Genomic DNA, 57,671 nt, shown 5'->3' on the forward strand with positions numbered 1-57,671 from the left:
GCTCATCGCGTTTCTTAACATTTAACTGTTAAGTAATTGACTGGTTTCTATTCTCTGTTCAATTTTCAAAGACCCTGTCGCTCCAAGCGACTTTTTATATATTAACATTTTCATTTTAATATGTCAATAACTTTTTTAAGTTTTTATTGACTATTTTGTCATCCCTTGTGACGACATGTGTTATTTTATCATAGGATCAGATCTAATCCTATGATATATTTATTATTAAATGAAATTAGCTTGTTAAATTTAATTATTTTATCAATTTGCTATATTATTCATATATGGATACGCCAGAGTAAGTGTGTGCGAAATGCTTTTATTTCTATTATTATAATCTTAAAATTCTTGTTATATTTTCACTTATACTGTTCCATATTTTTAATCTCATCTTTAAGAGCTTCTATACTTCTATTAGGGATACTATTCCTCGCAATATTCCTACATAATAAATACAACTCCATATTCATATAAGCTTTCTGCTCCCTCTTCTATATGTATACTTATAAAAAGCATGACGGGTCTATTAAGCTTTTTAGCAATAGTAACTACATAAAAGCTGTTTGATAATCTACGTTTCCTTCTACTAGTATATATAATGTATGCCCTTGATTTTTCTTCAAGATTAGTCTATTTAATTGCTAGTTCAACTTCTCCTTCATTTAAACCATATTTTATCAATTCTCATTTCCCATATGGCATATAATCTAACACTGTAGCTTCATTACTTTCTATGCAATGCCCCTTTGGGTTTAATAATTTCCTATAATTCCTTTAAATTATTCTCATAACTATATATTTTTACATGTTTTTATATTTTTTTTATATTTTTTGTTGACTTATTTTAAATATCATAATATAATAAATTTGTTCGATGAACAACCCTTTAACCTTATATTTATGCCGAAGTGGCGGAACTGGCAGACGCACAGGACTTAAAATCCTGCGGGCCTAACAGCCCGTACCGGTTCGATTCCGGTCTTCGGCACCAAAAGAGATTTGATTTTCAAATCTCTTTTTTTATCTATATATATCTTTTCTATCATACTATACTCTCCCTAATTTATAATTAGCTTCTTTAATTAAGATACTCTCTATATTTTACTGTTAGCAAAGTAATTCTTAATCTTTTCCTTTTTATTTTTCAAATCTTCCCTATATTCTTAATCATAAAGTAATGTATATTTAACTTAACATATAACTAAACTATAATTACTTTACTTATGTTTGCAAAGTATTACAGCTGCTTTTGTTTGTATTATTTTAAATTTTTGAAATTTTCATTTAACATTCCGTAAAGTTGTAGTATAATTAATGTAAATTGTAGGTTTATTTTTTATTTATAAACTATAAGGGAGGTTATAACTATGAAAACAATAGTAATTTTCGAAAAAAATTCAAATGAACCTCTACCAGCTAATTATAAATTGTATTTAGATTCATTTATATGCAATTGTATATTAGATGGAGATTGTAGATTATCTAATTTAGTATATAACTACACAAAAAATTATGATACTTCTAAAAGACCTTTTAGTTTTTCCGATTTTTATGTAGATTGTGCAGATAATAATGATGAATTTTTCCCTTATGAAGTTGTAAGAATGGATTTTTCCTCTCAATATCCTGACATTATGGATGCATTTGTAAGAGGTGTTAAAAGCAAAGTCTTTTATGCAAAGGAAATAGACCTTCCAGTAGTTACTACCTTAGATGTTATTTCAAACAAACCTGAAGAATTGTATCTTGCTACTTTATAATTTATACCTAAAGTTTAATTATTAATATGTATATAAAAAAGAAGTTTGTACATGCAAACTTCTTTTTTAATATAATCCTCATATCAAATAAAAAAATCCACAAACTGTGGATCTTTCTCTAATATTATTAATTGTTATTACATAATTCCTATAGCTGAAAGTACTAAAAGTATTATTCCTATAAAAATTCTATACACTGCAAATATTCTCATAGGTTTCTTCTGAAGGAACTTCAGAAACTTTTCCACTACTACTAAAGCTACTATAAAGGAAGCTATGAATCCTACTGTTAAAGCAACCACTTCTATACTGCTCATAGCCATACCGCCTTTTATAAGACTTAAACCCGAAGCTCCTATCATCATCGGTATTGCCAAGAAAAACGAAAATTCTGCTGCCGCTACAGTTGAAAGTCCCGCAATCCATCCACCAATTATAGTTGAAGCTGATCTTGACATACCTGGCCAAAGTGCAAGACATTGAAATACTCCTACCACAAAGGCTTGTCTTGCAGTTATTTGATCCACATTATTAATTTTCTTCCCTCTTCTATACTTATTCTCCATAACTATCATAAGTATACCACCTACTACTAAGGCTATTGAAACTGGAAATGTATAAAAAAGCTTTGCTTCTATCATATCATCAAATAGAAATCCTAGTATAACTCCGGGAATAGCTGCAACAATTATATTTGTCCAAAACTTAAGGCCTCGTCTATCTGGTGCAAATATATTCTTTACACTATTCCAAAGCTTATTCCAATATAAAACTACAATAGCTAAAATCGCACCCAATTGAATAACTACTGAAAATAAATTTGCAAATTCTCCAGTAAATCCAATCAACTTTCCCGCTAATATTAAATGTCCTGTGGAAGATACCGGAATAAATTCAGTAAGACCTTCTACAATTGCCATTATAATGGCTTGAATTATAAGTAACATATAATCACACTCACTCTCAAAATTTTAAGTTTTCCCATATACTCTTATGTTCAGCACTTTATTATTATACTACCTTTCTATCAGGTATAAAAGGCAAAATACAGCATTGTAAATTACTAATACTGTATTTTTATATTAATTCATTTTCACTTTATTAAAATCCATTATTTTTTATACTGAAGTATTATTTCTTTTATTGCTTTCTTACCATCCTCTGAAAGCCTTATATTTGATTTTCCTTCTTTCATAGATATAGTTTTAAACATACTTATTTTTTCCCAAGGTTTATTGTCTACACTTATAAAATAATCTTTAATATTTCCACTATTTTTAAATGCTGCAACATTTATAGCAAGCTCTTCTTCCTTTTCTCCTTCAATAGCATTTTTCTTTTGAATTATTAAACTTGCCAATTTATCGCTATTATCATTTTTGTATTCAACTCTTGGGGATTTAGTAAACAAAGTATCCTTTTTAACAAAAATAGTCGGCCTTATAAGTCCTCCCTCTATTCTAACTTCAGGCATATCTGAGCCCTTGGTATAACTTATAAATGCATTACTCTTTGGCATCCCATATATATTATTATCAATTTCTATAGTATAGGAATATAAGTATGGTTTTAGTCTCTTGATGTACTTTTCTAAATCCTTTATTCCATTAGCCTTTATATTATCTATACCTATATTTAATACTTCAGTGGCACTTAGCGGTTTTCTTTCATATTCTATATATGAATTACTTACTATATCAAGCATTATCCATTTACTGTATTTATCACTCCAAACTTCACAAACCTTATAATAGGAATCCTTCCCATCTTGTTGACTGTTTTTTATTCTATACTCTCCACGTCTTGCATATATTCCTAATGACGAAGCTGCTTGGCTATATACAATTGCAAAATCCTTATCAGAAAAAGTTGAATTTGCTGCCGTTGCTTCCTTTAATATACTTAAAGCATCTTCTTTGGTACTGATACTTCCTTTACTATATTTCATCTTAGTGTTTATCCATTTCATTAAATTTAACGACTTTTCAAAATCATCTTTTCCATCCTTTACTACTTCACTCAGCTTGTACTTATCCTTTAAAAGCTGAAGATTAGATTCCTCTGGATTTTCATAATAAAACTTAATATTAGAACCCTCATAAAAATTATCCCATTTCTCTACAAAGACTCCCTGTTCACTCTCTTCCTTTTTGCCTTGATTATTCGAACTACATGCAATAAATGATACTGAAATTAATATTATAACAAATGCTAAAAACTTATTTTTTCTCAATAAAACCACCAACTTACCTTTTATTAAATAATAGATAATAACCTAGGGCGAAAGTTGGCTTAAAACCAACTCTCTACATTAAATTATTATTTAGTATTTACTATTTTTATCGTGTATTGGGAGTAGCACTTAAGATATCGTTAGATACATCCTTAAATCTTTTAAAGTTTTCTACAAACATATTTGCAAGTTTTATAGCTATGCTTTTATATATCTCCTTATTTCCCCAAGTATTTTCAGGATTTAATATATCTTGTGGAACATTTCTACAGCTTGTAGGAATCATAGTTTTAAATATTGGATGTTCTATAAACTGTGAATTTTCTAATTCTCCATCAAGTATTGCTTTTATTATAGATCTAGTATACTCTAATGGTATTCTTCCTCCTTCATTATATCCTCCTGCAATCCATCCCGTGTTTACCAAATATACATAAGCCCCATATTTATCTATTTTTTCTCCAAGAAGTTCTGCATAAACCTTAGGATTCATAGGCATAAACGGCTCCCCAAAACATGTTGAAAAAGTAGCTGTAGGTTCCTTAATGCCTCTTTCAGTGCCTGGAATTTTACTAGTATATCCAGACATAAAATGATACATTGCTTGTTCTCTAGTAAGTTTAGATACGGGAGGTATTACTCCAAAGGCATCTGCAGTTAAAAATATAATATTTTTAGGGATATTTCCCTTGCCACTTAACTCCGCATTTTCTATATATTCTATAGGATAAGCTGCCCTTGTATTTTCGGTTAGACTATCATCGTCATAATCAGGAACCTTATCTTCTCTTAAAACTACATTTTCAAGAATACTTCCAAATCTTATTGCATTATAGATTTCTCTTTCCTTATCACGCGATAATTTTATCGTCTTTGCATAACATCCACCTTCAAAGTTAAATACTCCTTCTTCACACCATCCATGTTCATCATCACCTATTAGTTTCCTATCTGCGTCAGCAGATAAAGTTGTTTTTCCTGTACCTGAAAGGCCAAAAAATAAAGCTGTGTCCCCTTTATCGTTCATATTAACTGATGCATGCATAGGAAATACTCCTTTACTTGCCAGTAAAAAGTTCATAACTGTAAACATTGATTTTTTTATTTCTCCTGCATATTTGGTTCCACCAATAAGAACAACTTTTTCCTTAAAATTTATTATTACAAAGGCTTCAGAGTTTACTCCATCTGCCTTTCCTTGTGCTTTAAAATCCGGCGCAGCTATAACCGTAAATTCTGGGATAAAATCTTCAAGCTCATCTTTTGAAGTGTTCACAAACAATTGATTTACAAATAAACATTCATATGCATATTCACATATAATTCTTGTTTTTAAGGCGTATTCTTTCATCGAACCCACAAAGCCTTCAAATACATACACATCTTTTTCTATTAAATGCTTTATTACCTTATTATATAAATTATAAAATACCTCTTCCGATACAGGTTTATTTACCTTCCCCCAATTTATTTCTTTTTCTGTAGTTTGTTCCTTCACTATAAATCTATCCTCTGGAGATCTTCCTGTATATTTCCCTGTATTTACAACTAATGCTCCATTTTCTGCAAGTACACCTTCTCCATTTTTTATTGCAATTTCTACTAATGCAGATACAGGTAAGTTTCTATAAGCCTTTTTAAATTCCTCAAATTTAACCATAACTTCTTCATCCCCCTACAATTTGTATTCATATATTATATGAATGCATGATATTATTTGACTAACTATTAAAAGTAAGTATGTAAATAAATAAAAAACATCCCTACTAAGTAGTTTATATAACAGTTTTTTAACTGTACTACTCAGTAGAGATGTCTTTAAAAATAAAACCTTAATTTTTAATAAAACATTATAAGCTCAGGCACTTGAAGCTTTGAGTTTCCTTTTGCGTTCTTATATTGATCAAGTAATTCTTTAGCTTTTTGGTAATTTTCCTTTATAGTTCTTCTAGTATATTCATCAGTATCATCTTTAATTCCATCATAGGCTTCTTTTAGGTTATAAACTCCTCTTTGGATATTTGATGCTGTCATTACATAGTAACATCCTGCATTATTCAATGTTAATATATCTTTATTATCCGCTTCAAAAGCAAGTCTTGTTTCTTCTATAGCAAGCTTATCACGTCCATTTAAGAAATATATAGTTCCTAAAGTTCTGTGGTATTTTGGATTTTCATCATCTAATTTTATAGCTTGTCTAAGCACCTGTACTGCCTCTCCATCTTGCTTATTTGCAACATATATAAGGGTGATATTGTACTTTATTTCAGGATCATTAGGTCTTACTATTTCTGCAAGTTCAAAGTATTCTAATGCTTTCTTATTACTATCTGTAGTTTCCCAATAGTAATCCGCTATGTTTAACATTATATTGTAATTGTAAGGCTCCATAAGCATTGCAGTTCTAAAATATGGTTCTCCTTCTATGCTCTTATTTTTTTGCTTTAATATTTCAGGCATTAAGAATGCATAGTTATCTGGATAATTTGGATTTAAATACATAGATTCCTTAGCATATTCTTCAGCCTTTTTCAAATCCTTTTTCTCCAAGAAGTGCCAGGAAGCAATATGATATGCTCTATAATCTTTTTTATAGTTTTTTAGTACATCTTCTATGATTTTATCAGCTTCTTCAATTTTTCCGCTATTGCTATATATTGAAGACAGTATAACTTGTTTCTCAAGCTTTCCTATGTCCTGTCCTTCAATTTCCTTAATCATATTTTCTGCATCTAAAGCAGTTTCCTTATTGGCTGAATATAATTTTGCCATCCACATCTTATATGCTGGTTCATTAGGATTTTCTATAATAAGATTATCTATATCTTCGAGCAGACTATTTCTATCATATAATGCAATTTGGGATAATACGTCATAAACTTTAAATTCATCCTTATCTTTATCCCAGGCTTTTTTAAGCTCTTGAAATGCCTTTTCTTTTTCCCCTAAGAGCATAAGCATTCTGCTCTTTTCTGCTATATCATAAGCCGAATTTTCATCTATAGGGTAGGTTTCTAAAAGTTTTTTAGCACTATCTATATTTTTATTTGCCATATAAACTGCAAACATTGTCTTATTTAATTGCTTATCCTTCGGAAAACTTTCAATTCCCTTTTCTCCATCTTCTAGTGCTAATTCGTAATCATCATTCATATATTCTGTGAATGTTATAATATTTATAGTTTCTGGGTCTAACTTGTCTACACTTTTTGCTTCTTCTAAATACTTAGCTGAATTTTCTTTATCTCCTTTTATGGAGTGCACTTGAGCAATTTTAGCTTTCCACAGTGGATTTTTATCCTTATTAAAATAAGCTTCATATTCCTTTACAGCACTATCAAAATCCGCTGCATAAAAATATTGTTCCCCTTTATTATTTGCTATATTATGTGTTTTATTTTGTAAACTCTTATATGTAAACATTCCACCAAAGATGATAACTACACCTAGTATAATCCCTAAAATTTTATAGTTTTTCTTTATAAATTCTTTCAAAGAAACCATACTTTTGCTTTCTGGGTTATTAGGTGTTTCATTAGTATTACTCATAAAATTTCCTCCTTCTAAATAAACTATATACGTATTAAATACGAATATCTCACTAAAATTGAGATGGTCGATTTGTAATGAAATCACAAATTTCTACAAATCATGCATACCACATATGATTTTAACAGAATTAAGTTAATAAATCCACAGGATTTAATTGTATTTTGTCAATTTTCAGTATATATTAAAGTATATACCATTTATTATTAAGGGGGATGAATATGAAAAGCTCTCATAAAAAAGGAGTATTTATAGGATTTTTGATACTTGGATTATTAATCATGACTGGAATCATTTCCTACATATTATATTACTCTGTTACTAATGAAAAAACTGCTGTTAAACCTAACGAAACTACAAAGCCACAAAATATTTCTAAGCAAGAAAATAGTAAACCTAAAGATAATGAACCTAAACAAGATGTTAAAACTAATGTCCTATTAAGCTTCGCAGGGGATTCTACAATTGGTCATGACACAAACTTTGGGTTTGCAAATAGTCTTCCGGCAGTACTACAAAAAAACGGCAATGATTATTCTTATTTTTTTAAAAACGTACTCCCTATATTTAAAAATGATGATTTAAGTATAGTTAATTTAGAAACTACCTTTACTAATTCCAACTCGAGAAAAGCAAAACAATTTAACTTTAAAGCAGATCCGGAATATGGAAAATCACTTACATTAGGTTCTGTTGAAGCAGTAAACATTTCAAATAATCATATATATGATTACAATAAAGAAGGCTTTGATGACACTGTAAATACATTAAAGAGCAATAATGTTGGATTCTTTGGAGAAGGATATAAATACACAAAAGATATAAATGGAGGAAAGTTTGGGTTCCTTGGCTACACAGGATTTTATGCTGACGAAACTTTCCTAAAAAAACTTAAAAGTGATATAAAAGCCTTTAAGGATGAAGGCCGCATTGTAATAATAAATTTTCACTGGGGTGCTGAAAATATGTACTATCCAGTTGAAAGTCAAACATTTATTGCCCATACTGCAATTGATAATGGAGCAGATTTAATAATAGGTCATCATCCTCATGTTGTTCAAGGTATAGAACAATATAAGGGAAAAATAATAGCTTATAGTCTTGGCAATTTCTGCTTTGGAGGCAACTTTAATCCTAAGGATAAGGATACATTCATACTACAAGTAAAATATAATTTGATAAATGGAGTTCCTCAATCCTATGAAGTAAAGGCTATTCCTTGCAGTATTTCTTCTGTAAACTATATAAATGATTACTGTCCTACGCCAGCTCAAGGCAGCGAAAAAACAAGAATACTTAACAAATTAAATAACATATCTCAAAGTTTTGGATTTAGTATATCTGATGAGTTTAAGATTATAAAATAACTTCTAAAGTACTAGTGATAGGAAATGGATAGAACTTTCAATTGGAAAGTTTTATCCATTTCCTATTTTAAGCTACTCGTCCCTACCCTCTAACCTCCAAATACTACAATTATGGAAATTCAGCTTCCTGAATTTTTTCATTTAGTAAGTTTAAGTGATATTTTTAATGTTGAATATATAGTATAGAATTTGCATTGTAGAAAGCATTGAATAAGCTTAGAAGCTGTTTGTTTATGATTGTAGAACACCGTAAAGAACTTTCTACTGTCTGGGCGATAGCGAGTTTAGAAAGTTTAGGGGTTTTACAATCATAAACATTAGAGCTTCTTTGTGAAGTGAACTGCTTTCCTAAATGTAAATCCCATGCGGTACATTCAACATTGCTTTAAAATATCATGTCCCCTGTTTAAAAATATCGCCAAAAGATATAATTTGTATTATAATTAGTAATTGTAAGTAAATAATATTCTTCTAAGAGATAACCAATTCTACAGCAAAGGATGTGTTTAAAATTAACATAAAAACTGGTTTAAGTATAATAATCTCCAAAATAGTACTTAAATTATCAAAAACCTTTTTAAAAGGTGGAACTAATTTCCCGGGAAAAGTTGCATTAAAAGTCGATAATAGTATACTAAAAACTGTAGCAAGAGACTACAAAGTAATACTTGTTACAGGAACCAATGGAAAAACTACGACTACAAATATGATATATTCCATGCTTAAGGATAGTGGAAAGAAAGTCATTTCTAATAGTACTGGAGCTAATATGCTTCCTGGAATAGTTGCTTGTTTTATAGAACATCACAAATTTAGTCATTCATACGGTGAAAAATATGCTGTAATTGAAACAGATGAAGCTAATGTAAAATTAGTTACTGAATATATCACTCCTGAAATAATAACAATTACAAATTTATTTAGGGATCAATTAGATAGATATGGTGAAGTTTATACTACATTGAAAAAAATAGTGGAGGGACTAGAAAAAGCTCCTTTATCTAAGCTTATACTAAATGCTGATGAATCCTTACTTGGAGATTTAGAAGTCCACAATGCAACGGTTTATTACGGATTTAATACTTCAATAGATGATAATAAAACTATAGATATAAATGCGGATGCAAAGTTTTGTAAAAAGTGCAAACATCCTTATCAGTACAATTTCCTAACTTATAATCATTTAGGAGATTTTTATTGTGAAAACTGTGGATATAAGAGGCCTCATCTTACATATTTTGTAGATAAAATTCACGAACAAACTCCCGAGGGTTCCTATGTGAGTATAAATGGAACAGATCTCTTCATAAATCAATCTGGTACATACAATATATACAATGCTCTTTGTGCTTACTCTATTGCAAGAGAACTTGGAGTTGAAAAAAAGGTTATTGTAAATTCCTTGAAGAGTCAAAAAAGCAGCTTTGGTAGACAGGAATGTTTAAATATAGATGGAAAAGAAGTTAAAATAGTTCTTGTTAAAAATCCTGCTGGCTGCGACCAAGCTATAAATACCATATTTCTTGATAAGAGAGAAATTAGTCTTGTAGCTCTTTTAAATGATAATTATGCCGATGGACGTGATGTATCTTGGATATGGGATGTAGCCTTTGAAAAGTTATCCTCTCTTAATATAAAGGATGTATTAGTCGGAGGAGACAGACTTTATGATATGGCAGTAAGACTTAAAGTAGCTGGACTTGAAGAGGAAGCCTTTCAAACTCATGAAAGCCTTGACTCACTTTTAGAAGGTATTAAGAATACTAGTACAAATACAGTCTACGTACTTGCTACATATACTGCTATGCTTGAATTTAGAAAGTATCTTTTCAATAAAAAATATATAGAAAAACTTTGGTAATTTAAATAAAAAAGAAGGTGAAAAAATGGAACTTAACATATGTCATCTCTACCCTGACCTTTTAAATGTCTATGGCGATATTGGAAATATACTTATACTTAAATATCGTGCAGAAAAAAGAGGTATTAAAGTTAATATAGATAATATTTCTCTTAACGATGAATTTGATGCCGCTAAATACGACATAGTATTCTTTGGCGGAGGTCAAGATTACGAGCAATCTATAGTTGCGGATGATTTAAAAAATACTAAAAAAGAAGCACTAACAGAATATGTAGAATCCGGAAAAGTACTACTTGCTATTTGTGGTGGATATCAGCTTCTTGGCAGATACTATACAACTCCTGATGGAGAAAAACTCGATGGCCTCGGAATATTGGATTTATACACAGAAGGCGGAGACACTAGATTCATAGGAAACACCATAATATTAAATGAGGAATTAAATCAAACCTATGTTGGTTTTGAAAATCACTCTGGAAGAACTTATATAGGGAATCTGAAACCTTTAGGAAAAGTAATCAAGGGTTACGGAAATAATGGCGAGGATGGATATGAAGGCTGTATATATAAAAACACCTACTGTACATATTTTCACGGTTCTCTGTTATCTAAAAATCCTGAACTCGCTGATCTTCTTATAAACAAAGCTCTTGATAACAAATGCAATAATTTGAAATATGTTTGCTTAGATTCAATAGATGATACTCTAGAACTGAAAGCCAAAGATGTAGTTATTAAAAGTTTTTATAAAAAGTAGCTCGCAATATGCTGGCTACTTTTTATCTTTAAGCATATTAAGTGCTTGTATTTTTACATCGATAATACTATATAAAATCCTTAATACTTACAGATTATAAATAGTAAAGGAGTGATAATAATTGCAGCAAAATAAAATGGGCAGCGTTAGATTTAAGCTTATAATGATGGCTATAGTACTTCTTATCCCCGGTGTAATAATAGGCTTAATTAGCTTTAATGTAGCAAAATACCAACTAAATGAACAAGGAAAAGTAATTCTAAAAAACAGTGTAAAAAGCGTAATTCAGTTAATAAGTGAAAAACAAGAATATGTAGACAAAGGTATCTTAACCCTAGAAGAAGCCCAAGAACAGGTTAAAGTATTCATGCTTGGGAAAAAGAACTCAGATGGTACAAGGACTATTAATAAAAATATTGATTTAGGGGAAAATGGATATCTCTTAGCTTATACTCAAGACGGAGTTGAAGCTGTCCACCCATCTCTAGAGGGTAAAAGTGTTTGGGATGTAAAGGATAAAAAAAAGGGGCTTTTCTTAGTTCAAGAGCAAATTAAAATTGGTAATAATGGTGGTGGATTTTTGGAATATTCCTGGACACTTCCTGGCTCTGAAAAAATCGCCTCAAAAATAACCTATCAAGAAACAGATCCTAATTGGAATTGGATTGTAAGTTCTGGTACGTATATGAATGACTTTAATAAGGGCGCTTCTGTTATTTTAAAAATACTTATAGTTACATATGCTATTGTATTAGCTTTAAGTGCTGTATTTGTACTTATGTTTGCAAGACATATATCCGCTCCTATTAAGTTAATTGCAAATACCGCCAGCGAAATAGCATCTGGAAATCTTAATATAAGTAATTTAGAAATAAAAAATAATGATGAAACTAAAATTTTAAGTACTGCATTTAACCACATGATTAAAAATATTCAAGTCATAATAGAAGATATTAAGAAATCCTCTTCTACAGTATTTAGCAGTTCAAAATCCCTTGCAGATATATCAGAAGAAACTGCTCATTCTATGAATGGTATTAAGCAAAATGTTAGTGAAATAGTTAGTAGTAGTGTGATGCAAACAGAAGAAATTCAAAATGGGTTTGAAAAAATTACAAAACTTGCTGCAGAAATTGAATTAATTTCAGAATTTACAAATGAAATAGGTAAATTATCAAATACTACTAATTCCCAAGTCGAATTAGGACTTATTACAATTACTGAATTAATAGATAAAAATAACAAAAATAATGCAGTTATAAAAGACATGGAACAAATTATTAATTCAATAGCAACTAGTTCAGAAAACATAGGAAGCATTACAAATGTAATTAAAAATATATCTGAGCAAACCAATCTTCTTGCATTAAATGCCGCTATTGAAGCTGCTAGAGCAGGAGAAGCTGGCAGAGGTTTTTCAGTAGTTGCAGATGAAATAAGAAAACTTTCAGAAAAAACAAGTATATCTACAATAGAAATAACAAATCTTATTAATGAAATACAAAAAAAATCGGATACTGCTGTATCATCTATGACTGAAGTAAATGACATCATTGAAATTCAAAAGAAATGTGTTAGTGGAACTGAAAATATATTTAATGACATATCAACTTATATACATCAGTTGATTATTAAAATTGAAAGTACCAGAAAATCTCTAAAAGAAATCAATGAAAATAAAAATAATGTAGTTACTGTTATAGAAAACTTATCTTCTAGCTCAGAGGAAAATTCGGCATTAACAGAGGAAGTTTCTGCAACCATGGAGGAATTTGCTCAAAATATAGACAAGTTAAACAACCTTGCTTTAGAACTTGAAGATTTGTCTGAACACCTTAACTCTACACTGAATAATTTTAGATAATGTTCACTATCGAACTATAGAATTGATAAAACACCTAGTTTGCTTGGATATACTAAAAAAATTTCTATATATTATTCAGCTTATTCACTGTACAAGAAGCTCTAATATTCATAACTTTAAATCATCTAAACCCTCTAATATTCATTCAACTTGAATAGCATAAAGTTCTTAGTGATGTCTTAAAGTTATAAATAAAGAGCTTCTCGTCTTGTTCAATGCTTTCTACAATACAAAGCACATACTATGATTGTTTACTATATCCATATCCGTTTGAATTGTTTTTATGCCAATTCCATGCAGTTTCCATTATAGTTTCTAATGAATCAAATTCTGGCTTCCAGCCAAGTTCTTTTTTTGCCTTTTCTGAAGATGCCACAAGTACTGCCGGATCTCCTGCCCTTCTAGGCGCTACTTCAGCTTTAATTTCCTTTCCTGTAACCCTTCTTGCAACTTCAACTACCTCTTTTACTGAAAAGCCCTTACCATTTCCTAAATTATATACAGCACTTTCTCCACCATTCATTAATCTCTCTAATGCTAAAAGGTGAGCTGATGCTAAGTCATACACATGTATGTAATCTCTTATACATGTCCCATCCTCTGTTATATAATCATCCCCAAAAATCATTATTTTATCTCTTTGCCCTAGGGCTACTTGAAGTATTATTGGTATTAAATGTGTTTCAGGATTATGATGTTCTCCTATCTTCCCACTCACATGGGCTCCAGCTGCATTAAAATATCTTAAAGCAGTATATTTTATACCGTAGGCATTATCACACCATTTTAATATTTTCTCTACAGCAAGCTTTGATTCTCCATAAGGATTAGTAGGAAAAGTTTTATCATTTTCAAGTATTGGAATATTTTCAGGTTCTCCATAAGTTGCTGCAGTAGATGAAAACACTATATTTTTCACTTCATAATCCTTCATTGCACCAAGAAGACTTAATGTGCCTCCCACGTTATTTTCAAAATACTTAATAGGTTCTGATACACTTTCACCAACTAGTGAATCTGCTGCAAAATCAATTACAGCTTCTATATTATTTTCTGTAAAGACCTTATCTAAAACTGATCTATCTCTTAAATCGCCTTTATAAAATTTCTCACAAAGTACCGCTTCTTTGTGTCCCTTTTGTAAGTTATCGAGAACGACTACATCCTTCCCCTTTTCCAAAAGATATGTCACCATATGACTGCCTATATATCCTGCTCCCCCACATACCAATATTGCCATTTAAAACTCCTCCTAAATCTTAATTTCGCTTTAAAAGCTTTTGTAACTTCTCTTTTAATTCTTCATCTTTAGTTAAATTATAGCACACCATGTAATAACCTATCGCATCGTCAATTCTTCCTGACTTCTCAAATTCACTTGCCATTCCATATGAAATTTCTATCCATGTATAATCTGGTTTGAATAAAACACCATGTTTTTTAAATACTTCAGGTGTTATATTGATATAATGTTCTATATCAATATTTATATTTGCAGTTTCACTTATATAATCAAGTTCTCCATTTGCTATTTCTGTTTCCTGCCAAAAGTTACTATATAAATAGCAACATATAGCTTCTTTCCATAAACCTTTTTCTGTAAAATAGCCTCCAAGCATTCTATACGAGCGTGCTAGCTCTTCTGGAATATAACATAATTTCAAGCTATCTTTAATAACTTCAAATATGTCTTCCGAATTGTTTAGCATAGCATATATAGAAGCCGTTTGAAATACAAATGCCATATTAAGAGGATTACACTTTATACCTTTCTCTATATATTTTAATGCCTTTTCCAATTCACCCTTTTTAATTAATATGTAAACATATTTCTCAAGTATTGAAGCTATAGGAAGTATTGGATTTTTTATTATTTTATCATTTTTAAACTTATACTTATAATAAATTTCCTCTAATGGATTCCTAAATTCCATATATAACTTTATCTTGTCCTCTTTACATATATCAAGCATAGGCAAATAATCTAATATTATCTTTTCAGCCTTTTCAATATCATTTTCATTTATATATTTCTGTACTAACTTTAACTCTTCCATTATTTTATTTATATCTCCTTCATAAGCATTATCAAATTCTTCTTCTTCTTCATTATATAAAATCCTTCCAATAATTCTATTTATTTCATCTATTATTTCATCACCATATTCGTGATCTACATAATCACATTTCAAAGATTCAAGAATTTCTATGTCTTTTTCTTTATTACCGGTTAACTTACTGCTAATAAACTTCATTTCATTATTATATTTTTCAATAGACATATATTTATCTCCTTTTATTTTTATCTTATATCTTAGCATAGACCTTTATACTTCTAAATTCTACACAACTGAGTTAATTCCTTCCCTTTTATTTAATTTACATAATTTTCTGCATTGAACTTATTACAATTTAATTTTATGATATAATTTATATGTGAATTTTATAAGGATATATAATATAAATTATATTCAGTTTATGAGGTGATAAAATGTTAACTACGCAAATAGGTCTTAGGAATATTAAAACCTCCTTATCTGTAGTATTATGTATATTATTATTTCAAGGTATACACAGGCCTTATCCTTTTTATGCATGTATTGCTGCAGTAATATGTACTCAAAGCACTGTAGACCAGTCCTTCAAATCTGGCATGGATAGACTAATAGGAACAGCAATAGGCGGATTTTTAGGAATGTTTTTATGCTTTCTACAAGAATCTTTTCCAATTTTTGTGCTCCATGCGCTTCTTACAGGTGTTGGAATAATGCTTACTATATTTATTTGTAATGCCATCGGACGTAAAGGGGCTTGTTCTATAGGCTGTATTGTTATTTCAGCTATAATGACAAATTTAAAGGATGTGCCCTATACCCTTTATGCATTAAATAGAATGCTTGATACATTTATCGGTATAATAATTGCATTACTTATAAACAAATATTTTTTCACAAGATATAGCAAGGAACAGGAGAAACTTAATGATATCCCAAGATAAATTTTTAGAACTTATTAAATCCTTAGATATAAATTTGACCACTTCTCAAATAAAAGCCGTGACCACTGTCAATGGTCCTTTAGCTTTTATTGCAGTACCTGGAGCTGGGAAGACTTTAACTGCCATCACACGAATTGCAAATATGATATTATGTCATAAAATTCTTCCTGAAAACATACTAGCAATAACCTTCAGCAAGACTTCTGCTCAAGATATGAGAAAAAAATTTTATGATAGATTTGGTAATATAGTTATAGATAAAGTTCATTTCTCAACAATTCACTCCTTTGCCTATTCTGTAGTTATGTATTACAGTAAGCTCATTAATAAAAATTTTATATTAATTGAGGGAAATTCTAATATAAATAAAGGGATGATATTAACAGATCTTTATAAAAAGTATAATCATGAACATTTAAATGAGGATAAGCTTGAAGAATTATCTAGTTATATAAGCTATATAAAAAATTCCATGCTTCGATATAAAGATTTATTAAAGGAAGATAAAGACATATTCCCTGTACCTCACTTCCTTGATGTATATAAAAATTATCATGATATTATGGTGGCAAATAATTATCTTGATTTTGATGATATGCTTATTTATTGTTTAGTAATACTTGAAAAAAACGCTGAACTTTTGAATAGATATAGAAGCAAATATAAATATATACTTGTAGATGAAGCTCAAGACACTAGTAAAGTACAGCATGAAATTATAAAAATTCTTGCAGCTCCTTTAAATAACTTATGCCTTTTGGGAGATGATGATCAAGTACTCTACTCTTGGAGAGCAGCTTTTCCTGAAGTACTTTTAAACTTCAAGAAAAATCATCCTAGTGGTACTATTGTATTTGCAGAGCAGAATTTTAGATCTACTAAGTGCATTGTATCTGCCGCTAATGAATTTATTAAACAAAATAAAAATAGATATAGTAAAAATATGATTACAGAAAATAGTGAAGGCTCAAATATAAAACTTATAACCCTAAACTCTATAGATGAGCAATCTCAATATATTATAGATCACTTAAAAAAAGAAAAGGATTATAAAAATACTGCTGTGCTCTTCAGAAATAATATATCTGCCCTTCCCTTAGTAGACTTATTTAATGAAAATAATATTCCTTTTTATATTAAGGATGTGGCACCTCACTTTTTTAATCACTGGATAACAAAGGATATACTAAGATTCTTAGAATTTTCAGAGCGGCCTTTTGACTACAGCATATTTAAAGATATATATTATAAGATGGGAACTTATTTAACCAAGCAAGATATTCAAAAACTTTATTCTGAAATAGATAATAAAACAAATATATTTCAAATACTAAATGCAAAATATCCCGATAAAGGGCTTATAGATTTTTATATAAAATTTGATATCTTAAGGAATAAAAAAACCTTTGATGCTCTTTCATATATAGAAAATGAATTGGGATATAAAGATTATTTAAATAAATATGCTAAAGACTTTAAATATTCTATGGATAATATAAATACAATACTTACAACTCTTAAAACACTTACTAGTAACACTGGAAACATAACTGAATTTAAAGAAAAGCTAAATGATTTAGAATTAACTATGCGTAGGGCAAAGTGTGTAACAGAAGGTGTTACTCTTGCTACCTTTCATAGCAGTAAAGGTTGCGAATGGGATACGGTATTTATAATAGATATGATAAAGAATATATTCCCCACTATAACAAGCATAAAAAAGGCCGTGGAAGAAGATGATTTTACTGAACTTGAGGAGGAAAGGCGTCTTTGCTACGTTGCCGTAACCCGTGGAAAAAAACAGGTATATTTAATTCATCCTAAAGGTTCTAGTTCAGTATTTTTTGATTTCTTTCAAAAGTATAATAATAAAAAATTGGAGGAATCTCGAAAAAAAGATCAAGAAATTCAAAAAAGGAAACAAGATAATGAATTTAGAATTACACTAGACTCCTTAAATATAGGTAAAAAGATTATCCATAAGCAATTTGGCATGGGAGAAATTATAAATTTAAAAGCTTCAAATATGGAAATTAGATTTTCAAATAATATAATAAAAAACTTATCCATTGAGATTTGCTTAAAAAATGGACTAATTAAATAAAAAATGCGAAGCAGTTTTTTAGTAACTAAAAAATTGCTTCGCTTCTTTTAGTGATTAGATATTAGCGACTAGAGATTCCTCCTCAGCCTCTTTCCACGACCAAATTTTCTCCATTAGAATTTACATCTACCTTTACAGTGGTTCCTTCGTAAATTTCTCCCTTTATAATCTTTTTAGCAATGGCCGTTTCTAAGATATTTTCAATATAACGCTTTAAAGGTCTTGCTCCATAAACAGGATCATAACCTTCTTCAGCCATAAGTTCTTTTGCTTTTTCAGTTATTTCTAACCCTATATTTCTATCACTTAATCTGTGTCTTATATCTTCTAGGAATATATCAATTATCTTTGTTATTTGATTATTAGATAATGGTTTAAACATTATAATATCATCTAACCTATTCAAAAATTCCGGCTTAAATCTTAACTTAAGTTCACCTAAGACTTTATTTCTTATATTCTCATCTATTCCTTCCCCAGAAGTATTATCTAAGAGATGGCTACTTCCAATATTTGAAGTCATAATTATTATTGAATTTTTAAAATCTACAGTTTTACCTTTATTATCTGTAAGTCTTCCATCATCTAATATTTGAAGAAATATATTAAATACGTCATCATGAGCTTTTTCAATTTCATCAAACAGTATTACGCTATAAGGCTTTCTTCTAACAGCTTCAGTTAACTGTCCTCCTTCATCATAACCAATATATCCTGGAGGTGCACCTATAAGACGGGCTACTGTATGCTTTTCCATGTACTCAGACATATCTATTCTAATTATATTTTCTTCACTATCAAATAGCGTTTTCGCTAAGGTTTTTGCAAGTTCTGTTTTACCAACTCCAGTTGGTCCTAAAAATATAAATGAACCAATAGGACGTTTTGGATCTTTCATTCCTGCTCTTGCTCTAATTACTGCATTAGATACTGCAGTTACTGCTTCTTCCTGTCCTATGACTCTATTATGAAGATCTTCTTCAAGTCTTAAAAGCTTTTCCTTTTCTCCTTCAAGCATTCGAGATACAGGTATTCCAGTCCACTTAGAGATTATTTCAGAAACCTCTTGTTCTGTAACCTCTTCTTTAAGCATATTCCCAGATTGATTTTCATTAATTAAACTTTCCTTTTCTTCAATTTGTTTTTCTATGATTGGAATAACACCATATTTAAGTTCTGCTACCTTATTTAAATCATACTCTCTTTCAGCCTTTTCCAGCTTGCCACGAGCATCATCAAGCTCTTCCTTAAGATTTCTGACTGATACTATTTGATTTTTTTCCTTTTCATATTTTGCAGTCATTTCCTTATCTTTATCTTTTATATTGCTGAGTTCCTTTTCCAAAGCTTCAAGTCTTTCTCTTGAATATACGTCTTCTTCTTTAGATAGCGCTTCCTTTTCTATTTCCATTTGAAATATTTTTCTTTTTATCACATCAAGTTCCGTTGGAAGACTGTCTATTTCTGATCTAATCATAGCTGCTGCTTCATCTATTAAATCGATTGCCTTATCTGGAAGATATCTATCTTGAATATACCTTGAAGAAAGCTTTGCTGCAGCCACAATTGCTGAATCATGTATTCTTACTCCATGATGTATTTCAAACTTCTCTTTTAGCCCTCTAAGTATTGAAATACTGTCCTCTACCGTTGGTTCATCTACAATTACAGGCTGGAATCTTCTCTCAAGTGCCTTATCCTTTTCAATATATTTTCTATATTCATCAAAGGTTGTAGCTCCTATGCAATGAAGTTCACCTCTTGCTAGAAGTGGCTTTATAATATTTCCAGCGTCCATAGCTCCTTCAGTCTTACCAGCCCCTACTATGGTATGAATTTCATCTATAAATAATATTATTTTCCCTTCACTTCTTTGAACTTCCTTAAGTACAGCTTTAAGCCTTTCTTCAAATTCTCCTCTATACTTTGCACCAGCAATAAGTGCTCCCATATCAAGTGAAAATATAATCTTATTTTTAAGCCCTTCAGGTACATCTCCTCTTATTATTCTCTCAGCTAATCCTTCAACTATAGCTGTTTTACCAACCCCAGGCTCTCCAATTAATACAGGATTATTCTTAGTTCTTCTTGAAAGTATTCTTACAACCCTTCTTATTTCCTCATCTCTTCCTATAACCGGATCAAGTTTATGAGCTTTAGCATCATTAGTCAGGTTTCTTCCATACTTAACTAATGCTTCATAAGTTCCTTCGGGATCTTGAGTATCTACCCTTTGATTTCCTCTAATTTCAGACAAAACATTTAAGAAGTTTTCTTTAGTTATTCCAAATTTATTTAATATATTTCCTACTTTACCTTTGCTGTCTATATCCATTATAGACAGCATAATATGCTCAACACTTACATAAGAATCCTTAAATTTTTTAGAAATATCTTCTGCTTTTATAAAAACTTCTTCAAATCTGCGAGTTGGATATACAGCTCCGCTGCCTGCTCCCTCTCCTAAAACCTTAGGCATGCTATTAAGTTCTCTATTTGTTTCATCATTAAGCATTCTTATGTTTATTCCCATTTTCCCGAAGATATTTGGAATTAATCCCTCATCTTGAGAAACCAAAGCTGAGAATAAATGTATTATATCGATTTGCTGATGATTATGTCTCACTGCGGCAAGCTGCGCATCATTTATAGATTGTTGAACCTTTAAAGTTAACTTTTCAATATTCATACTAATCAACTCCCTTTCTAAGTAACCACTGAACACTATATATAACATTATTTTTTACATATTAGAATATTAAAATTCAGCTTCGTAATATAACTCTTACTATAGTTATATATTATATTATAGGTCAAAGAAAGTCAAAGTCTAACAGGTTGAGTAATTATTTGATTTGGATAAATACTTAAAGCAATAATTTAATAAATGAATTTTTTGGAGTAATTTAATCATTATTACTACCTATTCCTTATTATTTTCTATTTTATAATTATCCTTTATAGCTGTATCTTTTTCATTGTGCTTAGATTTTAGTAAAATATATATTTTGTTAAGCTATTACTGCAATAAAAAAAGTTGCCCTTTGGCAACTTTCTAGATAAATAGGTATTTACTACGCACTATTGACTGTACTTATATTTTCTTTTCTAAGTTTATAGCTAAATTAAAATATTTTAATGCATCTGATATACTATTAAGCTTATAATACATCTCTCCCATTTCAAGATACCTTTTGTAAACTTCCTTCTTATTACCAAACCTCATAAGAGCATCCAAAGAAAGATTCATATACATTTCCATAGAAGCATATTCCTTCTTTCTTCCTAAAATCACCGCTTTATAATGATATGCCTTTTCTATAAATCTTACATTATCTAATGCTATAGAATAATTTATAGTTTCATCTATGATTTTTTCTGCTTTCTCTAAAACATTATTATCTACAAGTTCGCTTATGCACATGAGCATAAAGTTTACAAGCTGTATTCTATCATCTTTAGGATACTCCTTCAGAGCTTTTGTTATGTATTTTATACCATCATCTTTTTTATTAATTTTAATTAAAGTAATACCATAATCATTTAAAGCGTTGCATTTAGCTCTTTGATTTTCTCCATAAAATGAAAGAGCCTTTTTTTCATATTTCGTAAATTTTTCTCCTTGAAGTCTCAATTCTAAAAGTGCTAAAAGGTGATAAACTCCTGCTTTTTTATAATCATCTTGAAAATAATTTATTAAGGCTGGTAATTCCTTTGCTACCTCATAGGCCTTTTCATAATCTTCTATTCTAATATAGCAATCACATTCATTAAATAAAGCCTTTCCAAGTAGTTCCTGGTTATCTGATTCTTGTGCTGATTTCTTAATTGTATTATAATATCCTGCAGCTTCTCCATATTCCTCAGATTTATATAAATACTTAGCTAAATCCATATAATATATTAAATAATTTTTATCTTCTCTAGTTTTTAAGCACATATCATAATATCTTGGTAAAAGCAACTGAAGTTTTTTCAGCTTATTTCTTTCCAAATTAAATGTAAACAACATATTCATTATATCAAATGCTATATCAAAATACTTATATTCCTCCGCATAGGATAAATTATATTCTAAACTCTTTTCATATTCATCTGGTTTCATGCTTTTCTTCAAAAGTTCAGTAATATTTTTTCTTATTTGACTTTTTACATCATTTTTTAAATATTCTGTTTCTAAATCAAGTTTTTCTGCTAAATATTCAAGTACCCAATCCTCTGGAGCAATTTTATCATTCTCAATACAACTCATTTTGGATACTGATATTTTATCCCCACAAATGTATTTTAGTGTGTATCCTTTATATATTCTTGCTCTTCTTATTTTTTCACCTGTAGACAGTATTTCCATAACCATTCACCTATTCCTTAAGACTGTTTTAATATACCTAGCTCTTTAAATATCTCAACTCCACCATTTAAATATTGTGCAGCTTCAGCTTCCCTACCACTATCTATATAAAACTTTCCTAACATAATAGCAATTTCTGCCGTTTCTTTTTTATAATCCATATTCTTTACAAAATTTAACGCTGTCAAAATAGTACTTTCAGCTTCTCTAATATCTCCCTGAAGCATATCCACCCTATATTTTAAAATATAATATTCTACAAGCGACTTATGATCACCATCTTTTATGCTTTCCATTATTTCCTCAAGGGCCTTTTTAGAATTTATTACATCTTTTAATTTAATGTAATTTTCACAAATACTTATTAGCGTTTCTGTAAGTCTACTATCTTGAATAGTCTTTCTGAGCTCTTTAGCTTTATTTAAATGTACAAAAGACTCTTCAATATTTTCAAATTCACAAAAAAGTTTTCCAAGGTTATTTTCAATTTCTGCTACATATATATCATCATTTATTTCATTAAATAATGCCAAGGTCTTTTTAGAATACTTTATAGCATTATTTATATCTCCATTTTTATTGTACTCTTCCGCTATCATAAGCAAAGTATTGGCATATTCCTTCTTATTATTCAATTGCCTAAATTTTTCCTTAGCAAGAAATGAATAGTCCATAGCCTTGTCTATATTTTCAAGTTTAAAATTTGTATATGCCATATAATAATATATCTCTGCAAGTAAAAAATCATTTCCTATATTGTTATCATGGTATATCTTTTCAGCCTGTTGAAAATAACTAAAAGAAGAATAATAAGATTTAAGTTCCAAAGTTATTTTACCTAAATTTAAAAAAGTCTTTACTATTTCTTCATATTTATTTTCCTTTATAAATATACCATTTGCAGAAAGAAAGCATTGCTGAGCTAACCCCATATCCTTTTTCATCATGTATATTATGCCTCTTAAATATAGATTTTTAGCTTTTCTATATTCTAATTCATATTTATCAGCATAATAAAGAGCTTTTTCTACATATCCTTCAGCAGATATTAAATTTTCACTTAATATTTGGGATTCTGCTATATTCTCAAAATATGTGCATATCTTTTCAGCTTGTGTTTCTTCTGATTCCATAAAATATTCCACAGAAGTTTTTAAAGCTTCAGCTAAATATTCTAAAAGATCCATACTAGGATTTGACTTCCCCGACTCTACAAGACTTATTTGCCCAGGTGTAATCCTAGCTCCTGCTAAATCCTTAAGAGTCATATCTAATTCTTTTCTTCTTCTTTTTATTTTTTCACCAAGAGACATTATTTCCATAGTCACTCTTCCTTTTCCCGATAATTCCAACAATAGATATAATATAACTTATAATTTTACAAATTCTCTATATATTATAACATATTTTTTATCTAAACATTTAAATTTTGTTAAATATTATTAAATTTTAGGAAACATTATAAAAAAATAGAGTGACTTTTACAGTCACTCTATTTTTTATCGCATATATTTCATCATACTGTCATAAGCATCCATTGCTGAATGTCTCATTGTTCTTTGTGCTCTCTTAAGCCTCTTCCTTGTTCCTCTATCCATATCTGGAACCATCATCATTGTAACTGCTGCTCCTAAAAGCATTCCTGTAATAACTTTACCCTTCATATTTATCCACCTCTTTTAAAAAGTAGTACATAAATATGTTGTGTAATTTTAAGCTTTTTATCCTTCTATAAATACAGGTATATTATGAGAATAATTTATACTTTAATCTATTTATCCAATTAATTTATTTTTTAATATTAATTTACTCTAGCTTAAGCTTCGCAAGTGCCTCTGCTAATGCTGAGTTAATTGGCTCATCTGCTTCTTTTTTTAATTTTTTCATATAATTATTTACATCTCTTTTATCTGCTTTACCATCTTTATCAAATCTCTTTTTAAATTGACTTGCTTTTTCTCTGAAGCTGCAATTAGCACCTGTACATACGTATATTTGTCCTTCTCCTTCGCCACGAAGTTCAAGCTTTTTCTTACACTCTGGGCATCTTGCATTAGTGACTCTTGCAACACCTTTTCTATATCCACATTCTCTATCTTGGCAAACAAGCATTTTACCCTTTTTAGCATTAACCTCAAGCATTGGCTTTCCGCACTGTGGGCATTTATTTCCTGTAACATTATCGTGCCTAAATTTTTCTTCGCTGTTTTTTATTTCACCAACAATCTTCTCTGCATAACTTCTCATTTCATTTATGAATGTATTTTTATTTAATTTTCCTTTGGATATATAATCAAGCTTTTGCTCCCACTGCCCAGTAAGCTCAGGTGATCTTAACTCCTCAGGGACTAAATTTAATAACTGCCTTCCCTTAGAAGTTATAAATATATCCTTACCTCTTTTTTCAATTAAAAATGTATTAAATAACTTTTCAATAATATCAGCTCTTGTAGCTACAGTCCCAAGTCCTCCTGTTTCTCCAAGAGTTTTGGCTATTTCCTTATCATTGGTATTCATATACTTTACTGGATTTTCCATAGCAGATAATAGGGTCCCTTCATTAAATGGTGCTGGAGGCTTAGTTTCCCCTTGATTTTGAGATACTTTAATTACTTTTAAAACATCTCCCTTATTTAAATTAGGTAATATTTGTTCTGAGGAATCTTCTTCACTATCATTTCCTGAAAAGTTATTTTCATAAACCTCTTTCCATCCCTGTAAAATAACTATTTTACCCTTTGCAGTAAAAACTTCTTCTCCAATTTTAGCTTTTATTGAAGTTTCTTCATACTCAAAAGGAGGATAAAGTACACTTAAAAATCTTTTTACAACCAAATCATATATTTTTCTTTCACTATCATTTAATGAAGATAATGTAGCTCTTTCTTCCGTAGGTATTATGGCATGGTGATCTGAAACCTTACTATCATCTACAAAGGACTTATTTGCTTTTATTGGACTTTTAAGTATATTCAAAGATGCTTTTGAATAAGGCCCCACTCCACATGCCTTAACTCTTTCCTTTAAAGTATCCACTATATCTGCTGATATATATCTAGAATCCGTTCTTGGATAAGTAAGTACTTTATAATTTTCATAAAGCCTTTGCATAATAGACAGTGTTTCCTTTGCTGAGTATCCAAATATTTTATTTGCATCTCTTTGAAGTTCAGTTAAATCATAAAGTCCTGGGGCAAAGCTCTTTTTTAATCGCTTATTTACTTCTATAATTTCTGCATCTTTTCCTTTTATAGATAGCAGCACTTTATCAGAAAAGTCCTTATTAAACGTCTTTGTATCATGAGTTCTATTATCTTGCCAAGTAAGCTTTAAAGTAGCTGCTTGTGCATTTATGCTATAATAAGTTTTAGGCTTAAAGTTTCTAATTTCCTCTTCTCTTTTCCCAATCATAGCGAGAGTTGGGGTTTGAACTCTTCCACAGGAAAGCTGTGCATTATATTTACAAGTCAGTGCACGAGTAGCATTGATTCCTACAACCCAATCTGCCTCTGAACGTGCTTCTGCCGCTGCATATAAATTTTCATATTCTCTACCATCTCTTAATTTATTGAAACCTTCCTTGATTGCCTTATCTGTAACTGAAGAAATCCATAATCTTTTTATAGGCTTTTTCACATGAGCTTTTTCAATTATCCATCTAGCAACCAATTCTCCTTCACGTCCTGCATCTGTAGCTATGACAATTTCACTTATATCTTTTCTATTTAGCTGTTCTTTAACAACATTAAACTGCTTACCTGTTTGTTTTATAACCACAAGTTTCAAGTACTTAGGAAGCATTGGTAAGTCTTCAATTTTCCATGATTTATATTTATCATCATAAGCTTCAGGGTCAGCTAAGGTAACTAAATGACCTAATGCCCACGTAACTATATACTTTGCTCCTTCTATATATCCATTCCCTTTTTTATTACAATTTAAAACTCTAGCTAAATCCCTTCCTACAGAAGGTTTTTCAGCTAAAACTAATGTTTTACTCATTTATATTAACCACCTTTATTTAAGTTATATAAGTACTGTATATAATACCTATACCCTATAATTTCTGACTTCATGTTCTTCATAATATCACAATGATAAAGATATTAAAAGAATTAGCTCAAAAAAACAAAATAGCTCTATAATTCTAGCGCTATTTTTGTTTAACTTCAAACAAATTAATCCTTTTTATTTTATACCAAAATCACCTTGCATGATTAAACTTCTTGCCTCACCAACATAATATAATGATCCACATATACAAATTATAGAATCATCTACAGATTCTGATAAAATTAAATCTATGGCTTCTTCTATGCTACTACATGCTTTCGTTTCAATATTATGCTCCTTAATAACTTCAGATAATGTTTGTGCATCCAAGGCTCTTTCATTTTTAGGACTTACGGTAAATATACTTTCTGATATAGGTGCTATCTTATCTAACATTTCCTTATAGTTTTTATCCTTTAAAACACCAAATATAAACTTAATTTTTTGTCCTTTAAAGTTTGCCTTAAAAAATTCAGCAACAGTATTGATTCCATCAACATTATGAGCTCCATCTATAAAAATTTTTGGTTCTGTACTAATTAACTCAAGTCTACATTGCCATCTTGTATTAATAAGTCCATTAACTAGGTTAGTTTCATCTATATTAAATCCGTACTTTTTCAAAGCAAGAATTACCTCAATAGCAGTTGCAGCATTATCTATCTGATGCTTACCTAAAAGCTTTATTTTAAGATTTTTTATATCCTTATAATCAAATATTTGTTCTAATACACCTTCATTATTGTGAATAAATATTTCTTCTTTATTTACACAGTTTAAGCTGGCATCATGTTTGTTACAGTAAGACTGTATTATAGGTGGAACTGTTTCAAAATCTTGCGGTGATAAAACTACTACACTATTATCTTTTATTATTCCTGCCTTTTCTCTTGCTATATCTTCTATTTCATTTCCTAAAATATTAACATGATCATAACCAATTTTACTAATTACTGAAACTAGAGGCTTTTCAATTACATTTGTTGCATCAAGTCTTCCACCTAATCCAACTTCAAGTATAACAAAGTCACACTTTTTTTCATAAAAATATAAAAGAGCAACAGCAGTTAATATTTCAAAAGAAGTTACTCCTTCTTTATTCAAACTAGGGCTTGATTCAATAACATTCTTTACATAAGAAGTTATACGAGCAAAATCATCATCACTTATACATTCACTACCTGCTTTTATTACTTCATTCATTTTAATTAAATACGGTGATGTATATATACCTACTTTGTATCCTGCATCCATCAATATATTATATGTATAATTTGCAATTGACCCTTTTCCATTTGTGCCAGCAATATGAATATACTTTTGACCTTTATCTGGACTCCCTAATTCCCTAAGTAACTTAGAAATTCTTTCAAGTCCTAAATTTATTTTACTGCAACCCAAATTTTCATAATAATTCATCACTTCATTATAGTCCATTTTATGATCCCCCTCTTTTGATAAACTCTAATAAAACTTAATAAGTATATTTTAACATGCGATACCCTTTTTCCCAACCTTAAATTAGGATAGTATATATGTTATAATAATTTAAATATCAAAATTGTATACCATAACTTAAATCAACCTGGGGATGGGGGAATTAATATGGCAGATAAGATAAATGCTATACTGCAAAATGAAAATTACAAAATTTATTTGGCTAAGAATGAAGAAAAAGAAAAGACTAGAGAGTTTTGTCATCATGATTTGCAGCACTTTCTTGATGTAGCAAGAATAGCCTATATAATTAATTTAGAAAAAAGCATCAACATACACAAGGATACAATTTATGCTACTGCCCTGCTTCATGATATTGGCAGATGGATGCAGTATGAGAAGGGCATACCCCATGATGAGGCCAGTGCAGAGCTTGCAGCTGATATACTTAAAGCATGTGGCTTTAATGAAAATGAAATTAGAGAAATCATCGCTGCTATATTAATGCACAGAAAGGCTCCTGCAGATGAAAAAAGCTTAGGTTATTTGATTTATCGCAGTGATAAGCTGTCAAGGGGATGTTTTAACTGCAAAGCAATTTTGGACTGCAATTGGTCCGAGGAAAAGAAAAACCACAATATTAAATACTAGTAAAGGAGTTAAATTTATTTATGAGTAGAGTAATTAATATAGGTAACAAGAATTTTGAGCTTGGAAAGAAAACCTACATAATGGGAATACTAAATGTAACACCAGATTCTTTTTCTGATGGCGGAAGCTTTAATAGCGTTGATAAGGCATTGAATCATGCTGAAGAGATGATTTCCCTGGGAGCTGATATCATTGATATCGGCGGAGAATCTACAAGACCTGGTCATAATATTGTATCTGGAGAAGAAGAAATTGAAAGAGTGCTGCCGGTAATCAGAGCACTAAAACTGAATTTTGACATACCGATTTCTATAGATACATATAAGGCAAAGGTTGCAGAAGCCGCGGTTAAAGAAGGTGCTGACTTAATCAATGATGTATGGGGCTTTAAGAAAGACCCTCTTATGGCAAAGGTTGCAGCAAAACTTAATGTACCCTGCTGCCTCATGCATAATAGAGATAATACAAATTATAGTGATTTGATGAAGGATGTATTATCTGACTTACAGGAATCTATAGATATAGCTTTAGAGGCTGGAGTAAAGCCGCATAATATAATTGTTGACCCAGGTATAGGCTTTGCTAAGACCTATGAGCAAAATTTAGCTGTGATGAATAATCTTGAGAAGTTAACTACTCTTGGATTTCCTGTGCTTTTAGCTACTTCAAGAAAATCAATGATAGGAAATACATTGAATTTACCACCTAAAGAAAGAGTTGAGGGTACAGTAGCCACTACTGTTATTGGTATTATGAAGGGCTGTGATTTTGTAAGGGTACATGATGTTTTAGAAAACAAACGTGCCATCATGATGACAGATGCTATAGTCAGGATTTAAATATTTTGATAGTTACATCACTTTTAGTTATTTCACCTTTTAGCATTGGAGATGATTTTATGGATAAAATGTATATAAAAGATCTTGAAGTTTATGCCTATCACGGAGTTAATATAGAAGAAAAAAATATGGGCCAAAGATTTTTAATATCTATAGATTTATGGCTTAATTTAAGAGAAGCTGGAAAAAGCGATGATCTTACAAAAACCGTTAATTATGCAGAGCTATGTCATAATGTTGAGAAGGAATTTACAAAAACAAAATATGATTTGATTGAAACATGTATTGAAAAGTTAGCTGAGTATATATTGTTAAATTATGAACCTGTTGAGAAAGTAAAGATACTCCTTAAAAAACCTTGGGCACCTATAGGGAAGCCTATAGATTACGCTGCGGTAGAAATAGAAAGATTTTGGCATAGAGCCTTTATTAGCTTAGGATCTAACATGGGAAATAAGAAACAAAACCTTGAAGAGGCTATAGAGTTCATGAATACAGGAACAACACGAGTAATAAAGTGCTCTAATTTTTATACCACTAAACCCGTGGGCTATACCGATCAAGATGATTTTCTAAATTGTGCTGTGGAGATAAAAACTCTGCTCACCCCAAGAGAGCTTATTGGATTTTTATTAAACATTGAAAGAGAACTAAGACGAGAAAGAATTGTACGATGGGGTCCTAGAACTATTGATTTAGATGTGTTGCTCTATGATGATATAATTACCTCCTTGGAGGAGATAATTATACCTCATCCTAGAATGCATGAGAGACTTTTTGTACTAAAGCCTCTTAGCGATATAGCTCCATATATGATGCATCCAATTTTAAATAAAAGAATAATTGAACTAGAACAGGAAGCTATTAAAACACAAAATGGTGATGAAATTATTGATATATTAAGATAGTAATTTTAAATAAAAATTTTGCACGTCTTAGCTTACTTGTATTACTTATATTTATTTGTAGTGAATATAGATATAAATCAACCTTTTTATTGCATCTTTAATATAATTTTATTGATAAATTTAAAACAGTATTATCTGTAATAGGAAGGTTATTTATTTTAAATTTACAATAGCTCTTCTCTAATATCCTTAGAATCTTTTGATGATAAATAGGATAATGGCACATCAAATACTGTTTTTGCTCCTTTTAATCCTTCTCTATGCATACGAACAGCTGCTCTTGCATAAGCTACAAGAATGTTTGCTGTAAACTCTGGATTACTTTCAAGCTTCAATGAGAATTCAATTGTATGATTCGTACTATCTTTTCCTGTCTTTCCTCTATGAATTACAAAGCCTCCGTGTGGCATTTTAGAATGATTTTTCTTAAATTCTTCTTCATCTATAAAATAAACACTTGTATCATAGTCTAAAAAATAATTTGGTATAGCTTTAATTTCTCTCTCAATTTTAGATAAATCCTCTCCACATTCTGCAACTACATAGCACTGTCTTAAATGCATTTCCCTATCTGTAAGTACAATATCACTTCCTAATCGTATCTTTTCTAAAGCATTTTCTATCGGAATAGTATACTCAATTCCATACTTTACCCCTTTTATACCACGAATAGCATTAGAATGTCCTTGACTTACTCCAGGGCCCCAAAATGTATAAAATTGTCCATTAGGAAGTACCGATTCTGCTAAAAGCCTATTCATTGAAAATAATCCTGGATCCCATCCTACTGATATTATACTTATGTGGTTATTTTCTATTGCCTTTTCATTTACTGCGTTAAAGTAATCTGAAATTTTAGCATGGGTATCAAAACTATCTACTGTATTAAAAAGTTCTGCAAATCTAGGGGTCTGCTTGGGAAGATCTTTTGCAGAACCTCCACACAAAATCATTACATCTATTTTATCTATGTAATTATAAGCATCATGTATATTAGCTACATTTGTATTAGAATTTTCAGGTACTATACTTTTAGAATCTCTTCTCGTAAATATGACTTCAAGCTTCATATCAGGATTTTCTCCAATTGCAAATTCAACACCTTTCCCTATATTTCCATACCCTACAATACCTACTTTAATTTTCTCCACAATGTTACCCCCAATTTAATTCTTATGTTAAAATTTATGCTGATTTAGTACAATAAATTTATATTTTTATTACTTTAACTATTTAATTTTAAAAATCATCACAAAAACAGCTCTAAAACCTTAGAGCTGCTCTTCATAAATCTGCTTATAGTCTTTAACAATCCCCCAGTATTCTATACGATTAACGTTTTCAATTATAGAGTCAAAATGTATATAAACTGGTGCATCATACAATTCATTATGAGCTTCGAAAAATTCCTTGTCCCCATATAGTATTGCTTGAAGAGCTAATGGAAGTTCCCGTGTGAAAAATTCATTTCTCTCATCTGGAGTTTTAGGATTAAATCTTCCATCCACATAAACATATGCATATAACTGAAGCTTTCCCTCTACCTTCCTCCATCTTACAAGAATTTCTTCTCGCGCAGATGTAATCTTATCATAAGCATAAGTAAGTGCTACATTTAAAAGCATTTCTTCTTCAGAATCTAAGTGGGTATAGGTGTAATGCCTTCCTAGTATTGATTGATTTTTAATGACTCCATCATCAAATTCAGTAATTAAATTTTCGGGATTTAGCTTATCCATCCTTTCACCTTCTTTATTATTAGGCTAAAAAATAAGCCCCTAATATTATATTATTGAAGGTTAAAAAATCTGTTACTATTGAATATACTAACATAGATAATATTAAAAGAAAGGATATATGTCTTATGATGAATTACGACCTTTATTCTACAAATGCGCAAAGTTTAAAAAAAGGTGAATTAAAAATCAATGGAACTGCAACTATAAAAATAGAACCCAATATAGCCATTGTAAACTTAGGAGTTGTAACAGAAGATATAAATTTAGAAAAAGCACAAAGAGAAAATGCTATAAAAGTTACTTCTATTATAAATGAATTGCTTAAATTTAATATTCCTAAACAGGATATCAGTACATTCACTTACAATATAGAACCCCAATACGATTATATAGAAGGGAAGCAAATATTTAGAGGATATAGAGTTACAAATATTTTATCCGTTACTATTAGAGATTTGCCTAAGGTTGGCCAAATTATAGATGCTGCCGTCTATAAGGGAGCTAATCGAGTAGATAACATTAAATTTACTGTAGAAAATCCATCGCCATATTATAGCAAAGCATTAAGTCTCGCTATAATAAACGCTGTAAATAAGGCAAGACAAGTAGAAAACACATTAAAAGTGAATATGTTTAAAATTCCATACAAAATTATCGAGCAAAGTTCTACTGAAAATATTCGGGAAGTTGCAGACTTCAAAGTCCTCGCTGCTACAACCCCTATACTTCCTGGCCAAATCACCATAACTTCAAATATAGAAGCATTTTTTTATTATAAATATTAATACTTTCCATAATTATTTCTTTGAGCCCCAAATTTTATATAATATATTTCTTTTAAAAGGGTACAATAATTTTGAAACTAATATAAATTGAAAGGGGTTTTTTAGAAATGGCACTTACTAATAAGGAAAAAACTTTAATAGAGGATAATTTAAATGCGGAGTACTTATGCATAAGAAAATATGAACAATACGCTTCTATGGCATCAGATCCACAAATCAAGCAAGTGTTTCAAGACCTAGCAAACAAGGAACATCAACATGCAACTACACTTGAACAAATATTATCTCAAAATGGAGTAAATAATCAAAATATATTTAAAAGCTTTACTAAGCCTCAAGGAGATTCATCAAGTGTGCAATCAAATCTCGGATTTACAGACGCACAACTTTTAAATGATGCATTATATACTGAAAAACATGTTTCAAGTTCTTATAATAATGCTGTTTTAGAATCCGTTGATTCTAACATACGACAAAAACTTCAGCATATTCAGCAAGAAGAACAAGGTCATGCTGAAACATTATTTAAGACAATGAACTCAAAAGGTTGGTATGATGTTCAGTAACCAGTAGTAAGTAACCGGTAACCAGTATTATGTAGTTTTTCTTTACAAAACATTCATTACTGGTTACCGGTTACTATAATACTTATTTTTAATTATTAAATTTCACATTTATATTATATCCATAGAATAAATATTTACTTATACACATATAAACAAGAGATTTATTCATATCTTTTTTTCTCAGGGTCTTTTCCTAAGTATTGATAATAATAGCATTGAATTCTTCCATTATAAAGCTTTCTATTTTTATTTGATTTTTCACCAAATAACTCTTGAAACTTAGGATGAGAAGTAAGTACAAAATATGACCAATCATTTAAATTTGTAAACACTTTTCCCATAGCTTTATATAATTCTTCTACTTCTTTTTCTTCTCCAATTCTCTCGCCGTAAGGAGGATTTGTTACTATAAAACCATATCTTTTCTTACTACTAAAATCTCTTACATCCATCTTTTGAAAGAATATATTATCCTCGACTCCTGCTTTTATAGCATTTGCTCTTGCAGTAGCCAATAATCTTCCATTTACATCAGAGGCAAGTATTTTGAAGTCCTTATTATTAACTGAATTTTTAGCATGCTTTCTTATATCTTCCCATAATTCTTGATCTATTATATCCCACTGCTCTGACACAAAGCTTCTGTTAAGCCCTGGTGCTATGTTTCTTCCAATCATTGCAGCTTCGATGGCTATAGTTCCTGAACCACAAAGGGGGTCTGCAAGAACTCTTGAAGGTTCCCATTTACTTAAAAGTACTAATGCTGCTGCTAAGGTTTCCTTTAAAGGGGCCTCTCCTGCAAGTTCTCTATATCCTCTTTTATGTAATCCTGGTCCTGATGTATCTATAGTTAACGTAACAATATCTTTAAGTATTGCTACTTCAATTTTATACTCTGCTCCACTTTCAGGAAATGTATCCATTCTATATTTTCTTTTCATAGCTTCAACTACAGCCTTTTTTACAATAGATTGACAATCAGGCACACTATAAAGTTTAGATTTAACGGATTTCCCAATAACATGCATAAACCCTGTTATAGGTATTATGTCTCCCCACTCCACTTCTTTAGTTCCCTGAAAAAGCTCTTCAAAAGACTCAGCTTTAAATTCTGCCATTTTTATAAGAACCCTCTCTGCAGTTCTAAGCCACATATTACAGGTCACTATATCCATTTCGTCCCCTTCAAAGGTTACTTTTCCATTTTCTATAGTTAAATCATCATATCCTAACTCTTTTAATTCATTTGCTACTACTTTTTCAAGGCCAAAAGTAGACGTTGCAATTAGTTTATACATATATATCTCCACCTTTAATTAGCAATTTCAAATTTGAACAAATAGGTTCTACTTAGATTTCCCATTATGATTATGTATTATCAATTATATATTGTCAATTTTAAATTACTTATCAATATCAAACCATCCTTTTCGTTTAAACCATAGAAACATGAAAATTCCTATAAGTACCATTATACCCCATACTATAAAATATCCATATTTCCATTTAAGTTCAGGCATATTTTCAAAATTCATTCCATATACACCTACAATAAAAGTCAATGGTATAAATATTGTAGATATAACTGTAAGCACCATCATATTTATATTCATTTTATTTGAATTAGTAGACAGATAATTATCCCTTATATCTGAAGTGATTTCTCTACTTTCTTCAATCATATCTGATAGCTTAAGCAAATGATCATAAATATCACCAAAATACACTTTATGCTCTCTTATCCAACTTAATCTTTCTGAATTTATCATTCTATATAACAAATCTCTCATAGAAGTTACTAATCTTCTTAATTTTAGCAAATCATTTCTAATTGAAAATATTTCATCTATAAGACGATGTACAGATTCCCTTTCTTCATTATTATCTATTACACTTAATTTATCTTCAATTTCCTGAATAGCAGGAAAAAACTCATCTACTATTTTATCCAATATTAAATACTCTACATCTACAGTTCCTTTATTCCATCTACTTTCACTACATATAAACTTATTCCATGCCTCATCTATTTCGTTACAGTTTTCTCTATGTACAGAAACAATAAATCTTTCTGATATAAATATTCCTACAGTTTCTGACAAAAGTGTGCCGTTATTTAATGCATTAAATATAAAAAAAGCATAACTATCATAGTAATCCATCTTAGGCCTATGATGGATTTGCAACGAATCCTCTATAGCTAGCTTATGAAAACCAAATACATCGACTAAAGCTTTCTCTTCATCCTCTGACGGATTTTCTATATCAACCCAGTACCAGCTTATTTCTTCATCTTCTAATTCATCTATAGGAATATCTTGATATAATTTCAAATCTTCTTTTATAACAGCAGTACGAATCAACTTAACACCTCCTCAGCATTAATTATCAGTTTTAAGCTTTTAGTTGTCAATTAATTTTAGAATAATATACTAACTTATGAAAATGAGCAATTAATTACTAGTAACCAGCTTGCCATAACAAAAAAGCTCCCCAATTTTGAGGAACTTTTTGTCATAGCTTTTAATTATTAACTTATAATCTATTCAGCACTTAACCCTGCTAAGTTTAGTAGATTCCATGGTTTATTATAGTGTGGTTGAAAAAAGAAATCTACAAACGCTAACTCATCTATAGTCATCTTATTTTGAATACATACAGACATTGTATTCATAGCTTGAGTTAAATCTACTTTTGATATTATCTGTGCCCCTAAAATTACTTTTGAGTCCTTTTCATAAACTACTTTTAATTTTGCTGTATCATAAGTTGGCATGAATTCTGGTCTATAATTATCTTCTACAGTTACAGTCTTAACTTCTATACCTGCTGATTTTGCCGCATTTTCAGTAAGTCCTGTAGATGCTATATTATACTCATAAATCTTAATTCCTGAAGTACCTTGAGTTCCCATGTATTTAGTAGTTGGTTTTACTAGATTTCTAGCAACCAATGTTCCCATACGTACTGCATTTGTTGCAAGAGGAATATATGCATGCTTTCCAGTAGGGTTATATATAACTGCACAGCTATCTCCTGCTGCAAATACATCCTCTTTACTTGTTCTCATATATTCATCTACTATAATTGCTCCGTTACCAAGCATATCTAATTGACCTTTAAATAATTCAGTATTTGGTCTAAATCCTATACAAAGTACAACTAAATCTGTTTCATATTCTCCCTTATTGGTTAATACCTTTGACACTTTTCCACTTTCGCCTTCAAACTTAACCACAGTTTCCCCAAGAGCAAGTTTTACTTCCTTATCTATAAATGCTTTTTCTGCTATGTCTGTATATTCTTTATCTAAGTATTTGCTTAATATACGGTCCTCAGCATCAATTAAAGTTACATTTTTGCCATTCATCTCAAATGCTTCTACCAGCTCAACTCCTATATATCCTGCTCCTACAACTACTATATTTTTAGCTTCCTTGGATTTTTCAATTATTGTATTTGAATGATAGAAGTTTTTAGATAATAATACATTTTCCAAATGGATTCCTTCAATTTTTGGAACTATTGGCCATGAACCTGATGTTATTATAAGTTTATCAAAAGTATCTTCAAATTCTTCATTTGTGTCTAAATTGCGTATCTTTATTTTCTTTTGATCTAAATCAGTTTCTAATACTTCATGTTTCATTTTTGTCTCTACGCCTAGCTGTGATAATTGTTCTGGTGAAGAGTAAAATAATCCTTGAGGGTCTTTAACTACTCCTCCAATATATAATGCTATTCCACAGGATAAAAATGAAATATTATCATTTTTTTCGTAAACTGTAATTTTTGCCTCTGGATATAACTTTGCAACATTTATAATTGCTGCTGTGCCAGCATGTGTGCATCCTATAACCGCTATTTTCATAATTTATTTCTCCCTTCATTTATAAAAACCTTATTTATATTTCATTAATTAATTTAATTTCATAAAACTCATTAATTTGATTATATACCACTTTAGTATATAATCAAATGATAATTTTTATTAATTACAAGTAATTATCCTTTGAAATCGTCATTTTTTATTTATTAGCTTTGATTCTTTAATTTTTTCATCTAAATTATATAATTTGTTTAAAAGAAGATATTATTCATCTCAATTTCGTCGGTGTATCGTAACCATAATGTATACTGCTTTCATTAAACAAAAATAAAAAACCTTACTTCAAATAAATTTTGAAATAAGGTTTTTAACATAGATTATTTCTTTATAAAATCTTTCTTTCTAAATATAGATCTTAAAAGTATAATCCATCCCCAAGAAATCGAAAGTGATGGAAGTGCCGCTGTAATTGCTGCTTCCACAGGATGCATGGATGAAAATTTTAAGGGACTAAAAAATATTATAAATGTAATAGTTAACATAAGAAACAACGTAATTCGTTCATACATTGTAGATGGTGGTGACAAAAATATCTTGTTTAAATCCATTTTTACTTTCATCTTTACACCAGCTTTCCTACTCTTTCTTCTACCAACTCAATTATTTTTCCTGAGTGTATCAAATTCCTTATGGTATTAATATGAGGATAAAGATACATGTCCTCTTCCATCACAGGTACAGTTTTGGCTATTTCATCTAAAACAGCCTTAGATGCACTGCCCGTTGATAATTCACTTTCCATAAACTGTTGTGCCTGAAATACTGATAAAAGTTCTATTGCCAAAATAAATTCAAGCTTATCTACAATTTGTCTCGCCTTTTTACAAGCATTATATCCCATTGCTACATAGTCTTCCTGATTACCACAAGTAGGCACACCATCTACACTTGATGGATGAGATAAAATTTTCATATCATTTAAAAGCCCCGCCTGAGTATATTGTGGTATCATAAGCCCTGAATTAAGTCCTGGCTTTTTTATAAGAAACCAAGGATATTCTGAAAGGCTTCCATCTACAAGCCTATTATTTCTTCTCTCAGACATCTTTGCAATCATAGTTGCTGCAATGCACGCTGAATCCATTTCAAGTCCTATATAAGAAGAGTCCGGATTACATCCTGAAATAGCTTCTCCATCTTCCCCTTCAGGCCATATTATTGGATTATCACAGCAAGAATTCATCTCTATTTCTATAGTTTCTAAAGCATCCTTTAAGGTTTTTTTTGCGGCACCATGTAATTGTGGTATACATCTTATAGATAGTGCATCTTGAAGCCTATAATTCTGAAAATGCTTTGCTACCTCTGAATCACCAAGTATCTTTCTTACATTGTCAGCCGTATTCTTTTGATCTTCATGAGGTCTAACACTCATAAGTCTTTCATCAAAAGCCCTTGTGGTTCCTTTAAGGATTTCTAAAGTCATGGCTCCTATAACATCTGCAGTCTTTGAGGAATCTATCATATCATATAATGCTAGTGCCCCAATTGCTGTAACACTTGTAGTTCCAGAAACTAGTACTAAGCCTTCCTTAGAAGATAGTTCTATAGGTTCTAATCCTACTTTTTTTAATGCTTCTCTACCTTCTAATAATTCCCCGTTTACATATGCCTTTCCTTCTCCAATAAGTACCAGTGCTATATGCGCTTCTGGTGATAAGTACCCTACTGATCCTTCCTTTGGTGCAAAAGGAGTAAGTCCGCGATTTAAAAACTCCCTGTACATTTCCATGGTCTCAATTCTCGCTCCGGTATATCCCTGTCCAACATTTTGAAGTACCATAAACATTGTTGCTCTAACTTCCTCAATAGATAAGGGCTCTCCAACAGATGTAGAATGAGATAATACTATATTTTTTTGTAATCTTGCTGTTTCTTCAGGTGATATTACTTGAGTGCAAAGTGCTCCAAATCCCGTGGTAATACCATACATTACTCGTCCTTCTTCAATCCATTTTTCCACAAGATTTCTTGATTTTTTAACTTTTTCATAGTAAGCTTTTGAGAATTCTACTTTTGCTCCAAATCTAGCAACAGCTAAAAGCTCTTCAATATTAATTTTATCTCCCAAAATAACTTTATTTATATCTTTAGCGTACATCCTTAATGCCTCCTTGTATGAAAAGGACGCTTATAAACATCCTTTTCTTGTAGTTTATTTTTCTAATTATTCTTCAACCTTATCAATAAAGAACATTTTAATTGTTGAAATTATTTGTAATACAAATATGAATAAAACCATAAACCCACCAGCTGCTGCAAGGTATTTTACTCCATCTACACCCTGTGCACCGCCTCCATAAGCTACCATAAAAAATGAAATTGCACCAATTGAAACTCCCCATAATATTTTCTGCCAAATTGGTGGCTCTACATCATGCCTTGATTCCTTTGTGCATAAAGCTGCAATAGTTGTCGTCATAGCATCTGCTGCAGTGGCAAATGAAATGATAAGAGTTAACATTACAATTGGTATAAGTATAACTCCTAATGGCAATTCTCCAAGGAAACCCCAAAGCCCTGCTACTGCTCCATGATTTTTAATAATGTCTATTAAATTTAATCTTCCACTTTGTTGCCAATTAAGTGCAGTAGATCCCCAAACTGCAAACCAAACAAGTCCAAAAACTGAAGGAAGTATCCAGTTAATTATCATAAACTCACGTATTGTTCTTCCATAAGATATTATAGCTAAAAATATTCCCATTAAAGGTGCATAAGCAATCCATATAGCCCAGTCATATAATGTCCACCACATAACTAGTGCTTCTCCACCCATATCAATTGGATCAAGTCCCCATTGCCAGAAGTTTTGTAACCAATATGCCATTCCAGCTGTGGAAGTTCTACATATATACAATGTAGGCCCAACTACAAATAAAAATCCTAATAATATATAAAATATTTTAGAGTTAAAATCTGCCAACCATTTAATTCCCTTATCTATTCCTAAAGATGAAGCAACTGTAAATGTAGCTGTGATTGTAAAGGATAGTACTAACCATAAAATTGGTCCTTGCTTAATTCCATATGACATTTCAATTCCAGAACCTACTAGTGCAAGTCCAGCACCTAATGAAGAAGCAAGTCCTAAGGCTATAGCTAAAAGTGATAAGGTATCTATTATATTTGCCCATATTCCTTTTGTTATCTTTTCACCAAACAAAGGTATTAATGTTGCTGTTACAGATAATGATTTCTTTTTATTAAAATACATATATGCCACTGCAAGTCCACATAATGAATACATTGCATAAGGAATGAAAGTCCAATTATAGAAACAACGTGCCATAGAAAAAATAGCTGCTGTTGGAGTTCCCGGTTCCACTCCTGTTTGTGCCATCTCTCCATAAATGTTTCCAAAATAAATTATTGGTTCATTAGCTCCATAAGTAACAACTCCTGTTGCAATACCACCAGTTAACGCCATTGCAAACCAAGTCAAAAATGGAAATTTAGGTTTTGCCTCTACTCCACCAAAACGAATTTTTCCAAATTTAGAAAAGGTAATTACAGCTGCGAGAATCAATGCCACAATTGAAATAATTTGATATAACCATCCAAAGGATTTAAGCGACCATGTAAATGTATTCATTGCAACAGTAGTTAACGCTTTATTATTCACTACACCAAGTATAGCTGCACCACCAACCACAATAAATGATGGCCAAAACACTCCTGATCTTACCCCTTTTAAATTTTGACTCTTACACGTTTCCTTTACAGTTGTTTTTTCTGTCATTTGATATCCCCCCTATGTTTTTTATTATTTTGTTAAAAATAGTATGTAATCTATTGATCCCTCCTGATTAATAATATAGCAACATTCATGCCAATAGCTGTAATGATTGACTAGTATGTAATTGGGCGTTACCTATGGGGATTAGGTAACGCCCAATTACTAGTACTTAGTTAGAAGTTTTACTACTAAACACTTATTAACCAAGATTGCAACATTAGTTAATTTAATTTAATTATATATCTTGTTGGCGCAAAATAATTTTGCACCAACACATAAATATTTAGAATTTTATTTATTTTCGGAATAAAATAGGTGCCAAATAATTTAGCACCCCCGCAATAATATTTTGCGCTATTCATTAAAGATTTTTAACTTTTTAATTCTATATTGAAGACTTTGTCTACTCATTCCTAGTGTCTTTGCACTTTGTGTAATATTTCTATCATATAAATTTAGTGTATCAATTAAAATTTTCCTTTCAATTTCCTCCATTTGTTCTTCTAAAGTTCCTGTATTTTTAGATTCAACTTCTAAATTATTGTATTGATTTGCTATTTTGTGAGTAATAGTTTCTGTGAATTGTAGATAATCTGGTAAGTGTTCAAAATCTAGTGATTGTATACTTTCTGAAGCTCTGTTAAATGCATATTCAATCACATTTTGAAGTTCTCTGATATTCCCAGGCCACTCATAGTGAATTAATGCATCCATAAATTTTTCTGTAAAACTAAGTTCTCGTCTACTATAATCACTACATAGACTTTGCAAAAAGTGTTTAACTAATATAACTATATCTTCTTTTCGTTCCTGTAAAGTTGGAATATTGATTTTAATTGTTGAAATCCTATAATAAAAATCTTTTCTCATTTTTTCTTGTTCTATAAGTTTAAAAGGATCTTCATTTATAGCAGCAATTACTCTAACATTACATCGAATATATTGAGTTCCTCCAATTCGCTGAAATCTCTTTTCTTGAAGTACTCTTAAGAGCTTTGCTTGCATTTCTGGACTAATAGAATTAACTTCATCTAAAAATAGTGTCCCTCCATTTGCCATCTCAAAAAATCCCTGCTTTGCAATACTCCCTGTAAATGCACCTTTCTCTGTTCCAAAAAACATACTTTCAAATAAATTACTTGGCACAGCACTACAATTAACATCAATAAAAGGCTTTTTCCTTCTGGGACTAAAGGAATGTATGCTTTGCGCTACAAGTTCCTTTCCCGTTCCTGTGGATCCAACAATTAGAATACTTGAATCAGTTAAAGAAACCTTTTTTGCAAAGTGGATCATTTCCTCCATATTCTTAGACGAGTGCACAATATTATCAAAAGCATATAATTTTTCACTATCCTTATGCTTGTCACTTTCCACATAAGTTTCTAAATCCAATGTTCTATTTTTAATTTGTTTTAGCACAGATAAGTCACTTTCAAAAACTACGGCACCATATAATTCTCCATTTATTTTTAATGGATAAGCTGAATTAATAGTAGTCAAATCTTTACCTGTCCTTGTTTTAAATCTATCGCATCTATTAACCACAGGCTTTTGGGTTCTTAATACTGTTAAAACAGTGCTATAATCTTCTTTTAAATCATATATATCCATTAAATGTTTTCCTTTAAAATCATCCTTTTTAAAATATTCTAAAGCTTCACTTGCCGGATTTGCGTGGAGAAAATATCCATTCTTATTGTAAATTTGAACTCCCTCTGCTACATGTTTTATAGCTTCTTCATAAAGTTCTAAAAGTATTCCTTGCCTGCTCAAATATAAAGAAGCTCCATATTCTTCACTTACCCATTGATATGTAAAAAAATTACTTTTAATTTCTACTATTCCACCTTTCGGTTCAACACTTGTTCTAAGTACATAATCAACCTTTTGTCCTAACCAGCTGCTACAGGTATACTCATCAAATAAATCCTTACTTTCCCCAAATGAATGTACTTTTTTTATGTAAAGTTCCTCATCAATTTTAATTATTAAATCAATTATACACATAGCCCATCGCCCCTTTGACTATAACTATCCACCATTTATATTAACTTTTACTTTTTTACCTTCTTTTCTATACCTTCATACAAATATTCTAGGTGTTCTGTATTTACTCCTTCCTGAATTAACTTGTTTATTCTATCATTGGCTTTTTCTAGAGCTTCTCTTGCTTCATCAAAATCCCTTTGCTTTATAGCTACACTTGCATATTCTAGTAAATAGTCAACCTTTAATACTATTTTAGCTAAGTTTTCTCTATCTTCATTTACTAAATCCACTAATAAAGAATATATCTTAGGAGATGTTTTGGTTTTTGAATTAAATAATAAATCATTATTTCTAGCACTTTTCTTTGCCATTTCTATCGCTACCCTTCATTTATATATTAAAGTATTTCTTTCTTAATAATATAATAGAAAATACATACCATCTTTTTCAATAACCTTTTGTATAATACTATTGTAACTTAAATATAAAAGATTTAAAATGCTACATATAACCAAAACAAGCTAGAAGCCCTGGAAGCTTCGTATAACAAAACTCCCTTCACTTCTAGCATTTTATTTTAGTTCCCATTCCAATTTATCAGTTAAGAACTCATTTCTCTTTTGGTGTAAATCCGCAATATCCTATTTTATCGCATCTCTTTTTCATGTCTTCCCACAAATCTTTATCTCTTAATGATTCTAGTGCTGTAGGATATAGTATATAATTTTCTTTAAATATATGATCTCTTAAATTAAATATTATATATTTTGCTACTTCATCTAAAGTTTCCTTAAATACTTTAAAATCAAGACCAGATACAAACTCTGCTACATTTTTTAATTGTTTTTTTCTCGCTCTTAAATCATCATGCTCCATTCTCATAATTCTAGTTGGTCCTGTTATTTTTCTCTCCTCTAGCTCTTTAAATAATACTTGTTCTTCTCTTTGATGATGATTTTCCGCATCTAATATATTGTCTGCCACTTTAATTAACTGAGCAAATTCTTCTCTGGCTGAATCATACTTTTCCATATTTTGAATTTTAGTATTTAACTCTTCAAGTTCTGTTAGAAATCCAAGCAACTTTTCATGTTCAGATATCAACGTACCAAGCACATGGCCTGTGTCAATTTGAGTTTTGATTTTATTTAATTCATCCTTTAAAACTTCCATGTGAATATCACATAAATGTCTTAAGTCGTGAGGATTCATACCTTCTTCTACGAGCTTTTGCTCTGCTACAGATAATTCCAGTGGATTTATATTTGATACTATTTGAAGTGCTTCTTTTCTTAAATCTTCCGTTACGCCTTCAGCATTTAACCTTCTTAATATATTAGTTAACTCATCTATTCTTTTATTATCCATTACAATACCTCCCATTACAAATTATTAATTAGAACTATTATCTATCCATATACATGTTAAACAACACGCTATTTTCTAAATAAATATGAGTAAAAATATCCTTTTCTAAAGCATCAATTTTTGTATATACCAACTGAAATGTAGTGCATGCTCCTTCTGGTGCTTTAAAGTCTCTTGTTACCTCTTCCAATTCCTTAAATATATCTCCAGCTGTGTCGTGTTCATCCTCAGTTTCCTTTATAAACTTACGTATTGCCTTTAATATTTCATCATCTTTAGTTTTTTCATACTGCTCTATAAGTGGGAATAAATTTTCCTCTTCCTTTATTAGATGCTCTTCTAATTCAATTTTTAATGTACCAAATAATTTGTGAACCTTTAAAAGTTCTTCACTATTATGCTTGAAATGAACCTTTAATATTTTACGCATAAGAGGATCTATTTCACTAAGAGTTTTATATGTGTAATCATGATGAACGTGCTGTATGTGTTTCATTAAGACTATAGGATCTTCATTCCTCCAGTCTTTATAATTTGCATTGGAGCTTTTAAATTTTTCATACTCATCATTAAGCTCTTTTACTATATTTTCGTGTGCAAGCCCCTTTTCATCTAATGCTTCTTTTAAGCTATCATGTCCTCCACAGCAATAATCTATTTTATACTTTTGGAATATCTCTGCTGATCCTGGAAATATAGAAACAATTTCTCCAAGTTTTTGATTTACATTTATATTATTTGCCATATTAATCACCTCATAAATATTTTAAAATTTAGTTTAATAAATCTGAAACAAACTTTGCTGATCTTTCTATTTCTTTTAAAGTATCCCCTTTAGCTGAAAATCTAATTCTCATTGGAAAGTAAATATCACTCATTCCTGTGGATTTAATTATTTCAGAAGTAGTTAAAACCTTCATATTTGTTTCATTTAAATAATCTTGTATAACTTCTATAGCTTCTCCACTCCATCCGTAAGAACCAAATGCTGCTGCTATTTTCCCTTCTAAATTCATATCTTTAAGTTCCTTTAATACATCTTCTAACTTTCCTATCATGTCACCATATTTTGTAGAACTTCCAATAAATACTGCATCTGCTTCCTTAACTGCTTGTAAGACTTCTTCTTTATCAGTTTTATTCACATCTATAGCTTTTGTATCTATATTGTCTTTTTCAAGATTTTCTTCAATTAAAAATGCTATTTTTTTAGTATTGCTTGTCATTGAGGAATATACTACTACAGCTTTCCTATCCTTATTTGTATTTTTGCTCATATTATCATATATATCTATAAATTTTTTCACATCATCTCTTAATATAAAGCCATGGGATGGTGCTATCACCTTTATATTCAAATCCTTAATTTTATTTATCATATCCTGTACATACCTTCTGTGTGGATGCATTATTAGCTGATAATAAACTTTAAAGTCTTCTGTAATATCTTCTTCAGCCATATCATTGAAGTATTCATAATTAGCTATATGAGTGCTAAATATATCACATGGGAACAATGTTTTATCTTCTATAGCATAAGTTATCATGGTTTCTTCAGTATGAAGATATGGTGTTTCTATGAACTTTAGAGTTTTTCCACCTATGTCTAAAGTATCTCCATCTTTTATCACCAAAAATTCCCTATTATGAAGTTTGTACATTTCTTTCAACTCGTTAGCTGCAGGTTCAGTACATACAATTACAGCATTTTTAGCTTTTGATGCTAGACTTCCAAGTGCTCCTGAGTGATCTGGCTCTGTATGATTTATAACTATATACTGAATTTTTTCAAGATCAATTAGTCCCTTTAGATTTTCTACAAATTCTCTTCCAAAACTTATATCCACAGTATCTATAACTGTTGGCTTTTCAGTCATTAATAAATAACTATTATAAGTTGTTCCTTTAGTTAAAGTTAATCTATGAAATGGTACATCCCTGTCATCAACCTTTCCTATCCAATATATATTTTTATTAAGCATAATTTTATTTTCCATATCATCTATCTCCTTTTTATCAATTATCAATTTTTAATTATTAGTTTTATGTAGCCTCAACTACTTACCTGATGTCTTTATTTTATATCTTTTTTAATTTAAAAAATATGATTCAAATCACATTTTATACTATTTCGGTATACTTTATACTTTTAAAAAAAGCCCGCCTAAGCGAAGCTTTTATTCTACATACTCTCTTAAAGCATTTTTGTCCTTTATAATAATAAGTTTATTTCCTACCATACTTATTATGCTTAATTCTTCAAACTTACTGAGTTTTCTACTTATAGTTTCTCTTGTAACTCCAGTATAGTTTGCCATTTCTTCTCTATTTATAGGAAGCTTTATTTCTATTCCATTACTAGTTTCAGTTCCATACTTCTCAGCAAATTCTAGTATCATATTTGCAATTCTAACTTCTGCATCATTTGTGGCAAGGGTTTGAGCAAGATTTTCTGTTTCTGATAACTTCCTTGTGACTTCCCTAAGTATCTTCAAAGAAATTTCAGGATTCTTAATTAAAATTTCATCCATGTCTTTTTTAGTTAAGGTACAAATTCTTAAGTTTGAAATAGCATATGCACTAAAATTATATGTATCACTATCAGTAAACAAACTTAGTTCGCCAAAGAATTCCCCACTTGTCAGTATGTGAATTATTTGTTCTTTACCTTCCTTAGTCATCTTAGTGAGTTTTACTTGTCCCTCATTTATTATAAATAATGTGCTTGATTTTTCCCTCTCATAAAAAAGAGCATCTCCCTTTTTAAATTCTATGTGTCCTGTACTATCTACTATCTTTGCTAATTCTTCATCCTCAAGAGAAGAAAATATAGGAACTTTTTTAGCACAAAGATTATGATGACATCTCTCACAAGTACATTCCATAGATATCCCCCCTTTCATTTATATATTTATATTATCATATATAAACTGAATATAAAGTAAATTTATGTATCTTACTACAAATTCTTATTTTCATACACATAAAGCCTCCCATTACTTGCTTTCAAAAATTTATCTCCATGAAAACCTCTTGCAAATAGCATTTTGCGAATTTCATAAAGTGTTCCTGCATGGCTTACAATCAAAATATTTTTATCCTCTTCATTTTCACTTAATATCGTATCTAAAATTTCACTTACCCTTTTCAAAGTTAACTTTCTTGATTCTGGTTGAGATGTATGATTTCTTATCCATGCAATTCTATTAAGTATTGCCCAAATATGATATGGTATATGAAATTTAAGTTTTACCAATGCTGCTGTTGGAATTTCAACCAGTTTATCTGTTACTATAATTTCACCATCATATATAGTTTTTGCAGTAGTTATTGCTCTGCTTAAGCTGCTGCAATAACATTTATCCCACTCTTCATCTACTACAAGTTCATTTTTTATAACTCCTGCTTTGTCGTATTCAGCAGTATATTTATCAAATTCTTCTGCAGTCATAAAAAAGTTTCTCTTTATATCCACCTTAAAATGCCTAACAAGTCCTATTTTCATTTTCCTTCACCTCATATTATTAATAAATATCATCCCAATATAGAATTTACAGAAACTGCAGAAAAAATGCAGTGCAATAATAAAATAGTTCTTGCACTGCTTTCCTTTTAATTATTTATTTTCATTCTCATTTCGCTTTGATTTTGGCTTATTGTTTTCCTTGTTAAACTTATCTTGTATATCCATCTTTACAGGTTTACTTAATTTTCCCAAGTCTTCATTTTTAAATCCAGTCATCTTCAAACCTCACTCCTCTCTAAATTTAGCTTATCCACAGAAAGAAGTTTTATTCTATTTACTCCACCTTTTATAAAGTTCTGGCCTTAACATTTTTACATGAATTAAAAATTCTTCTCTGCATCCAAGTGTCTTTAATCCCGTAAGCATTATTTTAGGATATGTGCTTTTTTTCTTCATAACCCTTCCTGTGTCTATTATCTTAAACTCTCCTTCAGGTGTTACAAATATATGGAATAGTGCTATATCTTGCCTAGCATAGCCCACTCTTCCTAAAGCTTCATATACATCAAGGATTTTAGCTGAAATATCTATACTTAAAAGCTTGGTCTTTAAGTATTTGTTAAGCTCTATGCCATCAATGCATTCTCTTACAATATAATGCTGTCCGCTATCATATAGTTTGGCAAAATGCTTATCTCCTTGGGCCATTTTAAGAGTATCCGCTTCACCTTTGCACACACTTTTGCTTTTAAATACTTTAATACATTTTCCAGAATCGATTTTATAAACTTTTCCTTGAGTTCCTCTGCCTAATAATTCAAGCTTAGAAATATCATATCCACCATATTTCTTAATAAAAATCACCCACTAGTAATTAATTGTTCTTAATAATAGTATATGATTAATTAAAAATGTGTTCTTAATAAATTAATTAGTTTACTAGTATTCTGAATGAATCAATGCCATTTGGGAAACTCTAGTATTATAAACTACTGAAGGGGGTTTTGAAAATGACAGGTCTTATTATTAAAATGATTACTTGTCCTTTACTTATTTATATATTTGATTTATTGTCACCATATGTTCGCTATGATTCCCTATATCAAGTCATAATTGTAGGATTAGTTCTTGCAATTGTAGGTCATGTGACAGAATTATCCTTCCTGGACAGAGGCGCATTTTGGGTAAATAACGCCTTAGATTTTACAATAACATTTTTCATCGTATATTTTAGTCAATTTATTCTTTATAATTCCTTTGTAACTTATGGAGCCGCAATGTCCATTGCACTTATACTTTCTGTGCTGGAAGCTTTGCTTCATCTATACTTAATACGAAGTGGCAAAACAAAAAAAGGAGATTATTAGGTCTTTTTCAGACCTTAATAATCCCTTTTTCAATGTAATATTTATTAAGGTATATTATTTAAAACAACATAATTATACCATTTTTATTTAGTTACTCTATAAATAACATACCCTACTAATCCTATCATATATAATAAATACACTATAATAAAAATATTAAACTTTTTATTTATTTCTCTTTGGTGATTTTTATATTCTTCTCTAGTTAACTTTTTTCTGATGTTGGGAAATGATGGGATTATAATCCCCAGCATAATTACATTTACATATAATATCAATTCATCATATCTTATTATTCCAAAATTATTATTTAAGTAGTTAAGTTTAAAAATCAAACTTATTGATGATAAGAAGCTTATAGTAGTTGAAAGTATTAATAGTACACTGCCTAATTTTTCATTAGTTATTTTCAAAGATAAACTAAATCCTTTTAACTCTAAAAAATTAAACATTAATGTTAAAGTAGCTAGAACTTCTATTCCTAGGAAAATAATATGAATGCTTACATCCTTATTTCCTATAGCCAACATATAAAAGCTATATCCTAATAATGCTAAAGCATCTATAACAATAGAATTTCTTAATGCATTATTGAATGCAAATTCCTCTAATTCATCTTTATGCTCTAATAACTTTATAAAGAAAATTGAACTTATAACAGCAACATATAGGGTATGTGATGATAATAGTAGATTTCCTATGTTTGTCATTCCTCATCCTCCTCTAAGATTTCAAAAACTTCATCAACAGTTTTATCAAAGTATTTTGCTATAGAGAAAGCTAATTTTAAAGATGGATTAAATGTACCTCTTTCAATTTCTAAAATAGTTCCCCTATTTACTCCTAAATCTATAGCTAAATCCTCCTGAGTTAAATTCCTTTCAACTCTAAAAACCTTTATCTTAGTATTAAATAACTTTTTTCTCTTTACCATATTAACCCTCCTGAATTTAGTATACGCCCAATGTTGTATATAGTCAACAAAAAGTTCCTTATATCAAACATAATATTGCGTATAAATAAAAAAACTGTACTAAATCTAGTTTAGTACAATAATAATACTTATAATGATTTATAATAAAGCTGTTTTTTTAATTTATACTAATTTAACAACATTAAAATTGTCTTCAATAAGCAACCAATTTTGAGGAAATGAAAGTCCCAGTTTCCAGTAGCTTACTCCTCTTAAGTTCAGTTCTTTTATAAGATTAAACTTTGCTTGAATGGATCTAGCATCTTCAAACCATACTTTATGTGATCTTCCTTGATTATCAACATAATCAATATAAGGAGCTTGTGCGGTATAGTCATATTTAATTGGAGCATTATTTAATCTTGCTATTTCAATGGCCTGCTGAGGGCTAACAGCTCTTGCATACTGTCCGCCTTGGACATATGGAAGGGTCCAATCATATCCATACAGATTTTGTCCCATCATAATTTTAGATGAAGGCATTTCTGTAAGTGCATATTCAAGTACTTGTCTTACAGGTCCAATAGGTGATACAGGCATTGGAGGGCCTGCACTATATCCCCATTCATAAGTCATTAAAACTACAAAATCCACAATTTCTCCATGTGATTTATAATCATGGGCTTCATATAATAATCCCCTTTGGTTTGCATTGGTTTTAGGTGCAAGCGCTGTTGATAAAGTTATACCTTCCTGCGAAAGTCTTTCTTTTGCTTTTCTTAGAAAATTATTATAATCTTCTCTGTTCCCAGGAGATATGAATTCTAAGTCAAAATGTACATCTATAAATCCTATATCATTTGATATTCTAACAATATTATCTAGCAATCTATTTTGTATCTCTTCATTTGTTAGAATTATTCTTGCTAATTCTGTGCTAAATTGTCCTTCTTCCAAATTACTTAACACCATCATTAATCCCGCATCATTCTGCGCTGCAATTTGTGAAAAATTATTTAATAACGGTTCTATTAAATTTCCGTCTCTTTGAATTCTATAACTAAATGGGGCAAGGTAGGTTAAATAAGGTACTGCCTCTTCTGCTGCTTGTTCAAGAGCAGGAGTTACTGATGTGCCCATAGGTTCAACATATGCATTTATTTCAGCACTGGTTTTAGGTTCTGGCGGAATAAATAATCTAACTCCAACTTGAAGAGGTTCGTTTATTGAAATATTATTAATTCGGGCAAGCTCTCTATAGTCAATATTAAATCTTTGTCCAATGGCAGATAACGTATCCCCTGAACGCACTGTGTAAAAATCCCCCCAGATAGGAATTACTAAAGTTTGACCAACAACTAACTGGTCTGGATTTTTAATTTCATTTGCAACTACAATTTGTGTAATGGTGGTACTATATGCTTTAGCAATACCATATAAAGTCTGCCCTGGCTGAACTACATGTATTTGCATTATTTTATTCTCCTATAAAAATTGATATATAATATTAGTATATGTTATTAACAAAAAACGTTCTCAAAATAAAAAACTAGAGATTATTATTTAAAATACTCTCTAGTTACGCCTTCTTTAAAATTATATAATTGCAATTAATTTATATTATATAACTTCCTCAAATTCATCATCCTTTATGCAAGGCAAAATAATTGTAAAGGAGGTTCCTTCCCCCAAATTACTTTGTATATCTATTCTTCCATTATGCTGTTTTATTATTTCATAACATACACTTAAGCCCAATCCTGTACCACTTTTTTTAGTAGTATAAAATAGTGTTCCTACCTTTTCTAAATCTTCACTAGACATTCCTTTTCCATTATCTTTAATTCTTATAAACATCTCATTTCTTTTTTCATTATATCCCGTTTTTATATCTAACGTAGGAGTTAATGTTTCAGTCATTGCATCTACTGCATTTCTACAAATATTTAATATGACTTGCTTTATTTGTACCTCATCACATAATAAGTATCGTTCTTCCTTTGATATTTCCATATTAACATTTATACCTTGTACTAATGATGATGTTTCAACTAGATTTTTCGTACTTTCAAATATATCATACATAGAAACTTCCTCTAGTTTTGTTTCCCTAGGCTTTGATAAAAATAAAAACTCACTTATAATTGCATTGACTTCGTTTACATCATTATTAATTTTTTTTGCATATTCCTTAACTTTTTCTGCTTGTGATACAGCTTCTATTAATTGGCAGCGGCCTTTTATGGTTGTTAAATAATTTCTAGTTTCATGTACTATTCCTGCTCCTAATTGTCCTAGTACTGCGAGCTTATCCTGCTGCTGTATTATTAACTTTTCTTGCCTAATTTGCATATTGGCCTTCTCAATTTTTTTATAAGCATCCTCTAATTGTTTATGTTTTATTTCAAGCTTTTCATAGGAATAAGTAATTGTACTAATAAAAATTCCTCTAAATAAAAAATAATAGGATGTTATTTTTAACATATGTCCAATGGTCCAAGATATTCCTTCAACTGATCTATATAATGTAAAGCATATTTCTGATGGTATCATCATAAGAAGAGCTAGTAATATATAATTATATTCCACCTTATTTTCTTCATAGTTTTCATTAAGCATTTTACCATTAATTATATATAAGCTTGTACAATACAACGCTATAATTATATACTCTGAAACTACTTTTACTGGTGTAACTCCCTTACTTGTTAATAATATTGGAAAATACTCATGATAATTAATTGTGCAATAATATATTGTGAAAACTATACTAAGTGAGATTCCGAGGCCTTTCCATTTGTTGAGTCTATATTTAAACTTACGTGTACATAAAAGTATAATTATAGCTTCTGTAAGCCTTCCAATTATCCAATACCTTGTGGATAAATCAAAATATGAATTAATATCCAGATCTAATTGCAAAAAATAAATAGCATGCATTATATCAAAATTTGCTATAACTAAAAAACCTAAAGCTAGTATACAATTTCTTGATGAATTTCTTTCATAGTTATACCATATTGATACAAATATTGCCAATGCAAAAAAAACACAGGTGCCCTCTAATATTGTATGATACAGGTTTAGGTTTTTTATCCAAGTGTTATGCATAAATATTGCAATACTTATGCATGCCACTATGCAAAACAAAGACTTAAATATAACACTTTTTCTTACGTCTTGTAAATCGTGTTCACCACTATAAATCATATTCATTTTTAACGCTCCCCATTCCATTAAATTAACCCATAAACATATAATACCATTATTTTCAATATTATTATAAATCTTAATTTATATATTCATATATTATTAACAAACAATTGTTCTTATTTGCTAAATTTTCATTAAACAAAAATGATGAGTTGTTTAAGTGTACTTAAAAACTCATCACTATAAAAACATTAATATAACTATTAGTCATTATCTATAATAGTTTCTTCTAAAATTTTATCTTCTTTTGCCATCTGATTTTTATCTAAATTAGTATTATACAGAAGTCCAAAAATAATAATTAGTCCACCAATTATTTTCCCCTTGGAAACAGAACTAAGTCTTATATAATCTATTATTATTCCTGTAAAAACTTGACCTATAAAAATAAGAAGTGTACTGTATATGGCTGGTATCTTAGGAATTATTACATTTGAAGTAGCTACTACCATAACTCCGATAAATCCGCCCAAAAATCCGTAGAACGGAACATTACTTAAGTTATTAGTAATAAACTCTTTAGGCCCTTTTAGTATCATCACTAAAACTAAAGTAAATACTAATCCAACTATATAATTCACAAGAGTTCCTTGAAGTACTCCTATTTTATTAGCTAACCTAGAATTTATTATCATTGATAATATAACTAGTCCCCCAGTTATGGCTGCCAGTATTATATACATTGCTACTCCTCCTTAATACATAGTCATAACGACAATTCCTATAAATATTATTGCAAAACCTATAAGTTTTTTCTTTTTAAACTTATAGATTTTCATACCTAAAAATCCAAAATGATCAATAATACATGATAATAGTAGCTGTCCAATAATCCCCAATGATAAAGTTAATGAAGCTCCTAAATTATTAAAACAAATATTGTTAAAGGAGACTACAAATACTCCCATGGCCCCTGCGCTAAACAAATATAGAGGAAGCTTTTCTTTAATTAAGAACTTTTGTTTTTTAAGTACTAGTAAAAGTATTATCGTAATTAATCCTACTATGTGTATTATAACTGTTGCTAAATAAGTACCAACCTCAGTGTCTAATGCTCCGTTAAATGCAACCATTATAGCAATTAAAACTCCTATAAACGCTGCAGAAAATTTATACATACAATCCCTCCATCATCTTTTAATACCCCATTAATAAGTTTATCAAATAAAATAGCTTTTATAAAGTAGAGTATAATTTTCTAACCTCTTTCACAACTAACTTTGTATATAGCTCTATTTCGCTTATATTTGAGTATATTCTATCATTTGAGTTAACTATACTTTTATATTCTATATCAGTTATTAGTAATTCATGTGCTTTATTGTTAGAAATAAAATTTATAATTCTCAAATTTTCTATAGCTTTATTAATTAATTTGAAACTATTTTTATCAAATTTATCATATTTTTCTTCCTTACAAATTTCAAAATTAATATCATAAGCTAAATGATTAATTTGCCAAAAATACTGCAAAATCTTCTGCATAACTTGAAGCTTTTCCTGCTTTTCTTTTGTAGATAAATATTTTGACTCACTGATCACCAACTCAATATTTGAGTATACTAAATCTAAATCATTAAATATGTATGGAAAAAGAGCTATATGTTCCTTTCCTCCATTTACAAAATTATTTTCTAGCTGCATTTTTGTATATTCTAATCCATTTAAAAGTCGAAGTTTTGCAAACTCTAATCTTTTGTATGCTATTTCTCTATAGTATATAAAAGAAAATAAGTAATTATATAAAATAGCTATTATCACTCCAATGCCTAGTGCTACAATCCTAAGCTTGAATGTAAGCCATATACTAGGATTGCCTAAGGAATTCTTTTGAATATATTGAGTCATATAAATACACGTAAATATTGCCACAGGAGAAATCATTCTCCAATTTATTTTAATCGATAAATATAAAGTTAATCCCATGGATATTGCAATAGTGAAAACGTTTATGCCTAAAAATATTATTAGAATTGATGTACACACTGCTCCTAATGTGGATGCAATAAGTTGACTTACACCACTTTTAACTCCTACTGTGTTAATAGGCTCTAGGTTATACATAACTCCTAGTAATACTGAGATCATATCCAACCTTGCAACCCTGGATATTTTTCCAACAACATATCCTGTACCTATTGCTAAAATAGCTTTTACTATATAAAGCTTTGAGTCAAATAATATAGCTTCATTACTTAATCCAAACGCAGTAATTAATCTTCTCATACTTACCTCCAATATTAATATTAAAACTAGTATAGTTATTAATTTCCCCGTTATGTTATTTTTTATCAATAAATAAACTTAGTAAAATCAACGTCTTAATTTTCGATATTTCGTCATATTGTTTATATTACAAATATATTATTCCATTTTTCACCAATGTCATGGTATACTATAGTTGCCATAACAATTAATAAATCTAAACTTAAAAGGGGGCATAAAATGAAAAATAATAGCGGCATAAAACTTAGATTATATATGATGGTAGCATTCACCATAATATTAACAATTGGCATTAGTATTTTTTCTTGGACTTCGTTTAATAATTCAAACGAAAAATCTCATTCTAGACTTCATAATACTATTGACTATATTGATCTGGTTAATTCTTCCCGAAAAATTGAAGTTGACTTTAAAGAACAAGTACAAGAGTGGAAAAATACTTTATTAAGAGGAAATGATCCTGCATCATTTAAAAAATACTATGATGCATTTTTGAGCAAACATAAAACCATTCAGGAAGATTTAATAACACTTAAGAAAGATATGTCTTCTAAGAATTTAGACACTTCATTGGTTGATAACTTATTATCCTCTCATAAAGAATTATATGATAAATATACTATAGCAATTAAAAAATACGATTCTAATAATAAGGAAAGCTTTAAGATAGTAGATACTTTAGTAAAAGGTATTGATAGGGCTCCTACAGATGATATAGATTCATTAGTAAAGCAAATTGAAGATACCGCAAAACTTAAAGCAGAAGACATGATAAATGAAGCTAATAAGGAATCCCTTAATTTTAAGAAGACCCTAATCAGAATATTAATTTTTAGTATCTGTGTAATTGTGTTTTTAACTATTCTTATCTTATCTACTTATAAAGGGATTAAAAACTTCATATCAGAACTTGAAAGAGTCATTAATAAAGCAGAACAAGGTGATCTCACTGTCGAAGGTAGGGTTTATTCTAAAGATGAATTAGGAGTGCTTACCAAACAATTTAATAGATTTTTGAGTGAAATTAGACTTTTAATTTCTAAAGCAAGGGAAACAAGTGTTGTTGTACTGTCTTCTTCTCATGAAATATTGAAGTCTTCTGAAGAAACTAGTAAAGCATCTGAAGAAATTTCTGCAACTGTTACAAGTATATCAGAAGGTGCTTTAGAACAATCAAAATTAGCTCATGAAGGCAATAATTTAGTAAAAGATGTTGCAATTAGTTTACATAGTATAACTGATAATACTCTAAATATAAGCGATCTTGCAAATAAATCTATGGAAATCGTAAATAATGGTACTAAAATTCTTGAGTACCAAAGGAATAAAATGTTCCATAGTCAAAAGGCTTCACAAAACGTATCTGGAGTAATTTCTCAGTTATCTATTAAGTCTTCTGAAATTGGACAAATCATAGGATTTATTAATGGAATTACAGGACAAACCAACCTATTAGCTTTAAATGCTTCAATTGAGGCTGCTAGGGCTGGTGAAGCAGGTCGTGGTTTTTCAGTAGTTGCTAATGAAGTAAAAAAACTAGCTGAATTATCTAAGGAGTCAACTGAAAAAATTAATAGCCTGATAATAGAAGTTCAAAGAGATATTGAAAAGGCTGTTATTGAAATGAATAACACTAAAATTTCAATAGACGAGCAATCATCTTCTCTTCA

50 protein-coding genes and 1 tRNA gene (1 of these 51 running past the window's edge) are annotated in these 57,671 nt (G+C 30.0%); 15 read left to right on the top strand and 36 right to left on the bottom strand.

What is annotated here, in order from left to right; all coding sequences use genetic code 11:
* The first annotated feature begins 902 nt into the window (after positions 1-902).
* Positions 903-991 (top strand) — tRNA-Leu (locus JOC70_RS16195).
* A gap of 376 nt (positions 992-1,367) precedes the next feature.
* Positions 1,368-1,760 carry a hypothetical protein gene (locus JOC70_RS16200; protein WP_204599945.1) on the top strand — a complete coding sequence of 131 codons (393 nt, stop codon included), beginning with the start codon at positions 1,368-1,370 and terminating at the stop codon, positions 1,758-1,760.
* Between the two features lie 137 nt (positions 1,761-1,897).
* Here JOC70_RS16200 and JOC70_RS16205 read toward each other — a convergent pair whose 3' ends face one another.
* The 4 genes from JOC70_RS16205 to JOC70_RS16220 all read right to left on the bottom strand — a co-directional run bounded on the left by JOC70_RS16205 (position 1,898) and on the right by JOC70_RS16220 (position 7,545).
* Positions 1,898-2,707 (bottom strand): undecaprenyl-diphosphate phosphatase, encoded by an 810-nt coding sequence (locus JOC70_RS16205; protein ID WP_204599946.1) that lies wholly within the window; start codon positions 2,705-2,707, stop codon positions 1,898-1,900.
* Positions 2,708-2,871: 164 nt separating this feature from the next.
* The gene (locus tag JOC70_RS16210) at positions 2,872-3,993 is read right to left on the bottom strand and encodes a transglutaminase domain-containing protein (RefSeq protein ID WP_204599947.1); all 1,122 of its coding nucleotides are present in this window, start codon (positions 3,991-3,993) and stop codon (positions 2,872-2,874) included.
* A gap of 106 nt (positions 3,994-4,099) precedes the next feature.
* Positions 4,100-5,653, bottom strand: a complete 1,554-nt coding sequence (pckA, locus tag JOC70_RS16215) for a phosphoenolpyruvate carboxykinase (ATP) (RefSeq protein ID WP_204599948.1) — start codon at positions 5,651-5,653, stop codon at positions 4,100-4,102.
* 179 nt (positions 5,654-5,832) lie between these two features.
* Positions 5,833-7,545, bottom strand: a complete 1,713-nt coding sequence (locus JOC70_RS16220; RefSeq protein WP_204599949.1) for a tetratricopeptide repeat protein — start codon at positions 7,543-7,545, stop codon at positions 5,833-5,835.
* A gap of 221 nt (positions 7,546-7,766) precedes the next feature.
* Here JOC70_RS16220 and JOC70_RS16225 point away from each other — a divergent pair, with 221 nt between their 5' ends.
* The 4 genes from JOC70_RS16225 to JOC70_RS16240 all read left to right on the top strand — a co-directional run bounded on the left by JOC70_RS16225 (position 7,767) and on the right by JOC70_RS16240 (position 13,397).
* A complete protein-coding gene (locus JOC70_RS16225) occupies positions 7,767-8,912 on the top strand; it encodes a CapA family protein (protein WP_243429169.1) in 1,146 nt (381 codons plus the stop codon).
* A gap of 502 nt (positions 8,913-9,414) precedes the next feature.
* A complete protein-coding gene (locus tag JOC70_RS16230) occupies positions 9,415-10,773 on the top strand; it encodes a MurT ligase domain-containing protein (RefSeq protein ID WP_204599951.1) in 1,359 nt (452 codons plus the stop codon).
* A gap of 25 nt (positions 10,774-10,798) precedes the next feature.
* Positions 10,799-11,533, top strand: a complete 735-nt coding sequence (locus tag JOC70_RS16235; RefSeq protein ID WP_204599952.1) for a type 1 glutamine amidotransferase — start codon at positions 10,799-10,801, stop codon at positions 11,531-11,533.
* Between the two features lie 121 nt (positions 11,534-11,654).
* Positions 11,655-13,397, top strand: coding sequence for a methyl-accepting chemotaxis protein (locus tag JOC70_RS16240; RefSeq protein WP_204599953.1), 1,743 nt, complete (start codon positions 11,655-11,657; stop codon positions 13,395-13,397).
* Positions 13,398-13,638: 241 nt separating this feature from the next.
* Here the strand turns inward: JOC70_RS16240 and galE are convergent, their stop codons facing one another.
* Both galE and JOC70_RS16250 read right to left on the bottom strand, forming a co-directional pair.
* Complete coding sequence (galE, locus tag JOC70_RS16245) at positions 13,639-14,637, bottom strand: UDP-glucose 4-epimerase GalE (protein ID WP_204599954.1); 999 nt, start codon at positions 14,635-14,637, stop codon at positions 13,639-13,641.
* A 19-nt stretch (positions 14,638-14,656) separates the two neighbouring features.
* Positions 14,657-15,679, bottom strand: coding sequence for a tetratricopeptide repeat protein (locus JOC70_RS16250; protein WP_204599955.1), 1,023 nt, complete (start codon positions 15,677-15,679; stop codon positions 14,657-14,659).
* 209 nt (positions 15,680-15,888) lie between these two features.
* Between JOC70_RS16250 and JOC70_RS16255 the strand changes: the two genes are divergently transcribed.
* Together JOC70_RS16255 and JOC70_RS16260 are read left to right on the top strand one after the other, a co-directional pair.
* Positions 15,889-16,395 carry an FUSC family protein gene (locus JOC70_RS16255; protein ID WP_204599956.1) on the top strand — a complete coding sequence of 169 codons (507 nt, stop codon included), beginning with the start codon at positions 15,889-15,891 and terminating at the stop codon, positions 16,393-16,395.
* On the top strand, positions 16,379-18,499 hold the full coding sequence (locus tag JOC70_RS16260) for an ATP-dependent helicase (RefSeq protein WP_204599957.1): 2,121 nt from the start codon (positions 16,379-16,381) through the stop codon (positions 18,497-18,499). The genes JOC70_RS16255 and JOC70_RS16260 overlap by 17 nt, the downstream gene beginning before the upstream one ends.
* Positions 18,500-18,581: 82 nt before the next feature.
* On the opposite strand, the gene clpB is transcribed toward JOC70_RS16260, so the two are convergent.
* The 6 genes from clpB to JOC70_RS16290 all read right to left on the bottom strand — a co-directional run bounded on the left by clpB (position 18,582) and on the right by JOC70_RS16290 (position 28,340).
* Positions 18,582-21,188 carry an ATP-dependent chaperone ClpB gene (clpB, locus tag JOC70_RS16265; protein WP_204599958.1) on the bottom strand — a complete coding sequence of 869 codons (2,607 nt, stop codon included), beginning with the start codon at positions 21,186-21,188 and terminating at the stop codon, positions 18,582-18,584.
* Positions 21,189-21,593: 405 nt separating this feature from the next.
* Entirely contained in the window at positions 21,594-22,850 is a 1,257-nt protein-coding gene (locus tag JOC70_RS16270; RefSeq protein ID WP_204599959.1) for a helix-turn-helix domain-containing protein, read from the bottom strand.
* Between the two features lie 17 nt (positions 22,851-22,867).
* Positions 22,868-24,172: a helix-turn-helix domain-containing protein gene (locus tag JOC70_RS16275; protein ID WP_204599960.1), complete on the bottom strand. Its 1,305-nt coding sequence runs from the start codon at positions 24,170-24,172 to the stop codon at positions 22,868-22,870.
* 177 nt (positions 24,173-24,349) lie between these two features.
* Positions 24,350-24,514: a YtxH domain-containing protein gene (locus JOC70_RS16280; RefSeq protein ID WP_204599961.1), complete on the bottom strand. Its 165-nt coding sequence runs from the start codon at positions 24,512-24,514 to the stop codon at positions 24,350-24,352.
* Between the two features lie 142 nt (positions 24,515-24,656).
* Positions 24,657-26,852 (bottom strand): DNA topoisomerase III, encoded by a 2,196-nt coding sequence (locus tag JOC70_RS16285; protein ID WP_204599962.1) that lies wholly within the window; start codon positions 26,850-26,852, stop codon positions 24,657-24,659.
* Positions 26,853-27,038: 186 nt separating this feature from the next.
* Positions 27,039-28,340 (bottom strand): bifunctional folylpolyglutamate synthase/dihydrofolate synthase, encoded by a 1,302-nt coding sequence (locus JOC70_RS16290; RefSeq protein ID WP_204599963.1) that lies wholly within the window; start codon positions 28,338-28,340, stop codon positions 27,039-27,041.
* A gap of 168 nt (positions 28,341-28,508) precedes the next feature.
* Between JOC70_RS16290 and JOC70_RS16295 the strand changes: the two genes are divergently transcribed.
* From JOC70_RS16295 to folK, 3 genes are read left to right on the top strand one after another with little or no spacing between them, the layout of a single operon-like run.
* Positions 28,509-28,991, top strand: a complete 483-nt coding sequence (locus JOC70_RS16295; protein WP_204599964.1) for an HD domain-containing protein — start codon at positions 28,509-28,511, stop codon at positions 28,989-28,991.
* Between the two features lie 32 nt (positions 28,992-29,023).
* A complete protein-coding gene (folP, locus tag JOC70_RS16300; RefSeq protein WP_204600070.1) occupies positions 29,024-29,830 on the top strand; it encodes a dihydropteroate synthase in 807 nt (268 codons plus the stop codon).
* A 59-nt stretch (positions 29,831-29,889) separates the two neighbouring features.
* Entirely contained in the window at positions 29,890-30,738 is an 849-nt protein-coding gene (gene folK / locus JOC70_RS16305; protein ID WP_204599965.1) for a 2-amino-4-hydroxy-6-hydroxymethyldihydropteridine diphosphokinase, read from the top strand.
* Positions 30,739-30,902: 164 nt separating this feature from the next.
* Here the strand turns inward: folK and JOC70_RS16310 are convergent, their stop codons facing one another.
* Entirely contained in the window at positions 30,903-31,889 is a 987-nt protein-coding gene (locus tag JOC70_RS16310; protein WP_204599966.1) for a diaminopimelate dehydrogenase, read from the bottom strand.
* Between the two features lie 120 nt (positions 31,890-32,009).
* The gene (locus tag JOC70_RS16315; protein ID WP_204599967.1) at positions 32,010-32,477 is read right to left on the bottom strand and encodes a staygreen family protein; all 468 of its coding nucleotides are present in this window, start codon (positions 32,475-32,477) and stop codon (positions 32,010-32,012) included.
* 125 nt (positions 32,478-32,602) lie between these two features.
* Between JOC70_RS16315 and JOC70_RS16320 the strand changes: the two genes are divergently transcribed.
* Both JOC70_RS16320 and JOC70_RS16325 read left to right on the top strand, forming a co-directional pair.
* Positions 32,603-33,262 carry an SIMPL domain-containing protein gene (locus tag JOC70_RS16320; RefSeq protein ID WP_204599968.1) on the top strand — a complete coding sequence of 220 codons (660 nt, stop codon included), beginning with the start codon at positions 32,603-32,605 and terminating at the stop codon, positions 33,260-33,262.
* A gap of 107 nt (positions 33,263-33,369) precedes the next feature.
* On the top strand, positions 33,370-33,828 hold the full coding sequence (locus tag JOC70_RS16325; RefSeq protein ID WP_204599969.1) for a DUF3231 family protein: 459 nt from the start codon (positions 33,370-33,372) through the stop codon (positions 33,826-33,828).
* A gap of 161 nt (positions 33,829-33,989) precedes the next feature.
* Here the strand turns inward: JOC70_RS16325 and JOC70_RS16330 are convergent, their stop codons facing one another.
* The 15 genes from JOC70_RS16330 to JOC70_RS16395 form a co-directional block, all read right to left on the bottom strand.
* Complete coding sequence (locus JOC70_RS16330) at positions 33,990-35,126, bottom strand: THUMP domain-containing class I SAM-dependent RNA methyltransferase (protein WP_204599970.1); 1,137 nt, start codon at positions 35,124-35,126, stop codon at positions 33,990-33,992.
* A 105-nt stretch (positions 35,127-35,231) separates the two neighbouring features.
* Positions 35,232-36,191: a magnesium/cobalt transporter CorA gene (gene corA / locus JOC70_RS16335; RefSeq protein ID WP_204599971.1), complete on the bottom strand. Its 960-nt coding sequence runs from the start codon at positions 36,189-36,191 to the stop codon at positions 35,232-35,234.
* Between the two features lie 179 nt (positions 36,192-36,370).
* A complete protein-coding gene (locus JOC70_RS16340) occupies positions 36,371-37,699 on the bottom strand; it encodes an FAD-dependent oxidoreductase (RefSeq protein WP_204599972.1) in 1,329 nt (442 codons plus the stop codon).
* A 335-nt stretch (positions 37,700-38,034) separates the two neighbouring features.
* Positions 38,035-38,277: a hypothetical protein gene (locus tag JOC70_RS16345; RefSeq protein WP_204599973.1), complete on the bottom strand. Its 243-nt coding sequence runs from the start codon at positions 38,275-38,277 to the stop codon at positions 38,035-38,037.
* A 2-nt stretch (positions 38,278-38,279) separates the two neighbouring features.
* Positions 38,280-39,818, bottom strand: coding sequence for an HAL/PAL/TAL family ammonia-lyase (locus JOC70_RS16350; RefSeq protein ID WP_204599974.1), 1,539 nt, complete (start codon positions 39,816-39,818; stop codon positions 38,280-38,282).
* A gap of 66 nt (positions 39,819-39,884) precedes the next feature.
* Positions 39,885-41,459: a BCCT family transporter gene (locus tag JOC70_RS16355; RefSeq protein WP_204599975.1), complete on the bottom strand. Its 1,575-nt coding sequence runs from the start codon at positions 41,457-41,459 to the stop codon at positions 39,885-39,887.
* 351 nt (positions 41,460-41,810) lie between these two features.
* Positions 41,811-43,466: a sigma-54 interaction domain-containing protein gene (locus JOC70_RS16360; protein WP_204599976.1), complete on the bottom strand. Its 1,656-nt coding sequence runs from the start codon at positions 43,464-43,466 to the stop codon at positions 41,811-41,813.
* A 47-nt stretch (positions 43,467-43,513) separates the two neighbouring features.
* A complete protein-coding gene (locus JOC70_RS16365) occupies positions 43,514-43,819 on the bottom strand; it encodes a hypothetical protein (protein WP_204599977.1) in 306 nt (101 codons plus the stop codon).
* A gap of 238 nt (positions 43,820-44,057) precedes the next feature.
* Positions 44,058-44,816: a DUF438 domain-containing protein gene (locus JOC70_RS16370; protein WP_204599978.1), complete on the bottom strand. Its 759-nt coding sequence runs from the start codon at positions 44,814-44,816 to the stop codon at positions 44,058-44,060.
* 37 nt (positions 44,817-44,853) lie between these two features.
* Positions 44,854-45,561 carry an iron-sulfur cluster repair di-iron protein gene (gene ric, locus JOC70_RS16375; protein WP_204599979.1) on the bottom strand — a complete coding sequence of 236 codons (708 nt, stop codon included), beginning with the start codon at positions 45,559-45,561 and terminating at the stop codon, positions 44,854-44,856.
* 28 nt (positions 45,562-45,589) lie between these two features.
* Positions 45,590-46,813, bottom strand: coding sequence for an FprA family A-type flavoprotein (locus JOC70_RS16380; RefSeq protein ID WP_204599980.1), 1,224 nt, complete (start codon positions 46,811-46,813; stop codon positions 45,590-45,592).
* Between the two features lie 180 nt (positions 46,814-46,993).
* Positions 46,994-47,701, bottom strand: a complete 708-nt coding sequence (locus JOC70_RS16385) for a Crp/Fnr family transcriptional regulator (RefSeq protein WP_204599981.1) — start codon at positions 47,699-47,701, stop codon at positions 46,994-46,996.
* Positions 47,702-47,775: 74 nt separating this feature from the next.
* Positions 47,776-48,321: a histidine phosphatase family protein gene (locus JOC70_RS16390; RefSeq protein WP_204599982.1), complete on the bottom strand. Its 546-nt coding sequence runs from the start codon at positions 48,319-48,321 to the stop codon at positions 47,776-47,778.
* A 111-nt stretch (positions 48,322-48,432) separates the two neighbouring features.
* On the bottom strand, positions 48,433-48,558 hold the full coding sequence (locus tag JOC70_RS19450) for a hypothetical protein (RefSeq protein ID WP_279381268.1): 126 nt from the start codon (positions 48,556-48,558) through the stop codon (positions 48,433-48,435).
* A 54-nt stretch (positions 48,559-48,612) separates the two neighbouring features.
* The gene (locus JOC70_RS16395; protein WP_204599983.1) at positions 48,613-49,146 is read right to left on the bottom strand and encodes a hypothetical protein; all 534 of its coding nucleotides are present in this window, start codon (positions 49,144-49,146) and stop codon (positions 48,613-48,615) included.
* Positions 49,147-49,292: 146 nt separating this feature from the next.
* Here JOC70_RS16395 and JOC70_RS16400 point away from each other — a divergent pair, with 146 nt between their 5' ends.
* Complete coding sequence (locus JOC70_RS16400; protein ID WP_204599984.1) at positions 49,293-49,649, top strand: DUF2512 family protein; 357 nt, start codon at positions 49,293-49,295, stop codon at positions 49,647-49,649.
* A gap of 83 nt (positions 49,650-49,732) precedes the next feature.
* Here the strand turns inward: JOC70_RS16400 and JOC70_RS16405 are convergent, their stop codons facing one another.
* The 7 genes from JOC70_RS16405 to JOC70_RS16435 all read right to left on the bottom strand — a co-directional run bounded on the left by JOC70_RS16405 (position 49,733) and on the right by JOC70_RS16435 (position 56,001).
* Positions 49,733-50,359, bottom strand: coding sequence for a hypothetical protein (locus JOC70_RS16405; protein ID WP_204599985.1), 627 nt, complete (start codon positions 50,357-50,359; stop codon positions 49,733-49,735).
* Complete coding sequence (locus JOC70_RS16410; protein WP_204599986.1) at positions 50,356-50,583, bottom strand: helix-turn-helix transcriptional regulator; 228 nt, start codon at positions 50,581-50,583, stop codon at positions 50,356-50,358. The genes JOC70_RS16405 and JOC70_RS16410 overlap by 4 nt, the downstream gene beginning before the upstream one ends.
* A gap of 162 nt (positions 50,584-50,745) precedes the next feature.
* Positions 50,746-52,035 (bottom strand): glycoside hydrolase family 18 protein, encoded by a 1,290-nt coding sequence (locus tag JOC70_RS16415; RefSeq protein ID WP_204599987.1) that lies wholly within the window; start codon positions 52,033-52,035, stop codon positions 50,746-50,748.
* A gap of 147 nt (positions 52,036-52,182) precedes the next feature.
* Positions 52,183-53,778, bottom strand: a complete 1,596-nt coding sequence (locus JOC70_RS16420) for an MASE3 domain-containing protein (protein WP_204599988.1) — start codon at positions 53,776-53,778, stop codon at positions 52,183-52,185.
* Between the two features lie 200 nt (positions 53,779-53,978).
* A complete protein-coding gene (locus tag JOC70_RS16425) occupies positions 53,979-54,458 on the bottom strand; it encodes a DMT family transporter (RefSeq protein WP_204599989.1) in 480 nt (159 codons plus the stop codon).
* 12 nt (positions 54,459-54,470) lie between these two features.
* Positions 54,471-54,893, bottom strand: a complete 423-nt coding sequence (locus JOC70_RS16430; protein WP_204599990.1) for a DMT family transporter — start codon at positions 54,891-54,893, stop codon at positions 54,471-54,473.
* Positions 54,894-54,951: 58 nt separating this feature from the next.
* Entirely contained in the window at positions 54,952-56,001 is a 1,050-nt protein-coding gene (locus JOC70_RS16435) for an aromatic acid exporter family protein (RefSeq protein WP_204599991.1), read from the bottom strand.
* Between the two features lie 219 nt (positions 56,002-56,220).
* Between JOC70_RS16435 and JOC70_RS16440 the strand changes: the two genes are divergently transcribed.
* Positions 56,221-57,671, top strand: partial view of a methyl-accepting chemotaxis protein gene (locus tag JOC70_RS16440; RefSeq protein WP_204599992.1) — the 5' portion only. It continues 289 nt past the right edge of the window; only the first 1,451 of its 1,740 coding nucleotides appear in the window; its start codon is at positions 56,221-56,223; the stop codon falls past the right edge of the window.

Origin of the sequence: Clostridium pascui, from assembly GCF_016908015.1 — a bacterium.
Classification (GTDB): Bacteria; Bacillota; Clostridia; order Clostridiales; family Clostridiaceae; genus Clostridium_AK; species Clostridium_AK pascui.

Coding starts and splice junctions, on each gene's coding strand:
- JOC70_RS16250 (WP_204599955.1), bottom strand. CDS start 15,679: ATGTCTATTGAAAAATATAATAATGAAATGAAGTTTATTAGCAGTAAG.
- JOC70_RS16320 (WP_204599968.1), top strand. CDS start 32,603: ATGATGAATTACGACCTTTATTCTACAAATGCGCAAAGTTTAAAAAAA.
- JOC70_RS16290 (WP_204599963.1), bottom strand. CDS start 28,340: ATGGACTATAATGAAGTGATGAATTATTATGAAAATTTGGGTTGCAGT.
- JOC70_RS16385 (WP_204599981.1), bottom strand. CDS start 47,701: ATGGAATGTACTTGTGAGAGATGTCATCATAATCTTTGTGCTAAAAAA.
- JOC70_RS16260 (WP_204599957.1), top strand. CDS start 16,379: ATGATATCCCAAGATAAATTTTTAGAACTTATTAAATCCTTAGATATA.
- JOC70_RS16405 (WP_204599985.1), bottom strand. CDS start 50,359: ATGACAAACATAGGAAATCTACTATTATCATCACATACCCTATATGTT.
- JOC70_RS16345 (WP_204599973.1), bottom strand. CDS start 38,277: ATGAAAGTAAAAATGGATTTAAACAAGATATTTTTGTCACCACCATCT.
- JOC70_RS16275 (WP_204599960.1), bottom strand. CDS start 24,172: ATGGAAATAATGTCTCTTGGTGAAAAAATAAAAAGAAGAAGAAAAGAA.
- clpB (WP_204599958.1), bottom strand. CDS start 21,188: ATGAATATTGAAAAGTTAACTTTAAAGGTTCAACAATCTATAAATGAT.
- JOC70_RS16430 (WP_204599990.1), bottom strand. CDS start 54,893: ATGTATAAATTTTCTGCAGCGTTTATAGGAGTTTTAATTGCTATAATG.
- JOC70_RS16355 (WP_204599975.1), bottom strand. CDS start 41,459: ATGACAGAAAAAACAACTGTAAAGGAAACGTGTAAGAGTCAAAATTTA.
- JOC70_RS16380 (WP_204599980.1), bottom strand. CDS start 46,813: ATGGAAAATAAAATTATGCTTAATAAAAATATATATTGGATAGGAAAG.
- JOC70_RS16420 (WP_204599988.1), bottom strand. CDS start 53,778: ATGAATATGATTTATAGTGGTGAACACGATTTACAAGACGTAAGAAAA.
- JOC70_RS16330 (WP_204599970.1), bottom strand. CDS start 35,126: ATGTATAAACTAATTGCAACGTCTACTTTTGGCCTTGAAAAAGTAGTA.
- JOC70_RS16435 (WP_204599991.1), bottom strand. CDS start 56,001: ATGAGAAGATTAATTACTGCGTTTGGATTAAGTAATGAAGCTATATTA.
- JOC70_RS16365 (WP_204599977.1), bottom strand. CDS start 43,819: ATGGCAAAGAAAAGTGCTAGAAATAATGATTTATTATTTAATTCAAAA.
- JOC70_RS19450 (WP_279381268.1), bottom strand. CDS start 48,558: ATGACTGGATTTAAAAATGAAGACTTGGGAAAATTAAGTAAACCTGTA.
- JOC70_RS16255 (WP_204599956.1), top strand. CDS start 15,889: ATGTTAACTACGCAAATAGGTCTTAGGAATATTAAAACCTCCTTATCT.
- JOC70_RS16360 (WP_204599976.1), bottom strand. CDS start 43,466: ATGTGTATAATTGATTTAATAATTAAAATTGATGAGGAACTTTACATA.
- JOC70_RS16280 (WP_204599961.1), bottom strand. CDS start 24,514: ATGAAGGGTAAAGTTATTACAGGAATGCTTTTAGGAGCAGCAGTTACA.
- JOC70_RS16350 (WP_204599974.1), bottom strand. CDS start 39,818: ATGTACGCTAAAGATATAAATAAAGTTATTTTGGGAGATAAAATTAAT.
- pckA (WP_204599948.1), bottom strand. CDS start 5,653: ATGGTTAAATTTGAGGAATTTAAAAAGGCTTATAGAAACTTACCTGTA.
- JOC70_RS16235 (WP_204599952.1), top strand. CDS start 10,799: ATGGAACTTAACATATGTCATCTCTACCCTGACCTTTTAAATGTCTAT.
- folK (WP_204599965.1), top strand. CDS start 29,890: ATGGATAAAATGTATATAAAAGATCTTGAAGTTTATGCCTATCACGGA.
- JOC70_RS16390 (WP_204599982.1), bottom strand. CDS start 48,321: ATGAAAATAGGACTTGTTAGGCATTTTAAGGTGGATATAAAGAGAAAC.
- JOC70_RS16315 (WP_204599967.1), bottom strand. CDS start 32,477: ATGGATAAGCTAAATCCCGAAAATTTAATTACTGAATTTGATGATGGA.
- JOC70_RS16225 (WP_243429169.1), top strand. CDS start 7,767: ATGAAAAGCTCTCATAAAAAAGGAGTATTTATAGGATTTTTGATACTT.
- JOC70_RS16285 (WP_204599962.1), bottom strand. CDS start 26,852: ATGAGTAAAACATTAGTTTTAGCTGAAAAACCTTCTGTAGGAAGGGAT.
- JOC70_RS16325 (WP_204599969.1), top strand. CDS start 33,370: ATGGCACTTACTAATAAGGAAAAAACTTTAATAGAGGATAATTTAAAT.
- JOC70_RS16205 (WP_204599946.1), bottom strand. CDS start 2,707: ATGTTACTTATAATTCAAGCCATTATAATGGCAATTGTAGAAGGTCTT.
- JOC70_RS16370 (WP_204599978.1), bottom strand. CDS start 44,816: ATGGATAATAAAAGAATAGATGAGTTAACTAATATATTAAGAAGGTTA.
- JOC70_RS16410 (WP_204599986.1), bottom strand. CDS start 50,583: ATGGTAAAGAGAAAAAAGTTATTTAATACTAAGATAAAGGTTTTTAGA.
- ric (WP_204599979.1), bottom strand. CDS start 45,561: ATGGCAAATAATATAAATGTAAATCAAAAACTTGGAGAAATTGTTTCT.
- JOC70_RS16415 (WP_204599987.1), bottom strand. CDS start 52,035: ATGCAAATACATGTAGTTCAGCCAGGGCAGACTTTATATGGTATTGCT.
- JOC70_RS16400 (WP_204599984.1), top strand. CDS start 49,293: ATGACAGGTCTTATTATTAAAATGATTACTTGTCCTTTACTTATTTAT.
- JOC70_RS16270 (WP_204599959.1), bottom strand. CDS start 22,850: ATGGAAATACTGTCTACAGGTGAAAAAATAAGAAGAGCAAGAATATAT.
- JOC70_RS16425 (WP_204599989.1), bottom strand. CDS start 54,458: ATGTATATAATACTGGCAGCCATAACTGGGGGACTAGTTATATTATCA.
- JOC70_RS16200 (WP_204599945.1), top strand. CDS start 1,368: ATGAAAACAATAGTAATTTTCGAAAAAAATTCAAATGAACCTCTACCA.
- JOC70_RS16295 (WP_204599964.1), top strand. CDS start 28,509: ATGGCAGATAAGATAAATGCTATACTGCAAAATGAAAATTACAAAATT.
- JOC70_RS16220 (WP_204599949.1), bottom strand. CDS start 7,545: ATGAGTAATACTAATGAAACACCTAATAACCCAGAAAGCAAAAGTATG.
- JOC70_RS16340 (WP_204599972.1), bottom strand. CDS start 37,699: ATGAAAATAGCGGTTATAGGATGCACACATGCTGGCACAGCAGCAATT.
- galE (WP_204599954.1), bottom strand. CDS start 14,637: ATGGCAATATTGGTATGTGGGGGAGCAGGATATATAGGCAGTCATATG.